This is a genomic window from Acinetobacter sp. ANC 4910 (assembly GCF_004331035.1).
Classification (GTDB): domain Bacteria; phylum Pseudomonadota; class Gammaproteobacteria; order Pseudomonadales; family Moraxellaceae; genus Acinetobacter.
This window is the reverse complement of record NZ_SJNT01000011.1, coordinates 56,427-105,574: the sequence shown is the minus strand read 5'-3', so window position 1 is coordinate 105,574 and position 49,148 is coordinate 56,427. Positions and strand designations below refer to the sequence as shown.

Below are 49,148 nucleotides of genomic sequence, written 5' to 3'. Positions count from 1 at the left end.
AACGAATAGTCATAAACAGTTGTGCTGGCGACAATAGCAAGAGTGAACCACCTGATCCCTTCCCGAACTCAGAAGTGAAACCTCTTAGCGCTGATGGTAGTGTGGGGTTACCCATGTGAGAGTAAGTCATCGCCAGCTCATTATTCAAACACCCCCTAACCAACGTTAGGGGGTGTTTCTTTATTACACATTATAAAATAATGGATGATCAAAGTTTCTTTTAAAATAAATGATATTTTATCGGAGGGGAATAATTAGATTAGAGGGTTTTATCATTATTTTGAAATGACTAAAGATGAGATAACAAAAATTATTACAGAAGATTATTATAAATAACCTTAAAGTTGCTACTTGTAACTGTAAGGCTATTTCTTCGGTGTTTTTCTAAATCAAAGGTTAAAAATCTGAAATACGACTGCTAGCAGTTTTTAAGGCATAAAGGAGTTGTCCTAGTAGTACATCTTTTTCAGCAAGTGTCACAATAATCATTGGATGCTTGTTTGATGTAATAGAGGTGAGAATAGCTTTGCCATTCTCAGCGTCTAAGGTGATGGATTGACAACCTTCCAGATGAATTTCATTCATAAATGCTGCGACCATTGCTAGGATTGAGCTGCTTACGGCTGCAAGCTTTGTACTATTGTAACTGTCTCTTTTATGAACATGAGCCAGTTCAAAACCATCAGTGCTACAAAGCATCACATAATTGACACCGCGGACATTCATGAGCAAGTCGTGAATTTCATCTTTGGCGAATTGAATTAACTCTTTGGGTGCTGTACGGCTTTGCTCTAGAGTAAACATATCAAACCTCTATTCAATTAATTAGCAATATTGGAGTTAATTTCAATCGATGTGATTAACGCCTCTAATAATAAGAGTACATCTTCTTTCTTGCGTGCATCAATAAAATATAACGGTGAAAACAAGTCATTTTGTAATAACCAGTCTTTATAAATCCCTGTAGATTTTGAATTTTCAGAGATGAGATCGGTATGGGTAATGCCGATCGAGATATTGTCGGTAAAGTTTTGGAAAGTTTCTAGGTAGCTTTCGAGTTCCTGAATAGGATTGTCAGAATGATGGTCGATAAGAATCACTGCACCGATTGCGCCTTTGGTAATTGCTGACCAGATAAAGTCAAAACGGCTCTGCCCGGGTGTTCCATAGAGTCCGATAGTGACATTGTCATCTAGGGTGATTTCTCCGTAATCAATGCCAACCGTCGTTTCCATTTTGCTATGGCGTTGAGAATCCGTATTAAAAGCTTCAGTTTGCAATACTGGAATTTCTGATAATGATTTAATGGCTTCAGTTTTACCAGCCCCCATACCTCCAGCAAAAACAATTTTAAACCGTTGTAAAATCATAATATTTTCCTATATGCCCAATTTCTTTCTTAATTTTCCAAAGAAACTTTTAATAAATCCTGAGTCTTCAGTCGTGACAGGGGCTTCTGGTGGATTAAAATGTTTATCCCAAATATTGATTCGGGAAAGATTATTTGCTGCAATATTGGCAGCTATAAATCTTTGAACTGTTTCTAAAGGAATATTTAATTGAGTTGCAATTTTTGAAACTTTCCCTCCTTGAATAAAACAGCTAGAAAGTTGGAATATAACTTTTCGATCTAGGTCTTGAGAGGGTTTTGGCCACATATGAAGCTTAAAATGGCCATCTTCAGGTGCAATTTCTTTTAAAAATAAAGGGGAATCCCAAAAGAATTGCCATAACCAGTCATTTAAAAGATAAGTCTGTTTTCTTGAAACTTTCATAAAACTACTGGTACTGGCAATGTCATAGCCAAAACCAGAATCTGTAAAAGCCTGTTCTCGTTCTGTATTGAGCCAAGCAATATTTTTTTTGACATCGATAATTGCAATTGTGCCTAAAGTATCGAAAAGATGTAGTTTTGAGTTGTGCTCTTTGTCGAGCATCTTACTGAAATATTCGAGTTTATAAGGTGTTTTCTTCGGATTTATTTCAAAGATATGCTCATTTGAGTTTTCTAATGAGGCCTTGAGTAGATGTTGTAGAATCCAGTCAGAAAAATTCTGTGGATTAATGATCGGTAGAGATAATGTATTTTCTTGAATGATATTTTCATTGTTATTATTCTTAGTTATTTTTAACCAAGGAAAATTACGGCTTTGTATTATTTTTTGAATGCCGTCAGTTTCATAAAAATTTTCATGGATGAATAAGCAATCGATACTTGGATCTGCTGCTGTACTCCATTTAATTTTATATTCTTGTGGAATGAGATTACGTAGCTGGGTTTTGAGTTCTTCAGAATGATGAATACTTAAACCAGTTATCGCAATATTAAGATATTGCTCTGTCATACTATCTCTACACATCTAACAAGTTAAAATGTTAATTCCAAAATTCCCCCTTTTTGTAAAATTCAGAAAAGGGGGAGAATGAATTATGAAAAATCTAAACCTTTCTCATAACTTTTAAGTTCATGTCGTGCCATTGCAAGGTTTGCTTTAGAACGTTCTAATACAAGGTATAAAAACAGTTTATCATTACCTTCTAATGGGCGAATTAGATGGTATTGTTTCCCGAGGGTAATCAATATATCTTCAATCGAATCGTTCAAATTCAGTGCATTTGCAACACGACGTTTTGAACGTACAACTTCAGTATTTCCTGCTGCAGCTAATTCAAGATCGATGTCACCACCCCCTTGTGTTGCTAAAGCCAAACCGCTTTCCCCATCAACTAATGCAGCTGCATGGAAACCATCAATTTCTGATAATGCTTCTAATGATACTCTAGCCATATTGATTCTCTTATGTTTTTTTGGATTTTTTGGGTTGATTTAACTTAGTATCAAATCCATTTGATTATATGAATGGCGCTAAAATATTATCAACAGAAATTATTTTGCTCTCTAAAAGCATGTGACAATTTTGGTATATATCCGATTACGGCACTCAACTTAATTGTGACTTGGTTCTCATAATAAAGATGGGAATATGAATAAGCATATAAATTTGCATGTCATATTATGACCATAATACAATTGTAACAATATGTAAATTTTATCGTGAGAGCAAAAGTAAAAAGAAGATTAATTAGATAAACTGATAAATAATTGAGACTAAATTATTATTTTTATATAAAAAAGAGAGTGTAGTCATGATTCAACCACACTCTCTGGTCGTATTTTATGCAAACATCTGAGTTGCTGCTGAATACAGTACCCATAAAACGGCTAAAGCGACAACTGGTTCTAAAATTTTAGCCCAAGTTGGAACCACCGTTTTTTCAACTTCAGTTACTTGCTCATGATGCTCTGCAACATTGTTCTGATGAACCATTTGATTAAACTCCTTCATAGTCTCCTCTAATGATAGCTCTTCTTCAGGCATCGGTTTAGATCCTTTGAGCTCTGTTAGCTCACTTGTTGACCAAACCCAGTCAGCTGCTTGCCCGGACAAATGTTCGACTTGGCCTGTAATCAGTTCACGTAAGCCTTTAATGCCATAATGACCTGTATCATCTAATTGTTTTAATTCAGTTAACTGTAGAGACAAGACTTCTGTAATCGTATGTTCGAATTCATCTTTCTTTAAAGTGGAATGATTCTGGTCTGAAGTGGTAAGGTGGCGAGCAATATCGATAATATAAAGTTGTTCTTGTGACTGAATTTCTTGATAGAGTTTATTTTCATCTGTACGCCATAAGCTAATCAGTTTGGCAAGACTGAGTGTATTGATTTCTGCCAGATGTGCCTTACGCTCACTAAACTGATATTGATTCAGAAGCTCTGGCTTTTGAATGTGAATTTGCTCTGCAAAATATTGTACTAAGTCAAAAGCCATTATAACTTCCTCTTGTTCTAATCTAATAACCTCAAGCTTGGCTTTTTCTTGGGTTGTTCTTGGTTTTGTTTAGGTTCTGATTTTAAATCATCTTGCTGAATTTGAACATTTTCATATTCATTTGGATCAAAAAATAAGCCTTGCCCATTTTCACGTGCATAGATACCTAATACTGCATATAGTGGCACATAAATATCATGAGATACACCACCAAAACGTGCAGAGAACGTAATTGCATCGTTACTCATATGGAGCTGGTGTACCGCATGTGGCACGATGTTGAGGACGATTTGACCGTCTTGAATGAATTGTTCAGGTACCATGGTATTCGGTTGTGTCGCATCGACTAACAAGTATGGTGTGAGATTGTTATCACAAATCCATTCATAAATAGCACGGGCCAAATAGGGACGGGTAGGAGATACGTTGGTTTCCTGTTCAGACATTATGGTTTACTCGGTGGCGAAGATAAAAATTGGCTATAACGATTTTTTTCCTGCAAGGTCAAGGATTTGATAAATGCAGGTCGTTGGAAAATACGTTGACAATATAAAAGGATTGGGCGACATAACTTATGCGGTAATTCTATTCCCATAGAATCTAAGCGTAAGAAAATAGGCGCTAACATACAATCTAAAATTGTAAAGTTATCTGACATGAAATAAGGATAATGTTGAAATAATGGCGTAAGAGAAATCAGTGTGTCTCTTAATCGCTTCTGTGCTTTAGCGCTATCATTTTTATTCAGGCTGTCTGGATGACGAAGCATGATATCGGCTAATTTCAACCAATCTTGTTCAAAACGCCAAATATATTGACGCTGTTCGGCACGTGGTGCTGGTGCATCCGCATACAGTTTATTTTGACGATAGCGATCATCTAAATATTCTGAAATGATATTGGTGTTAAATAATTTAAGATCATTTTCAATCAACATTGGAAGTTGATGATAAGGGTTCAGGCTCGCCAGATCTTCATCGTCGTAATTCAGCAAGATGAGATTAAATTTAATTTGCTTTTCGGCAAGCACATAACGAATCCAATGCGAGCGAAAATCATCAGCGTGACTATAAAGGGTAATTCCCTGAATGGGAGTTGCAGGATTTTCTAAAGACATAAGTCTCAAAAATTTTGATTGATCATATAGAATACTAAAATTAGCGTCGGAAATCACGCCATGCTGAATAATATGCTGCTTATGAACAGATTTATTCTCAAATAAACCCGAAGAGAGAAAAGCAAAAGAAACAAACTCATTTTCCAGTTGGGTTTAAGGGGCGCGTGCTTTGTTATCAGTGTGGATTTGGTGTTGTTTTAGGTAGCTGATGAGATGTTAGCGATGGTGTAGAAGATTGTGGTAACAGAGTTCATTGAGCTGTCAGATGCGTGAGTATGTCAGTGGTGATGCACAGATGTTTTGCTCTAAGCCAGAATAGCTTTGCTTAAGATATAAAAAAACCTCGGAAAATCCGAGGTTTTTTGTCCGATTCGGTAAACGAATTAACGTTTAGAGAATTGAGGACGTTTACGAGCTTTACGTAAACCAAGTTTCTTACGTTCAACTTCACGAGCATCACGAGTAACGAAACCAGCTTGACGAAGAGCAGGTTTTAAAGTTTCGTCAGAAGCGATCAACGCACGAGTAATACCGTGACGGATAGCGCCAGCTTGACCGCCGATACCACCACCAGCAACAGTGATGTAAAGGTCATACTTTTCAGCAACGTCAAGAAGCTCTAAAGGTTGACGAACAACCATACGAGCAGTTTCACGACCGAAGTATTGCTCAAGAGTACGGTTGTTAATTACGAGCTTGCCTGTACCAGCTGACAAGAAAACACGTGCAGTTGCGGTCTTACGGCGACCTGTACCATAATTAGTAGCCATGTGCTGTATCCCTTAGATGTCCAAAACTTGTGGCTGTTGAGCAGCGTGTGGATGCTCTGTACCTGCATACACTTTCATTTTCTTGATCATTGCATAACCAAGAGGACCTTTTGGTAACATACCTTTAACAGCTTTTTCTAAAACTGCTTCAGGTTTGTGAGCGATTAACTTTTCAAAGTTAGTCTCACGGATACCACCAGGGAAGCCAGTGTGGCGATAGTATTTTTTATCAAGTGCTTTTTTACCAGTCACTTGAATTTCTTCAGCATTGATTACAACGATATAATCGCCAGTGTCAACGTGAGGAGTATAAGAAGTCTTGTGCTTACCACGTAGACGACGAGCGATTTCAGTCGCAAGGCGACCTAAAGTTTTGCCAGAAGCATCAACAACGTACCAGTCGTGTTGAACTTCAGCAGGCTTAGCGCTGAGAGTTTTCATTAAACCACTACCTATTATAGTTGGTTTGGACTATGGAATCTGTCCAAACAAAAGGAGACGCGATTCTAAACGAATACGTTAAGAATCACAAATGAAAATATAAAATTTCAAGAGCCGTATTCTAAGGCATTTCCCCGTATAAAGGAAGAGAACAAAGTTTATTCTTTTTAAAAAATATAAATATGGTCATGGCATATATGCCGAGGCTTACGCGCGGATAAGAACAAAAAGAATAAAAGGGTTTTAGCTTTTGAAATACAGGCTGCTGATAGCGTTTGAATACTTTGTGTTTTATACAATATATTGTTTATTCTTTCTTTTTTTGATTTCAAACTTTGCCCTGTGATAAGGTTTTTCAGTCAATTGAAATAAGCGCAGTTAGCATTGAAATAAACAAGTTTTAGATATGCGTTTTGTCATTCATCGATCTGGAAATAGACGTTGTATAATGAGCGACATGCATTTTCTCTGAGTTGCTTATGCTTCCTTTATATGTCACCAGTGGTGAACCTGCTGGAATTGGTCCAGATATTTGTTTGAGTCTTGCAGGACGTATAGATGAGCGTCCTCTTGTGGTCCTTGGAGATCTCAATTTATTGCGTCGGCGTGCAGAATGCTTAGGTATTTCCGTTGAGCTGATTGAGTATTCAGGTCAAGAAAATTCATCGCTTCTCGGTCAACTTTATGTGGAGCATGTTGCTTTAAATCAGACGGTCGTTTTGGGCGAGCTAAATCCTCAAAACTCGGCTTATGTTTTAGAGCAACTTCGTCGCTCGGCGGAATATGCCATGTCGGGGAAAAGTGTCGGTGTGGCGACTGCACCTGTACAAAAGTCCATCATTAATGATGCAGGGATCCACTTTAGTGGACATACCGAGTATTACCAAGAGTTTGCTGGGGTTGATCGTGTCGTAATGATGTTGGCAACCAAAACCTTACGTGTCGCATTGGCGACGACGCACTTGCCGTTAAGAGCTGTACCAGATGCCATTACCCAAGAACGCTTACATCAAGTGATAGATATTTTACTGCATGATTTAAAAACCAAATTTAAAATTTCGAACCCTAAAGTATTGGTTTGTGGATTAAATCCTCATGCTGGTGAAGGTGGTTATTTGGGGATGGAAGAAATTGAAATTATTAATCCCGTGCTGGAAAGCTATCGTGCTCAAGGGATCAATCTGAGTTTAAGTTTACCCGCAGACACCTTGTTTACACCTGAAAATTTGAAAGATGCCGATGCTGTTTTGGCAATGTATCACGATCAAGGCTTACCTGTGCTAAAATCACAGGGTTTTGGTGAAGCCATCAATATTACTTTGGGCTTACCGTTTATTCGTACTTCTGTAGATCATGGCACAGCACTCTCCCTTGCAGGCACAGGACAGGCAAAAAGTTCTAGCTTGAATGTTGCTGTAGACTTGGCTTTAGATTTAGCTCGACACTGATTTATTTAATCAATCTCACGTTGGAAATGTTTTATGTATCAAATTAATGCGCTTAACCCGAAACAAGAAGGGCATCAGGCTCGTAAACGGTTTGGTCAAAACTTTTTGCATGATCAACGTGTCATTGCGAAAATTGTACGTTCAGTGAACCCGCGAACTGGCGATAATATTGTTGAAATTGGCCCAGGTTTAGCGGCATTGACTTCACCCTTAATTGGCGAATGTGATGCATTGACCGTGGTTGAACTAGACCGTGATTTGGCGGCAGGTCTACCGGGCCGTGTACCTCATCCTGAACGTTTAACTATTATTGAAACGGATGCACTGAAATACGATTTCACTAATTTATTTGAAGATGGTCGTCCGCTACGTGTGGTAGGTAACCTACCGTATAACATCTCGACACCACTTTTGTTCCACCTCTTGGAATTTGGTGACAAAGTTAAAGACATGCATTTCATGTTGCAAAAAGAGGTGGTGGACCGTATTACCGCAGAGCCAAATACGAAAGAGTACGGGCGTTTATCTGTGATGATTCAGTATTATTGTAAGCCAACTTTTTTGTTTGAAGTACCACCAGGTTCATTCAACCCACCACCTAAAGTGACATCTGCTGTTTTCCGTTTAGAGCCTTACGCAACCAAACCGATTATTGCCAAAGATGAAAAAGCTTTAGCACGTTTGGTGTCGCATGTCTTTACTCAGCGTCGTAAAACGCTACGCAACAGCTTAAAAGGGATGTTACGTGAAGATGGTTTTGAACAAGCGGGTATTGATCCAATGGCACGTCCTGAAACATTAAGCTTGGCTCAGTTTGTGGCTTTAGCCGATCAAATGGTGTAACCATGGCGCGTTACAATTATGTCATTGGCGATGTGCAAGGCTGCTTCGAAGCCTTAAAAGCATTATTGAAGTCCATTCAGTTTGATCCCGATCAAGATTTTATCTGGTTCGCAGGCGATTTGGTCGCACGTGGTGAAAACTCGATTGGCGTATTACGCTTTATTAAAAAACTGGTAGAGCGCGGTTCTGCTGCGACGGTATTGGGTAATCATGACCTGACACTTTTGGCATGTGCACGCGGCTTGAAACAAGTGAAAGATAAAGACCGTACCCGAGATGTGATTGATGCTATTGATAGTGATGATTTGATTGATTGGTTACGCAAGCAACCGCTTTGCTTGTTTCCGAACGAACAGACTATTTTGACGCATGCGGGTATTCCATGTATTTGGACAGCCGAACAAACGGCTACTTTGGCGAAAGAGGTCGAAGCAGTAATTGGTCATGAAGACTTTGCTGTGATGGATGCCTTCTTAAAAGAAATGTACGGTACGCAACCTGATGTATGGTCAGATGAATTAAATGGAAATGCGCGCTTACGTTGCATTACCAATTATCTCACGCGGATGCGCTTAAGTAATGCTGAAGGGCGTTTGGAGTTTAGCTTTAAAGATGCACTGGATGATCCAATGCCTGAAGGATTCCAGCCGTGGTTTGAATTTGAATCGAAAGCCACTGAAACCCATCAAGTGATTTTTGGTCATTGGGCTGCTTTACAAGGTAGAACGATTAATCCACATATCCAAAATGTAGATGGTGGATGTGTCTGGGGTAATCAATTATTGGCGTATCGTTTGGAAGACCAAGAGCTTTTTGCAGTCGATAATCCTGTGATGAGTTGAAAAAAAGCCACGATTTCGTGGCTTTTTTTGACTTTATTGGATGCTTCCCCAAGTTTGGCTACGTCCCAAAATAGAAGCTCCAATATAGGCGCGCAGGGATAAACGCTTACCAGAAGGGGGGAGTTTCATTTTGGCGTCATAGATTTGACCATTCAGTGGATCAATCACACGACCTTGATTGTAGCTAGACTTTCCCTCAATGTTTTTTAGTCCTTTAATACAGTCATTCCTAAAATCGGTTTATTGGTATACGAAGTAGGGTAATTCACGCAGTTGGGTGGAGGAGAATAGCCAGATCGTTTGATTAAATTAATCATAGTACCAGAATAAGTATTATTCGATTCTTTGCGAATTTCGATGGTGGCTTGGGGATTCCCTGACTTATCGTCAATGTGTTGCCAAACGCCAGTAATACCTTGTGCAAAGATTGAACCTGCACTGAATATTGAACTGAAAATAATGATTGAAGAGACAATTTTTCTCTCTATTAGAAATGCTTTACGTTGTTATATCCTTGTAAAAAAATATGCTATGTAAGTTTCTTTGGTACTTATAGTTTATTGAATTTATTATTGATTTTTAGTAGCTTCGAGGTTTTTTTAACATTATGCTGGATTGAGCTTAAAAATCACCCAATCCATTTTTGAATAAGGGTTTATTCAATTCTTAACCAGGTTTGATTACGTCCTAACGCTGAAACACCTAAATATGCGCGTAAAGATAAACGCTTACCGGTCGCATTGAGTTTCATTTTTGCATCGTAAAATTTACCAGAAAGAGGATCAATCACACGTCCTTTTTCGTAATTGCTCGTGCCTTCTACATATTTTAATCCCTTTAGGATTTCCATACCTAAAATGGGCTGGTTTGTATATGGAGCAGGGCAATTGTTACAACGCTCACGCGGAGTATAGCCTGGTCTAGGGGTAATTTTTGTGATTTTCCCTGTATAGGTATTGTTTGATTCTTTACGAATTTCAATAATTGCCTTTGGTGAGCCGGACTTATCATCAATTTGTTGCCAAGTACCCACAATATCTTGTGCAAATGAGATCGATGTTGCAGAGAAAAGCCCTACCAAAATACCCAAGGAGATGATTTTTTTCATTGATTCCCTATTCGTGTAAAAGTGACGTATTTATATAAATTACGTAGATATATTAAGTAACTTATTGGTTTGTCGCCATAAAACCAACTAAAAACAATAAACTTACTAGTCAATTTGTCATAAAGATACGTTTTGAGCGCATAAAAAAGCCGCCTTTAAGGCGGCTAAATATGCTAGTTTTTTATTCTTGACGAATCCAAGTTTGGCTACGTCCGAGTGCAGAGATTCCAACATATCCACGCAGGGTTAAACGTTTGCCATTGGCACTCATTTTGGCTTTGGTGCTGTAAATTTTGCCAGAAAGTGGATCAATAATTTTACCGCCCGAATAATTTAAACCATCTTCATGCTTTAACCCTTTGAGCACATCCATACCTAAAATAGGCTTATTGGTATAAGGGGCAGGACAATCAATACAAGTGTCTTTCGGTGTATAGCCCGGACGTGGGGTCACTTTCACAACTTTAGCTGTATATGTGCCATTCGATTCCTTACGAATTTCTAAAACGGCTTTAGAAGATCCTGTTTTATCATCAATGTTTTTCCATGTCCCTGAAATATCTTCCGCAAAAGCCATACTACTAAAAGCAGATAAAACAAGTGCGCTGATAAATTTAGCTTTCCCCATCATAAATTCCTTTTTACTGACTTAATCGACTAAACAAAATCTATCTTAGGGATGTTTTCTGTACAAAACAACCTTTGGAATGTTCTGTTGGTCACATATTTTGCAAGTAAAGTATGAAAGTTGGCAGCCAAATTGCGGTAAAAACAGCATTTACTGCCATGCCAAATGCTGCATAGCGACCTGCAACACTGCCTCGTTGCCAAGCCTGAGCTGTTCCAATGGCATGCGCAGCAAGACCTAGCGCCAGTCCAGAGGCACGTTCATCATTAATATGGCGTAAAATCAGTGGAGAAAATGCTGCACCAATAACACCCGATAAAATTACAATCAGGATGACTAACGTGACTGGTGCGTGCAATAAAGTCGCAATATTGATGGCAATTGGTGTGGTTACGGCACGGGTCGCAAAAGCCATAATAGTTGAATCGGTCATATGCAACAGATACGCCAAGCCCATGGGAAGTGCAACGGCACTGATGCTTGCAAAAACCAAGATACTGATAATGGCTTTGGGGGGCAAATCATCATAACGCATGGCAGCTAAAGGAATTGCGAGTGCAACAGTGACATAACCCAGTAAGTGACTAAAGATGGCATTGGTTTGCTGCATATAGGATTCGTAAGGAATACTGAATAAAAACAGCAAACCGATTACAAAAAACATGCCGATGACGATCATGGGAATTTGTGGAATTTTCTTATTAATTGGTTTAGCACATAGATAGGCAATAAGTGTAATGAGAAAACCAGAGAGAATTGAGAACATGTGATTTTCCTATAACCAGTGCTTTGCCATTTTGGCGTAAATCCAGAGTGGAATGAGGGTACTCACCACCAGAACCAGCACAAATAAAGGAATTTCATTGCCCATCTGTACCAACATGAGCAAAGAGCCCGCACTAATCGGTAAAAAGGCAAAAGCACTTTCTTTCATGATTTTATTGTTGGTATCGACCAAACGCGCAGGGACTTTTCGGAACTTGCGCCAGATTAAAAGCAGTATCAGGAGGCTGATGAGTCCAATTAAATTGCCCAATTCTGGATGGTTGAATTGCGTCATGATCCAGACGGAAAATTCACGAAATCCTACAATCAGCGTCAGAGTACCTATCCATGCAGGCCAATCTATTGTTTTTACCCAATCCATGATTTGTCATTACATTTTAAAATTTTACTTATCACGTTTTAACCGATTTAAGATTTGATTTCAAACTCTTCCAACGGACGATTAAAAACCGTAGCGTACTCGCCAAGAATCTCATTCAGTGGTAAATGTGCCTGACGAATCAGTTGTTCCAATTTTGCAGGTGCAATTTTGATGTTCAGATGTAGATTACCTTCATCGTCATAATGTTCGGATTGAATCACATTGAGCGTATAGAGTTGCGTACGGAATTTGCCATAGGCGGGTTTGAGCTTGAGTTCAAAGTTTTGAATTTGTCCCATTAAGCATTCATGCACCGCTTGTTGTAATAACTCAATGCCTTGTCCTGTATGGGCGGAGACATAAACACGTTCAGGACAGTTAGGCTGGCTGTACACAATTTTTGCATCTTCAGCGCTTTGGTCAATTTTGTTGTACACGCGAAGTACAGGTACATCAGCCCCAATTTCTTTGAGGACTTTTTCAACCGCTTCAATTTGTTCCAACATTTCTGGACTACTCGAATCAATCACATGCAGCAACAAGGTGGCTTCTAGTGTTTCCTCTAATGTGGCTTTAAATGATTCGACTAAAGAATGAGAGAGATTTCGTACGAAACCAACGGTATCTGCCAAGACTACGGTGCCAATTCCTTCCCATGAAAGTCGGCGTAAGGTCGGATCTAAGGTCGCAAACAGTTGGTCAGCCGCATAAACATCGCTGTTGGCCAAGACATTAAACAGGGTAGATTTGCCCGCATTGGTATACCCAACCAAGGATACCGTAGGAACAGCGGCTTTTTGACGTGCAACGCGACCTTGTAGACGGGTTTGTCGAACTTTATCGAGTTTGGCTTTGAGTTGCCCCATGCGAATTTTTAATAAGCGACGATCCGTTTCGAGCAGGGTTTCACCAGGACCACGCAAACCGATCCCGCCTTTTTGACTGTCCAGTGTTCCGCGACTGCGAATTAAACGGGAGGATAAGTGCTGTAATTGAGCCAATTCAACTTGAAGCTTACCTTCAAAGGTACGCGCACGCTGAGCGAAAATATCCAGAATTAATTCATTCCGATCAACCACACGGCATTTGAGGATGTATTCGAGATTACGGGCTTGTGCAGGCGTTAGTGCATGATCAAAAATGACTAAATCGGCTTCATATTCTGCAACCAGTTCAGCAATTTCTTCGGCTTTTCCTGAACCAATAAAAAGTTTGGCATCGGGCTTAATACGCTGCGCGTGTATATGTGCCAAGATTTCAGCACCAGCCGATTGAGCCAGCAAATTGAATTCTTCGGCATCAAGATTTTCCAGCATTTGCACAGAAACGCTAACCAGAATAATGCGTTCACCACCTTGATGTCGTTTAAAATTTGCCACTCAGCCATTTCTCCACTTTAAAATTCTATTCTAGTGGAAAAAGGGCTGAGATGCTTGAGATTCGTTGATTTATAACGTGGCAGCGAATAATTTTGCAAACAGAATGATGGCAGCAAAATACAGAATACTAAAGCCGATGACCACTTGTAGTGTATGTAGCCAGTGGTGAGATGACTTGGGCTTTTGAGGTGATGTATGGGTTCTCATCTGTTACACCTATTTATTTTAGTGCTTATAAAACCATCATAATGAAGTTGCCATTCGAATTAAAATTGGATTTTGTAATGTTCACATTCGGTTTTTATAATCAATGCATGTGAAGAATGAACAGTATAGAATGAAGCAAAGTTCATAAAATACTCACAAGGTTTTGCTGGTTAGTCAAAATATATGAAAGAAAATTCAGCTGCTCAAACGTCTTCATTGAATCCAATTTCCAAGCTGTTCTTGTATGGTCGAAAGCTCAGTGCAGGCTTGGGTGTGGTTTCGGAAGGATTTTATCTGGTTGCCCGTCATGGTTTATATAAAGACCCGAACAATGCCAATAATACTCGCTATGTTCAGTATTTTTGCCGTCAATTATGCAAGGTATTCAATCTTGACGTTGAAGTCCACGGTACGATTCCGCGTGAACCTGCCTTGTGGGTAAGTAATCATATTTCTTGGCTGGATATTGCGGTATTAGGCTCAGGTGCACGAGTATTCTTTTTAGCCAAGGCTGAAATTGAAAAATGGCCTGTGTTTGGAAAACTGGCAAAAGCGGGCGGAACTTTGTTTATTAAACGAGGTTCGGGAGACTCAATCAAAATTCGTGAACAGATTACCAACTTTCTTAAACAAGATATTCCTGTGTTGTTTTTTCCAGAAGCTACCACTTCCGATGGTACACGGATTAAAAAAGTACATGGTCGAATTTTGGGGGCAGCGATTGAAGCTCAGCGACCTGTTCAAGTCTGTGTAATTTGTTATGTGAATCAACAGGGTGAGTTAGATATGGTCGCGCCGTTTATTGGCGAAAGCACTTTTGTTGATCATATTAAAAATGTGTTGGAAATGCCGAAAGTGACGGCACATTTGTTGACTTTACCGATGATTGATACCGAAGGGCACACGGTCGAAAGTTTAACCGCAACCGTACAACGTGAAATGAATGTGGGTCTAGTGCAGTTACATCAACGAGTATTACATTCGGTACCAGCAACCTCCAACCGTGCTTTGGTTTAAGCACAGTTGGAAACAAGGGTATTACATAAAGCCTTCTACAGGTAACCAAGAAATAAACTTAACTCCTACTTTGTGCCACCACTTCATTTTAGGTTCTGTCGTGTAAGTTTTGATATTTCCATTGGGGTGGGTCAGTCGCCAATTAATTTTATTATTGGCATCTAAAACCAGTTTATAGGCATATTTGGACAAGTTTTGGTCCATGGTTTCATGTACCGCTTTAGCCAAAGGTGGGCTATTTAAAATTACCCCAATCTCGGTATTGAGATACGCTGAACGTGGATCAAAATTAAAAGAACCAATAAACACTTGGCTTTCATCAATCGCTAACATTTTGGCATGTAAGCTAGAGTGGCTGAGTCCTCTTAAACTAATTTTGGCTTTTTGTGAAAGCTCTTCAGTATTGCGATACCAGTTTTCTTGTTCAGGGGCCGCCAGAAACTCATACATTTGCACGCCATTTGCTAAAAGGTCTTGGCGATATTTCCCATAAAATGCATGGACTAAAGCCACGTCATTGGCAATAAAGGAATTGGTCAACACCCGAACCTGAACCCCTTTTTGTGAGATTTTTTCTAAGACATCGGCACCTTTCTTTTCTGGTACAAAATAAGCAGAAACAATATCTAAACTTGAGGTTGGTGTTTCTAAATACGAAATGAGTTGGTGATTTAAATAATCTTCTGGTGCAGCTTTGTCGCGTGTTTTATTGGGGGAGTCTTTCACGACTTTGGCTTTGACCCAATCAAACTGAATACTATGATCTAACCATTGCTCAAAAGCTTGTGAGCGATTGGCTAAATCGAGGTAATTTTGTACCGTAGTATCGGCATAGTGTTCGGTGACTTGTTGCTTCAAACCTTCATAGCGCAAGGTGTACTTTTGAGGATCAACAATTTGGTCGACAGGATAGGCGTAGGTGTCATTCCAGTATTCATTGAAAGATGAAGCAATTTCGTCCGCAGCCGTACCGACCAACATGACATCGACATCAGAAAATTGATAATGATCACTGACATTATAGTATTGGTTACTCATATTACGTCCGCCAATCAGGGCAATCTGGTTGTCGGCAATAAAGCTTTTATTATGCATGCGTCGATTGACACGTTTTAAATCCAGCAAGATATCCATCGCACGGAAGTTACGGAAACCATAAGGATTGTACAGTTTGACATCGATATTGCGGTGCTGTGCGAGTGCTAAATAAATGCCTTCCATTTTCCCCGCGTTATTGTCATCAATCAGCAGACGAACTTTAACGCCACGATCAGCCGCTTGAATAATCGCATGTAATGCAATTGCGCCAATTTTATCGTTGTCCCAAATATAATATTGTAAATCTAAGGTTTTTTCGGCACGTTCAATAAGGTGAATACGCGCAGCCAAAGCCTCTAGCGGGTCATTCAGGACATGAAAACCAGTTAAATTTGGATTTTGTTCGCGGAGTGGATTAATAATTTGGGCTAATGATGTATGAGAAGTGTCAATATCAAATGAATTGACGACAGGTTGTGGCGTATATTGGGGGAGAGTCGAGCAAGCAGGTAAGCCAAATAATAAACTGCTACAAAGTAAAACTACTGCCTTGGATGAGGTCTTCTTTTTAACGACAGACAACTGACGTTGCACAACGTGATTGCTTGGGTCCATTATACTCATCACACTATAATCGCTAGATTTGGTTTGAGTATAATTGTCAGCTATGAAAAGATAAATAAAAATAGAGAATTAGTAATTGGTATAGTGAGTAATGATATTGACAACAGACTCAATGATTTACATTTTTTATGGAAGTTTCGTGCTGATTGCACTTTGGGCGATTGCACAAGCATGGCATAGCCAGTCGCATACAGAAACGATCCATCCATTTAAAGCTTTTGTGCATTTACTCGCATTTTATTTGTCTTATTTACTCTGGCCTTTGGCAGTCTTTAGCCTTTATGCCGGTTGGAGTGGCTATTACTCATTGCATGAAGCTGGTTTTGTGTTCTTGCTGAGTATCGTTTTACTTTATGCACGTTTTGTAGAGCCACATTGTGTCCAAGTCAAAACCACACGATATCAATTGGATGCAGGAAATCGAATTCAAAAGCCAGTGAAAATAGCCTTGGTGGCTGATTTACATATCGGCTTGTTTTCTGGACATGAGCGACAACTAAAAATAATCGTGGAGAAAATCAATCAGCAGCAGCCCGATTTGGTGGTGGTGGCAGGGGACTGGACATATGAACCAGAAGATACTTTGGCAGATGAGTTGGCACCCTTAAAAAAAATTCAAGCCCCTGTGTATTCGGTTTATGGGAATCATGATGAGCAATATCCTGGTCCACCGATACAGGCTTTGTTGAGCCATGCGCTGAGTGTGAATGATGTGATTGATATTGAAGGGCAGATTGTTGAATTTGAAGAGTTTCGCTTAATTGGAGTGGGAGATTTATGGGCTGGCAAGGCAGACATGCGTTATCTGCCAGATTTACCTCAAGACAAGCCTTGGGTAATTCTCTCTCACAACCCAGATACAGTGGATATGGTTCCAAAACTGCCGAATCGACCCTTGATGTTGTCGGGACATACCCATGGTGGACAAGTAGAGTTGCCGTGGTTAACGGATTATGTGATGAAAAAAGTCTCTATTCTGGGACATAAGCGAGGACTGTATAACCATGAACATGCAGATGTGTTTGTGACAGTCGGCACTGGAATGGTCGGCGTTCCATTTCGATTTCGCGTTCCACCCACCATTGATATTATTGAATTGGTTTAATTCAAGGCTTTCGATGTCATTTCGGTATCCGCATAAAAAAGCCCTCAAACTTTGTAAGGTTTGAGGGCTTTTCATCGTTTTAAGATTTTATCGGGTGTAATTATGATTAAACTTGATTATTTACATCATCATTTTTAGTTTCACGAATGGCAAGGAATGCCAGCAATGAAAGAATGGAAGCCGCCGTGAGATAATAACCCACAGCATATAATCCGTAAGTTGTTGCGAGTTTAGTGGCAATCAGTGGCGCAAATGAAGCCCCGAAAATGCCCGCTAAGTTAAAGGTCAAGGCAGAGCCCGTATAGCGAACTGAAGTTGGAAAAATCTCAGACAAGACCGTACCAATTGGGCCATAAGTTAAGCCCATAATGGCTAAACCTGTACACAAGAATAAGAACACCACAAAGGTGTTGCCAGATTCGAGCATGCTCGAGAAAACCAAACCAAATAATGCTGACAGTACACAGACTGCAATCGAGGTGGTTTTACGCCCAAATTTTTCTGCCAATACCGCAGAAAGTGGAATAAAAGCAGCAAAACAAAGTGTTGCGCCCAATTGTAATTCTAAGAATTCAGCGCGTGAATAGCCAAGTTTTGTGGTTCCCCAGTTCAAAGCAAATACTGTCGTCAGGTAGAACACCACAAAAGTACAGATTGAAGCAATTGTACCCAATATTAGCATTGGCAAATGTTTGGTTATGACCTCTTTGAAAGGCACATTCACTTCTTTTTGCTTGTCGAGGACCTTTTGGAATGCAGGTGTTTCATGGAGCTGGAGACGAATCCATAAACCCACAATGACCAAAATTGCACTAGAAATAAATGGAATGCGCCATCCCCATTGCATAAAGTCTTGTTCAGACATTAATGCACCCAAGGTTAGGAATGAGCCCGTTGCCAAAATAAAACCAATTGGTGCACCCAACTGCGGAAACATGCCATACCAAGCGCGTTTGCCTTCTGGCGCATTTTCGGTTGCCAATAACACGGCACCCGACCATTCACCGCCTAAACCAAGCCCTTGACCTAAACGGCAAAGTGCAAGCAGTAAAGGGGCGACAATACCAATTTGAGCATAAGTGGGTAATAAGCCAATACACACTGTGGAAATACCCATGGTAAGTAGGGCTGCGACCAAGGTGGCTTTCCGTCCAATACGGTCACCTAAATGACCAAACAGGGCTGCACCAATTGGACGTGCAATAAAGGCAATGGCAAAGGTCGCCAGTGACTGAATAGTGGCGGTCATCGGATCTGTACTTGCAGGGAAGAACAGATGTGGAAAAATAATGACCGCAGCAGTCGCGTAAATATAAAAATCGAAGAACTCGATAGTGGTACCGACCAGACTAGCGGTAAGTACACGAAATTTTGAATTAGTTGCTACTTCTACTGTAGCTGTAGTTGATGACGCCATGGATAACCTTACACTTACTAAAATTAAAAGAACTTAGTTTTAAAAGCGTAATCTTTTTAAAAAAGGCGTAATTTCTTAAAAAAACAACGGGAAATCGAACTCACATCTACTCTTTTAGGGTCACTAAAACGCGAGAGAAGCCGATTAAATCACGTACAGATAGATCGCGAGGAAGTGTGATCCAGCGCCTATCAGTACAAATACATGCCAGATCGCATGGGTATATCTTACCCGTTTTAAGGCATAAAACAATGCTCCGACTGTATAAGCCAGCCCCCCAAAAACCAGCCAAAAGAGCGCATCTGAAGATAAATAACGTTGCATATCATTGACTAATAACACCGCAAGCCAGCCCATAACCAAGTAGGCAATCAGGGAAACTTTCTGAAAACGATGAATGAAAATTAATTTGAATAGTGTTCCAAGTAGGGCAATCACCCAAAGCGCAATCAGTAAGTTGTGGGCTTTTTCGGTTGGGATGGCAATGGACAGAAATGGGGTATAAGTCCCTGCAATCAAATAATAAATAGCGGTGTGATCGAGTTTTTTTAGCCAAAAGCGTTTTTCGTAGGTCTGCGCCATGTGATACAGCGTGGAACCCGTAAACAGCAGAATCATGCTAAAACCGTATACCCAAAGTCCAATCCACTGCCCTGTAGTGAGGTAAGATCCTTTCATAATGAGCAGAAGTGTAGCGATGCAAGCAAGCACTGCCCCAAGCGCATGGCTCCAGACATTAAATTGCTCTTCGGTATGATGGTAATCTTGCACAATAGGGGCGGTCATACGGGCTGCTTCTTATTAAAAGTACAACTGTATAGTAATTCAATTTTGCTTTTCGTGTAAGACGCTTTAAAATTTAGTCGCAAATTTGATTAGGTTTATTGTATGTCTGACTCGACTTCTCCTTCAGCTCAGGAACAACAGTTTCTCGATGCTGTGCAGCAAGCACTTGAAACACAAAGTTTTGAGCGTTTAATCCTGAGCCAATACAAGGGGGAAATGCAACAGTTAGAAAAAATGACTTTCCGCCTGATTGAGCTACAACAGCAACCTGTCTTGAATGTTTTATATCGACATAAAACCCAAGATGTCACCAAAAACTACCCAATCTCAGATGCCATGCAAATCATTGCGGAGCATTTGGCCTGTTGTAAGCAAGGCAATTTGTTTGCATCGACTCAAGATGTACAACTCAAGCGTAACAAGAAAAAAGATTTACTGACCATTACTCAGAAAACAGCGGTGGCAAAAAATGAAGCTCGTGCAGCCCAAGCGCATGATCGGAGCAAACATCGTTTTGTAGAGCAAGAAAGTGTGTTTTTGCAGCATTTAAGTATTACCGATGCTCAAGGCCAGATTATTCCCAGCATGGCGCGTAAATGGAAACAGATTAATAAATTCGTAGAAATTTTTTCAGGGGCTTTGACGCAACTTCCAAATCAAGATCAGGCGTTGCATGTGGTTGATTTTGGTTCGGGTAAAGGCTATTTGACCTTTGCTTTATATGATTATTTGGCGAAGCAGCAGCAAGTGCCCTTTGTGACGGGCGTGGAATTGAATGAAAAGATGGTAGAGTTTTGCCAACACGTGGCAGAGGCTTCTGGTTTTAAGCAACTGGATTTTTTCCAAGGCGATGTCCGAACCTATCAGCCTGAGCGTTTAGATGTGATGATTGCGCTGCATGCTTGTGATGTGGCAACCGATTTTGCTATTCATACGGGGATTCGCTTAAATGCACAGATGATTATGTGTGCGCCGTGCTGTCATAAAGAATTGCGCCCACAACTGAAAAGCCCAGAAGTATTGAAGCCGATGTTGCACTTTGGTATTCACGCGGGGCAACAGGCAGAAATGCTGACGGATACCATTCGCGCATTACTGTTAAAAGCCTATGGTTATGAAACCAAGGTCTTTGAATTTGTTGCTTTAGAACATACCAGCAAAAATAAGATGATTTTAGCCACTAAACGTGCCGATTTTGTTGCACCTGACGCTACGGTATTGGCACAAATTGAGGCTTTAAAAAATATGTATGGCATTCAAAAACATTCCTTGGAATTGCTGTTAAATAATCAATGGGATCAACGTGATATTGGTGCTAAGTGCTAACAACAAGATTCAAAAGGAATTCGACATGACACTACAGATTCACACAGGAACTTGGGCTGAATTGCAATCAGATGCAAAGCCAATTCGTGAGCAAGTGTTTATTCAGGAACAGCAGATTACTGCGGCAGATGAGTGGGATGCACAGGATCAGGTTTCACAGCATTTTGTGGTATTTGATGGGGAACATGCCATTGCGACAGCACGCTTATTGCCAAATCACAGTATTGGTCGTGTTGCCGTATTGGCATCGTACCGTGGACAAGGGATTGGTAAGCTTTTGATGTTGCAAATTATTCAGCAAGCACAACAGCAGCAACGTCCTTTACTGCAACTTTCTTCGCAAGTCCATGCGATGTCTTTTTACCAAAATTTAGGCTTTCACGTGCATGGAGACGTGTATATGGATTGTGGCATTCCACATATTGATATGCAGATGTCCTTGCTTGCACCGAGCTAAACGTCCTAAATTTCAGACATAAAAAAGCCATCTTCTGAGAGATGGCTTTTTGTTGTTTAATGACCGTTGTGTGCTGTAGATGCTGAGGAGTCAGTCATGGCAGCATGTTCTTCAGCTGTCATATTATGTTCTTCGGCACTCATGTCCATCTGGTGTTCCACTGGTGCACTGCTGGCTTGGGCAGCACGAGCTTCGCGTTGTTTACCTGGCATATAGTCAGGTTCGTTCTGCATCGCTAAATAAAAAACAACCAGAAAAATAATACTTAGAATTGTGGCAATAATCAGGGCCTTCCAACCCCATGGGGATTTTTCAGGAGAAGTATTGTCTGACATAACAAATAACCCAATGGATAAAAAGAAACTTTTAAAATTATGTAACTTTATAACATAAAATGGGGTGGATACAGACCAAATTTTATAAAAAGCTTAATTGTTCTTATTTTAGCTTATGAGATACAGCTGATTTGGAAGAGCGCTCCCCCCAAACCAGCATTTATCGATAGAGAAATTATTGAATAAGTTCGTTGCGTTGAGCTTTTTCTTTTAACAATTGTGGCGGATTAAAGCGCTCACCGTATTTAGCTGCCAGTTGTTCTGCACGTTGTAGCGATTTTTTAATGCCATTTTGATTCAGGAATTGAATTGCACCACCTGTCCAAGGTGCAAAACCGATTCCAAAAATCGAACCGACATTGGCATCAATCACGGATTCTAAAACACCTTCTTCATAGCAGCGTAAGGTATCGAGTGCTTGCACAAACAAGAAGCGATCAATCATGTCCTGTTCAGAAATGTCATTGGTTTTCACCCAACGACTGAGTCCATCCCACAAATGTTTTTTGCCATTTTCAGGATAGTCGTAGAAACCTGCACCTGCCGCTTTACCTTTACGATTCAGCTCGTGAATCATGGTATGCACCACGTCATCAACCGAAGTTTTCGGTAAGTCTTTCCCTTCAGCTTGCAGTGCTTTGCGCGTTTCGCTTGCAACATGCTCAGTCAGAGTCAATGATACTTCATCCTGAATAGCAAGAGGGCCAACGGGCATACCTGCTTTGAGTGCTGCCATTTCAATTTTCGCTGGATGCACGCCTTCGGCAAGTAAGCGCATACCTTCTTGAATAAATGTACCAAACACCCGACTGGTAAAGAAACCACGGCTGTCATTCACGATAATTGGAATCTTGGCAATTTGCTGAACAAAGTCATAGGCTTTAGCTAATGTTTCAGCTGAAGTTTCTTTGCCTTTAATAATTTCTACCAATTGCATTTTGTCTACAGGGCTAAAGAAATGTAAACCAATAAAGTTTTTGGCATCTTTACTTGCTGTAGCTAAACCTGTGATTGGTAGGGTAGAAGTATTCGATGCAAAAATGCCACCGTCCGCTAAATATTGTTCAGCTTCTTGAGTCACCTTGGCTTTGAGCTCTTGATTCTCAAATACCGCTTCAATAATTAAGTCACAGCCTTGCAAATCTCCTGCATCGGCGGTTGCGGTAATCAGGGCTAAGACTTGATCACGTTTTTCTGCTGTCATCCGACCTTGTGAAACACGTTTATCCAAAATTTTTTGTGAATAGGCTTTACCTTTTTCTGCATGTTCAACAGACACATCTTTCAGAACGACAGGAATGCCTTTGATTGCGGTTGAGTAGGCAATGCCTGCACCCATCATACCTGCACCTAACACACCGACTTTCTTCGCTTGCCATTTAGCAATATCCGCAGGGCGGCTTGCACCTGACTTGATGGCATTTAGCTCATGCCAGAATGTGCCGATCATGTTTTTTGACACTTGACCGACAGTCAGTTGGGTGAAATAGCGAGACTCAATACGAAGTGCCGTATCGACATCCACTTGTGCACCTTCAACCGCTGCCGCCATAATCGCTTCAGGTGCAGGGTAACAGCCTTTAGTTTTGTCTCGTAACATTGCAGGAGCAATCGCAAGCATTTGAGCAACCGAAGGGGTTTTAGGATCTCCTCCCGGAATTTTGTAACCTTTCACATCAAAAGGTTGTTGTGCTGCTTTTGTAGAAGGCGGATTGGCTTTAACCCAAGCAATCGCTTTATCTAACAGCTCTTGTTCATTTTCAGCGATGTCATGTACCAAACCGAGTGATTTTGCTTGATCCACCCCAAATTGCTTACCTTCCATGAGGAACGGGAATGCATTTTGTAAGCCAAGCAGACGCACCATACGGACGATACCACCGCCACCAGGAAGTAGACCTAAAGTCACTTCAGGTAAACCAAATTTAGTTTTTGGATCATTGATGGCAATGCGATAATGACAACCTAAAGCGATTTCCCAGCCACCGCCAAGAGCAGTACCGTTTAAAGCTGCAACCACAGGCACGCCTAAGGTTTCAATGCTACGTAGATTGCCTTTGAGCTTTTCCACCATCTTAAAAAAATCGGTGGCGTGTTCAGGTTGTACTTGAATCAGCTCATCTAAGTCGCCACCAGCAAAGAAGGTTTTCTTAGCTGAACGGAAAATAATACCTTTCAGATCAGGTTCGGTTTTGAGCTTTTGACTGACTTCATCTAAAGCATCACGGAACTCTGCATTCATGGTATTTGCAGATTGACCAGATGAATCAAGGGTAAGAATTACAATATTGTCAGCGTTTTTTTCGTATTTAATCGCGCTCATACATCATCGTCCAATATTTTATGGGCTTAATCGTAAGCAATCTGCGGAAGTAAAGATAAGCACCGCAGAGTCTTGTTAAGCTCTCATCTAGTTTCAGGATAAACCTTCGGTTCGACCTACCTTACGAAACGTTGTTTCTCATTCGGCAAAAGTAGCCAAAACCATTGTCATTCGCAAAACCTGTTCAATTCTTTCATTTATACAATTTATCGCAGAAACAATAAATTGTAGATGCTCTACAGGTTGCGAATGCCGTTTCCGAGTCTCATATTTCAGGGGGGGGTGAGTGCTTTACACCAACTCGATAATGGTAGCGATGCCCATACCACCGCCCACACACAAGGTTGCTAGACCACGTTTCTTGCCTTGACGTTCTAATTCATCCAATAACGTGCCTAAAATCATGGCACCTGTTGCACCCAATGGATGTCCCATCGCAATTGCACCGCCATTGACATTGACTTTCTCGGCAGGAACTTTAAGTTCAGTAATAAAACGCATGACCACTGCCGCAAAGGCTTCATTGACTTCAAATAGGTCAATATCATCAATGGTTAAGCCTGCTTTGGCTAAAGCTTTGCGCGCAGCAGGAGCAGGACCAGTCAACATAATGGTTGGGTCTGTACCGACCAATGCGGTTGCAAGTACCTTGGCACGTGGTTTCAAACCTTGTTCTTTTACCGCTTTTTCAGAAGCAAGCAATACCACCGCAGCACCATCAACGATACCTGATGAGTTACCTGCATGATGCACATGGTTAATTTTTTGAGCTTCTGGATATTTTTGTAAGGCAACCGCATCGAAGCCCATTTGTCCCATCATTTCAAAGCTGGCATTCAGTTTTGCCAAGCCTTCAACGGTGGTATTGGCTTTAATAAATTCATCTTTTTCTAAAATCATCACCCCTGAATGATCTTTTACTGGTACGACTGAGTGATTGAAATAACCATTTGATTGAGCCGCTGCCGCTTTTTGTTGTGAACCGACTGCAAAGGCGTCTACATCTGCACGGCTATAGCCATCTAGAGTTGCAATTAAATCTGCACCTATACCTTGTGGAACAAAAGAAGATTTTAAGTTTGTTTCAGGATCCAGTGCCCAAGGTCCACCATCAGAACCCATTGGAACGCGTGACATGGATTCCACACCACCTGCAACCACCACATCTTCCCAACCTGAACGGACTTTTTGTGCGGCTAAATTCACTGCTTCTAGACCTGAAGCACAAAAACGATTGATTTGAACCCCGGCAACATCATCATTCCAACCAGCCGCTATCGCAGCAGTTTTGGCAATATCGCCACCTTGATCACCAATCGGTGTAACACAGCCTAAGACGATATCATCGACTTTTTCGGTGTCGAGTTGATGGCGTTGTTGTAATTCATTCAATAATGTTGTGAGTAAAGTAATTGGTTTTACTTCATGTAATGAGCCATCTTCTTTCCCTTTTCCGCGTGGCGTGCGTATTGCATCAATAATGTAAGCCTCGCTCATCTCGTTATTCCTTGTATTTTGTTCATGACTTTTGCTTTCGAGTGTAATGCTTAATTGCAGAAGCGCAATGACAAGAGTGACATAGGCAGCATGATAGTTTTGGTCAGTTGGTGGGGGATAGTGGTTTGAAAATAGGCGAGGATATTCTTGTGATGACGCTTTTTAAGCCATAAAAAACCCAGACTGTAGAATCTGGGTATCAACTGAAAATCAGTGAGTTGGTTATAAATAACCGTGTAGTTGACGGTATAACCCTGGGGTTACGCCCGTCCATTTCTTAAATGCACGGTGGAAAGTACTGGTTTCACTGAAACCGACTTGCTGTGCGACATCTTCCAAAGTTAAATTTGGATTGAGTAATAAGTGAATCGCGGCATCACGACGTAAAGCATCTTTCACGCCTTGGTAGCTTTTACCTTCCGCAGCCAAACGACGACGTAAAGTTTGTGGCGAAAGATATAACATTGATGCTACATCATTCAGTGTTGGCATTTCTTCACCAATTTGGCTCTTCAACACTTCACGAATACGAGAGGTGAGAGAATTGGTGTTTTTGAATTTAACCAATAGCTGTGCAGGCGCTGCTTTTAAGAATTCTTCTAAGGTTTCTTCATTTTGACGAATTGGTAAATCTAAATAATCCGCCGCAAAGGTGATTTCGGTACGTGGCATGTCAAACTGCATCACGGGAGCGAAAAACAGGGCATCATATTCATCTGCATGGGCAGGGCGCGGGTAGCCAAAATGTACGCGCTCTAAAGGGAGGCGACGTTCAATCAGCCAAGAGGCTAAACCATGCCAAATCATCAACATACTTTCGGTAATGAAATGATTTGGGTCCATTCCAATTGGAATGAGTGGGACTAAGCGGGCTTCATGCTTATCACGCTCTAAAGAAACACACCATTCATCGCCGAACAATTTATAAAATTGCGTCGATAATTCAAGTGCATCACCTAAGGTTTTTGCATGGATGATCAGTTGGCACATAATGGCAAAGGTGCCCAAACGACGAGGTTGGGTATCGAAACCAATATGCTCATCCTGAGTCACCATCCATAACATTTTCACAAAACGTGTGTATTGTTCTGGAGAAATTCGAGCTTTAGGCTGACGTAACAGTTCGGCTTCTATTCCGACGTGCGAAAGTAATGTTTCGACATCCATGCCGAGGCGTTTTACGCCAGTCAAAGCCGCATTGACAAAATGGATACTGATTGTATCGCGGCTCATGTTAAATCCTTCAGTCTCTTTTGTATTCACTTGCGTATGACCTAAATGACGCTAAAAAAGTTTTTATAGGCAATTTACAATAGGTAAATTTGCCTTTCTACATGGTAAATTGCCGAAATGATCAAGGTAAATGGCTGAACATGACATTGTTTTGTTGATTTTATCTTTCTAAGATACATGAAAATACAAGAGTTCAAGAGTAAAAATAACATGCAACATGCTTTACAGGGATTGAAAGTACTGGATTTTTCAACATTGTTACCCGGTCCATTTGCCACTTTATATTTAGCGGATATGGGCGCGGAAGTGACTCATGTGGAATCTCCAACGCGACCAGACTTGATTCGTCTTTTTCCACCTTATGCACATGGGCAAGCGACCGCACATCTTTATTTGAATCGAAATAAACAATCTGTGGCTCTGGATTTAAAAGATCCGCAGAACCTTGCAGCGATTAAGGAAAAGATTAGCCAATACGATATTGTCGTAGAGCAATTTCGCCCGGGTGTCATGCAACGACTGGGATTGGACTATGCCACTTTAGCAGAAATTAATCCGCGACTGATTTATTGTTCCATTACTGGCTATGGTCAAACAGGAAGTTATAAAGATAAGGCAGGGCATGACATTAACTATTTAGCCTTATCGGGTATTGCGGGGCATAGTGGTCGTACTCAGAGTGGACCACCGCCGTTAGGTATTCAAGTTGCAGATATTGCAGGGGGTTCGTTACATGCCGTGATTGGCATTTTAACGGCTGTGATTGAGCGTCATCAGAGTGGAAAAGGGCAGTATATTGATATTTCCATGACCGATTGTGTAGTGGCGTTAAACAGTATGGCCGCCGCTGCCGCATTGGCAGGAAATATCACACAACAGCCAGAATCAGGCATTTTAAATGGTGCTAGCTTCTATGATTACTATGAAACTCAAGATGGGCGTTATCTTTCAATTGGCAGTTTAGAGCCACAATTTATGTCGGGTTTGGCTCGGTTGTTAGAATTGCCAGTTTTATTAGAGAAAGGGGCTTCGCTCCTTGCGGAAGATTGTCTTGAGGTCAAACACGCTTTACAGGAAAAAATTAAAACCCGCTCCTTGTTGGAGTGGCAGCAGTTATTTTCGGTTCAAGATGTCTGTGTAGAACCTGTTTTACAGTTAGATGAAGCTTTGCATTCAGATTTGGCGCAACAACGGCATTGGGTGGTCCATGTTCCATTGCATGAACATTCCACAGAGACCCAAGCGCAGTTGGCATGTCCAATCAAATTTTCGCGTTCAGCAATGCGCTATGACTTTATGGGGCAAGCATTAGGTACAGGCACGTGGTAGCCTGTATTTTTATAAAGTTTTATTCTATATCAATAGCTTAACAAAAAACGACAAAAAGATAATATTTGAACATTAAAAAACAGGCGTAACCTGATAGAAATAAAAAAATTATAAAAGGTTGCAGGTATGCAAAAGCTCCGAATCTCAAGGGGATTGTTCACGCTGTGTTTAATAGGTTTGAGTGTAAATTCATGGACGAATGCCCAGTCGGCTTTTGCTGTCGACAGTCCTTGGATGTTTGGGGATTGGAATGGCACCCGAACTGAATTACAAACTCAAGGATATAGTTTTAACTTGGGTTATACAGGAGAAATGGCCACTTTACTGGATGCAAAAAAGCATTCGAGTCATGGTACTGAATATGCCGATCAGTTTGTGTTAGGCAGTCATTTTGATTTAGATAAAATACTGGGTTGGCAAGACACCGAAGCGCAAATCATTATTACTGAACGGAACGGGCATTCGCTGTCACAAACATCGGATGCTTTGAATGGGCATTTAAGTTCAACCCAAGAAGTTTGGGGGCGTGGGCAAACGTGGCGGTTGACCAATTTTTGGATTAAGAAACAATTTTTCAATCAACAGATGGATCTTAAAGTCGGGCGCTTTGGCGAAGGGGAAGATTTTAATAGTTTTGATTGTGACTTTCAGAATTTAGCTCTATGTGGTTCTCAAGTTGGTAATTGGGTGGGGGATCAATGGTTTAATTGGCCCGTGAGTCAATGGGCAGCCAGACTGAAATATCAAGTTTCCCCTGAAGTCTTTAGCCAAATTGGGGTATATGAATATAACCCTGAGAATTTAAAGCGTAGTCAAGGTTTTAATTTAAGCACTTCGGGTTCCGATGGTGTCATTGTACCTATAGAGGTAGTCTGGCAACCCAAAATTGGTACGCAAAGTAAAACAGGAGAATATCGACTGGGTTATTACTACAGCAGTGCCGATGCAGTTGAAATTCAAAATCCGAATGAAACATCGCATAAGCAAGGCATGTGGATTGTGGCAAAACAACAATTGCTACAACACGCTCAAGATCCGCATCGCGGACTTACAGGGTTTGTAAACCTCACTGTACATGATGATAAAACCAACAATGTCGACAATATGCAAAACATTGGTTTGATCTATACAGGTGTGTTAGATATGCGTCCGCAAGATGAAATTGCCTTGGGATTTGCTCGAATCCATCTAAATGATGACTTAAATACGGGGCAAGATGAAGAATACAATACCGAACTGTATTACGGGTTACATGCAAGCAATTGGTTAATGGTTCGCCCAAACCTTCAATACATTCGACATGTGGGTGCCGACAAAAATGGAGAAAATGTTTGGGTTGGCGGGATTAAGTTTCAAACCGCATTTTAACGGTGTCAGAGAAACCCTCTTTCCTAGATCAATGCTTTAAATGCGAATAAGAATAGCGAAACAAACGACAAAATAATCTAGCTGTTTTTACGGGGCTAGCGATAAATAATAAAGTGAATGAGGTGAATGGAATGAGTAACCCATCAAATGCGATGCGAACCTTTACCGTTATTGTGATGCTTGTGATTGCTGCCTATCTATTAATTGGTGGTCTATGGCTCATTCTGCTTGGTGGTTCAATCTATTATGTGATTGCAGGTCTGCTAATTTTGGCATCAGCCTTCTTACTTAAAAAGAGTCAAGTTTCCTCCTTATGGCTATACAGTTTTTTGATGTTGGCAACCATATTATGGAGTGTATGGGAGGTTGGAACTGATTTTTGGGCACTTGCACCTCGGTTGGATATTTTAGGGGTATTGGGTTTATGGTTGCTCATCCCTGCGGTGACTCGCAATATGAGTCAAGTCCAAGGCAGTAAAATCGCCCTCTCAGGCACGTTGTTGATCGCTATTGCAGTTATGGTCTATGCCATTTTTAATGATCCCCAAGAAATTAATGGCGTCATTCAACAACCGCAACCTGCATCTGCTCAAACCATAGAAGGTGTTGCAAAACAAGATTGGCCCGCTTATGGGCGTACTCAGGGTGGGGTACGTTATTCACCTTTGACGCAGATTAATGATCAAAATGTAAAAAATCTGAAAGTGGCTTGGACGTTCCGCACAGGTGATGTCAAAACAGATAAAGATTCAGGGGAAACCACCAATCAGGTGACACCGATTAAGGTCGGGAATAACTTATATATGTGTACCACCCACCAATGGTTAATTGCCTTAGACCCAGCAACGGGCAAGGAAAAATGGCGTTTTGATCCAAAATTGAAAGCCGACCATACCTTTCAACATCTCACCTGTCGTGGGGTAATGTATTACGATGCCAATAATACAGCCGAGTTTGCGACCAGCTTGCAAAATCGAAAATCGGTTTCTGCTGAGTGCCCACGTAAGGTAATTGTTCCTGTGAATGATGGGCGTTTGGTGGCTGTGAATGCCGATACAGGCAAAGTGTGTTCTGATTTTGGCGAGCAAGGCGAAGTGAATTTACAAAAATTTATGCCTTATGCCTATCCAGGGGGCTATAACCCGACATCACCTGGGATTATTTCGGGTACAACAGTGGTTATTGCGGGTTCAGTCACGGATAACTACTCTTCCAAAGAACCTTCTGGCGTCATTCGTGGCTATGATGTGAATACAGGTGAATTGCTTTGGGTCTTTGATACAGGGGCACAAAATCCTAATGCCATGCCGAATGAAAGTACCACTTTCGTGCATAACTCGCCAAATGCATGGGCGCCTTTGGCGTATGACTCCAAATTGGATATCGTATATGTACCAACAGGGGTGGGAACCCCCGATATTTGGGGTGGAGATCGTACTGAGCTAAAAGAGCGTTATGCCAATTCGATGTTGGCAATCAATGCCAGTACTGGCAAGTTGGTTTGGCATTTTCAAACCACGCATCATGATTTGTGGGATATGGACGTGCCAGCGCAACCTTCTTTGGCAGATATTCAAGATACCACTGGAAAAACTGTTCCAGCGATTTATGTGTTAACCAAAACAGGGAATGTCTTTGTACTAGACCGTCGTACAGGTAAAGCGATCGTGCCTATAAACGAGCGTGCAGTTCCTCAAACAGTGAAACGCGGGCCACAAACCCAAGGCGAACATTATTCGGCAACCCAACCCTTTTCTGATTTAAATCTGGCACCTCAAGACAAGTTAAAAGATAAAGACATGTGGGGTGCGACCATGTTTGATCAGTTAGTTTGTCGGGTCTATTTCCACCGTTTGAATTATGACGGTATTTATACTCCACCTTCAGAAAATGGTACTTTGGTCTTTCCTGGGAATTTAGGCGTATTTGAATGGGGGGGCATGTCGGTGAATGCAGATCGTCAAGTTGCTGTCATGAATCCAATCGGATTGCCTTTTGTCAGCCGTTTAATTCCCGCAGATCCGAATCGTAAAGAAACTGCCAAAGGTGCAGGGACTGAACAAGGGGTACAGCCAATGTATGGTGTGCCTTATGGTGTGGAAATCAGTGCGTTCCTATCTCCACTAGGTTTGCCGTGTAAGCAACCAGCTTGGGGCTATGTGGCGGGTGTAGATTTAAAAACCCATCAAGTGGTTTGGAAAAAGCGGATTGGGACTATCCGTGACAGTTTACCGAAATTGTTCCAACTGCCACCTTTAAAAATTGGAGTACCGGGTTTGGGTGGACCAATTTCAACCGCAGGTAATGTGATGTTTGTCGCTGGCACGCAGGATAATTATCTTCGTGCATTTAATGTCACCAATGGCGAGCAGTTGTGGGAAGGGCGCTTACCCGCAGGTGGTCAGGCAACACCAATGACCTATGAAAGCAATGGTAAGCAATATGTGGTGATCATGGCTGGTGGGCATGGTTCCTTTGGCACCAAGATGGGGGATTATTTGGTGGCCTATGCTTTGCAATAATTGACTATAACTTTTATAAAAAAAGCCTGATTCGTCAGGCTTTTTGCTGACTGAATTGCAACATGGCGGTTCTATTTTTAGCGTTAGCAATAAATAAGATATAGATAGAAGAACAAAGTCCAAAACAGCTAAAAAAGTGCTTAAGCCTTATAGATTCGATCTTTTAGAAAAACAAAAAAGGCTTATCAATAAAACCGCTATTAAATATGTAAAAAACGCGTTTTGTTGATACTTTAAATATCGTTATGCTGTGAGCCGTTATAATGAAACTACTAGCTGTACGCCATGTATTTATATACTGATTTTGATCAGCAACTGATCAATGAACGTGTTGCACAGTTCCGTGACCAAACGGAACGTTATTTAGCGGGTAAACTCACTGAAGATGAATACCGTCCGCTACGTCTCCAAAATGGTTTATACGTACAACGCTATGCGCCGATGTTACGTATTGCTGTTCCTTATGGTTTGATGAGCTCTACGCAGTTACGCAAGGTTGCGGAATTGGCGAAAGAATATGACCGTGGTTATGCACACGTGTCAACACGTCAAAACATTCAGTTTAACTGGCCTGCACTTGAAAATGTGCCTGACATGCTTGCCGAATTGGCAACCGTGCAGATGCATGCAATTCAAACTTCAGGTAACTGTATTCGTAACACCACAACTGACCAATATGCGGGTGTAGTTGCGGGTGAGGTTGCTGACCCACGTCCAACGTGTGAATTGATTCGTCAATGGTCAACCTTCCACCCAGAATTTGCATTCTTACCGCGTAAGTTCAAAATTGCGGTGTCTGCTTTAGAAGAAGTGGATCGTGCTGCAACTTCATTCCACGATATCGGTGTGTATATCGTGAAAAATGAGGCAGGCGAGATCGGTTATAAAATCAAAGTGGGTGGCGGTCTAGGTCGTACACCAATCATTGGTTCAATCATCAAAGAATGGTTGCCACGTGAAGATTTGATTGCTTATCTTGAAGCGGTACTTCGTGTGTATAACTTACACGGTCGCCGTGACAACAAATATAAAGCCCGTATCAAAATTTTAGTCAAAGCATTAACGCCTCAAGTGTTTGCAGAAAAAGTGGAAGCAGAATTTGCACACACTGTGCAAACATTAAAAGTAGATGCTGAAACTTTAGCGAAACTTGATGAAGAGTTTACTCCATTTGCTTATCAGCAATGGGCAGATGAAGACTTCACAGCATTATTTGCTGAACATCCTAAGTTTAAACAATGGTTCAACATTAATACCAATGCACATAAAGTGACAGGTTACCGTGTAGTGACCATTTCGCTGAAACGTGCAGGTATTGCACCGGGTGACGTGACCACTGAAGAGATGAATTTGATTGCAGACCTTGCAGACAAATATACCTTTGGTGAATTACGTACTACACATGAACAAAACATTTCGTTGGTCGATGTACCTCAGAAAGACTTGTTTGAGTTGTGGAAAACCCTTGAACAACAAGACTTGGCGCGCGCGCATATCGGCTTTATTACCGATATTATTTGCTGCCCAGGCGGTGACTTCTGTTCATTGGCAAATGCGAAATCGATTCCAATTTCTGAAGCGATTTCACGTCGTTTTGATGATTTAGATACGGTTTACAATTTAGGTCATATCGACTTGAACATTTCAGGCTGTATGAATGCTTGTGGTCATCACCACGTAGGTAATATTGGTATTTTAGGTGTCGATAAAAAAGGCGCTGAATTTTATCAAATTACCTTGGGTGGTAATGCAGATCATGATGCTTCAATTGGTGACATCTTAGGGCCATCATTTGCAGCAGAAGTTGTACCTGACATTATTGAAGAAATTTTGAATACTTATCTTGATTTACGTCAAGAAGGTGAAGAGTTTATTGAAACTTATCGCCGTGTTGGCATTCAACCATTTAAGGAGCGTGCTTATGCTTAATACCGCACTAAAAGTGCTCTCTAAAGATGGCACAGTTGCAGATAATAGTTACCAATTTATTGGTGAAGATGCTGTATTACCGCAAGGTGATGTGGTATTGACTGTTGATCAGTTGGATCAACTTGCCAATATTACAGGTAAAAAAGCTTTATTCATTACAGTGGATGCTTCTCCTGAAGTGAATGAATTTCCTTTAAATCAATTAGATGCAATCTTTATTGATTTTGCAGGCTTCAATGATGGTCGTGGTTATTCATTTGCTGCATTGTTGCGTCGTCAAGGTTTCCAAGGCGAATTACGCGCAACAGGTGATGTGTTTAAGGATGTCTTAAACTATATGAAGCGTTCTGGTTTCGATACTTTTGTGATTAAAGAAGGTAAAGATATTCAGGAAGCTGCTGCAGGTTTAGCTGACTTCACCCATCCATACCAAGCTTCTACAGCAGTTGCTCAGGCAAGTTATCAAACTGGGGCTTAAGCCGTAAAGTGAAATTCTTAAAAAAGCCTCCTCAAATGGGGGCTTTTTACTGTATGAAAATAAAAATATGTTATTAGTGTTAAAAAATCAGAGCTGATAAAGATCAATGATGTGGAAATTTTTAGTAAAGCTGCTGTCCTCCAAAAAAGTTGAACCTATCAAACTAGAAAATAATGCAGAAGTGGCTGTTTTGGATTCAGATCATTTAAAGAATAGTAGTCATTATCAACATTATTATGTTGAGTCAAACCTATCTGAATTTGAAAAGTCATTATTGCGATTAAGGAGTTACGATGGTTATATTCGCCAAGAAGTATTGCAAGATCTAAAAGATTGTTTCGAATCAGAATTATTTCCCCATTTGCTATGGCGTTTAAATGACTATGTTGAAATTAACCAGAAATTAGCTATTGAACATGTAAAACGTTGGTCAATACGCCCAGAGTATCCAGGGTTATGTGTACAATATTTTCTTGAAATTACAGCATTGCAAAAACGGTTGCGGGTTAATCCAGAAATTTTTCATTTGCTGTTAGAGGGTATTCGGCAAAATAAGCCTTATCTGACGGAAAATTTAACGCAAACGCAAGGTCGTCTTCCTCGAGCTATTTTAGCATTTACCGTGGAATACCAATGGTTAGATGAGGAGGAATTGATACAGCTGTGCAGGCAGTCCAATGATCAGTTGGTTCGAAAACATTGGTTAGATTATATATTGCGGACAGGTACGGAACAGCAGTTGGTATCTATATTAAAAAATAGCCAGCAAAAAGATGTGCAGTACACACTGTTTAATGCTTTATGGCACAAAAATGTTTTATCAGTAAATGATTTAATTGAGGTTTGGCATAGTCCTTATTTGGCTGTGATGGACTTTGCTGATTTTGCATTACGGCAAATGCATTTTAATTTTGATCAGTATTTTCAACAACATCCGTTTGAGTTTTTATCTCAAAAGTCTTTACGCTTAAGAGCTTATCAATGGGTGATTCGACAAGGCTCACTGGCTGAATTTATTAAGATGATTCATGCTTTGGATAATCAAGTCATATCACAGGCAATTATGAAATTTGCATTGAAAAGAAAATACATTAATTTTGAGCAATTTCTTAATTATTATCAAAACATTCAGCAAAAGTTGACATTACATAGTTTTTTGAAGGCTAAAAGACTTTTAGATCAGAAATTAAGTTTAACTGAGCTTGAAAATGTAGTTGCTTTATTCGACGAATCTATCCCGTTATTGCTGCATTTAGAATTAGCAGATGGTTATAATCGATGGGAGCAACTTTATTGGTATGCTTTACAGTGGAATTCCATTCGGGAGTTAAAAGAACAGAATATTTATGATACACATGTGCAACGTCAGCTTTGGCGTATAGATGATGAGGTATATCCGCCGCATTGGTCACTACGGCAAAAGCAGTATTTGGAACAGGTCTTACCCAACATGATTCTCAGTTATCCTAAAATATTCGAAGGGCAGAATGTTCGAAAGATATTAGAACAGACGCTAAACATTAAAAATGATTGAAAAACCTCATGATATTGATTCATAAGGTTTTCCTTAAGATTCATCTATTGTTATTCAATTTGGCAATTCACCATCCATTTCACGCCAAACTGATCGGTAAATGCCGCATAGAGTGCACCCCAAAAGGTCTTTTCCAAGGGCATTTCAATTTGCCCATTTTGTGAGAGCGCTTCATACAGACGTTGTGCTTCAGCTTGTTCGTGCTTCTCTAAATTAATGGAAATGTAGTGATTGGTGCCTTTGATAAAAGGGCTATTCGCTGCACAAAATTGTTCCGTGGTGTCGGAGGCCATCAAGATTGTAAATTCATTAATCGGTAAGGAAACATGCAGAAGATAATTTTTTTCGGCATCGCTGAGTTGGGATTTTCCATCAGAGGGCATTTCACCATAACGTTTTAGCATGGCAAATTCACCACCAAACACAGACTTATAAAAATTAAAAGCAGCTTCGGCTTCACCTTGGAAATTCAGATAATGGTTGAGTTGCATTGTTATATGTTCCATTTTTATTTTGAGTGCTTTAATTTAACAGTCTATATAAAAAAGAATAATGAAAAAATGTAAGCATAAAAAATCCCCCATAATGGAGGATTTTTTATTTCACAATGAGTGATGGTAAAATATATAAATTTAGAGAAGCTCAATCGCAACAGCCGTTGCTTCACCACCACCAATACATAAAGCTGCAATCCCTTTTTTACCGCCTGTACGCTTTAATGCGTGAATGAGGGTCAAGATAATACGTGAACCTGTTGAACCGACTGGGTGACCTAGTGCACAAGCACCACCATTAATGTTCACTTTTTCCGCATCAAGTTTGAAGTCATCCATTGGGCACATGGTCACCATTGCAAAAGCTTCATTGATTTCCCAAAGGTCAACGTCTTGAGCATCCCAACCCGTTTTCTTTAACACTTTCTCAATTGCACCAACAGGAGCAATCGTAAACTCAGAAGGGTGTTGAGAGTTCGATGCATAAGCCACGATTTTAGCCAATGGCTGTAAACCTTTTGCAGATGCATTGTCCGCTGAAGTTAAAACTAAAGCAGAGGCACCATCAGAAATTGAGCTGGCATTTGCAGCAGTAATGGTACCGTCTTTGGCAAATGCTGGACGTAATGTAGGAATTTTTTCAAGGTTGGCGTTGAAAGGCTGTTCATCTTTATCGATCACAACATCACCTTTACGTGTTGAAACAGTCACAGGGACAATTTCATCAGCAAAGTAGCCTTCGTTGACCGCCGTTTGTGCACGTTGTAATGAACGAATTGCAAATGCGTCCATTTGCTCACGGGTATAGCCACGAGTATTGGCCATATCTTGTGCAAATGAGCCCATTAAACGACCAGTTTCAGCATCTTCTAAACCATCAAGGAACATGTGATCTTTAACTTCACCATGACCCATACGATAACCTGCACGTGCTTTGGTCAATACATACGGTGCATTGGTCATAGACTCCATACCACCTGCAACCACGATTTCAGCAGAGCCCGCTTTAATCATATCGGCAGCTTGCATGACAGCTTTCATGCCAGAACCACATAATTTATTGATTGTAACGGCACCTGTTGAATCTGGTAAACCCGCTTGACGCATAGCTTGGCGTGCAGGTCCTTGTTTCAGACCAGCAGGTAAAACACAGCCCATAATGACTTCTTCTACATCGGTCGGTTGTAGGCCAGCACGAGCAATCGCTTCTTTGATGGTTGTTGCACCAAGTTCTGGTGCAGTTAGACCAGATAAACTTCCTTGAAAACCGCCCATTGCAGTACGTGCGCCATTTACAATCACGATATCAGTCATTGATATATCTCCGAACGAGTATAATTGGTTATTGTTCAATCTCATGCAGTATATTGAAAACTGTAAATTAGATGTTGCTTTTGCTGTTGACTCATTGGTTTTCAACAATTGCTGAGGTCAATGCTACGTGAATGACCCATTTTATTCAGGATAATCTTCATATGTTTTACAGTTGATGAGCAGTAATAGAAACTGCCGTTTGAGCCTATGGGCAGACCGTGTTCAGCCATAAAATTAAGGCTAGGGAAGTGTAAGGTGCCACGCCAGTTTAATGTGCCGTAGGACAAGTCCGTACGTTCTTGGGTAATTACGGTTTCATTCAAATCTAGCTGTCTATTTTGATTGGAATCGAGAAATAAAATAAAGCCCTGTTCCCACATCGCTTCTTTACAGTTTTGCATGTCTTGTGAAGAGCACATTACAACATTGGTATGATGTATCGCAGCACGCTGTTTTGCGAGTTGTATACTACCTACAACTTGTCTAAAAATTATTCTACGTTCTTGATTTGCTTTCATTTCGTGGTAATAAGGTAAAGCGAGCGTAACAAGTATTGACAAAACTAATATTGTAATGGCAAGTTCTACTAATGTATAAGCCATATATTTATTGAGGTGCATATAAAATAACCTAAGTACCTGTATTTTTTAAGTTAATAATGAATATTAATGTCTTGTTTTTTATTCATTTTATAATGAAAAATGTGTTTCTCAGCGAATAAGAAAATGCTATAGTGAAGCGCAAGTGAGAATAAGCTATTCTTAAAAAGCAAGAGATTATAAATTTACTGAACTACAACTGAAATTGTAAGTAATTTTGTCAATAATTTACTTGATTAAAATTATCAAACACTTGGACAAACGAATTAAGTGTTTGTATTATTCAAGGTGAGTAGCTTAAAAATAAAACTGGGGTATTTAAAAAAGCCTATCTCAGGATAGCTAAAATTTTAGGCTTAGCTTGAACAACAATTGTTTATCTCTGGAGGATAAATCCATGAAAATGAGTCGTATTGCTTTAGCGATGCTCGTTGCTGCACCTTTAGCTGCTGCTAATGCTGGTGTAACCATTACTCCTTTAATGCTCGGTTATACTTGGCAGGATTCTGAGCATAATAATGACAAACTAACTAGCCATGCAGAATTACAAGACGATATGTTCGTTGGTGCTGCATTAGGTGTTGAGTTAACTCCATGGTTAGGCTTTGAAGCTGAATATAACCAAGTTAAGGGTGATCTTGACGGTACTGGCGTACAGGGTGCTGAATACAAACAACGCACTGTAGCTGGTAACTTCTATGCTACTTCTGATTTGTTCACTAAAAACTATGACAGCAAAATCAAGCCATACGTACTTTTAGGTGCTGGTCAGACTAAAACTGACTTTGATGGCATTTACGAAGACAAAGAAGATACAATTGGTAATGCTGGTCTAGGTGCTTTCTGGCGCTTAAACGATGCATTGTCTCTTCGTACTGAAGCTCGTGGTACTTATGACTTTGATGAAAAGTTCTGGAACTACACAGCTTTAGCTGGTCTTAACGTTGTTCTTGGTGGTCACTTGAAACCTGCTGCACCAGTAGTAGAAGTTGAACCAGTTACTCCAGTTGAGCCAGTTCCTGAGCAATTGACTGAAGACCTTAACATGGAACTTCGTGTGTTCTTTGATACGAATAAATCAAACATCAAAGATCAATACAAGCCAGAAATTGCTAAAGTTGCTGAGAAGTTAGTTGAATATCCAAACGCTACTGCTCGCATCGAAGGTCACACAGATAACACTGGTCCACGTGCATTGAACGAACGTTTATCTTTAGCTCGTGCTAACTCTGTTAAATCTGCTCTTGTAAATGAATACAATGTAGATGCATCTCGTTTGTCTACTCAAGGCTTTGCTTGGGATCAACCGATTGCTGACAACAAAACTAAAGAAGGTCGTGCTATGAACCGTCGTGTATTCGCGACAATCACTGGTAGCCGTACTGTTACAGTACAACCTGGTCAAGCTCAATAATTAATTATTGATTTTGATATGAGAAAGCAGCCTTAAGGCTGCTTTTTCTTTGCCATTAAAAAATAAAGCATTTATTTTGCATTAAAAAACGAGCCTATTGGCTCGTTTTTCTTCAATCTTCAATCTTCAATCTTGAATCTGTATTTATTTACTGACCATCAAAGGTAATATGTGAGCTTGCATTCATTAAGCGATCAGCACCTTCTTCAGAGAGTTTGATTTGTAAGCGTAAATCATTTGGTGAATCGGCGTGTTTCAATGCATCTTTATAGGTGATTTGCTTGGCTTTATACAAATCATAAAGTGCTTGGTCAAAGGTTTGCATACCGAGTTCACGTGAGCGCTTCATTAGATCTTTAATTTCATGAATATCACCTTTTCGAATTAAATCAGAAATTAAAGGTGAGTTAATTAAAATCTCAATTGCCGCACGGCGTGAATTACCATCAATGGTTGGAATGAGTTGTTGCGCTACCATGGCTTTTAGGTTTAAGGATAAGTCCATAAACAATTGACCATGACGGTCTGCTTCGAAGAAGTGGATAATACGGTCAATGGCTTGGTTGGCATTGTTGGCATGTAGTGTGGCAAAGACTAAATGCCCTGTTTCAGCAAAGGCAATCGCATAGTCCATGGTCTCACGTGAACGAATCTCACCAATCAGAATCACATCGGGTGCTTGACGCAAAGTATTCTTCAATGCAATTTCAAAGGAATCCGTATCGATCCCCACTTCACGTTGAGTGATAATACACCCCGCATGTTCGTGAATAAATTCGATCGGGTCTTCAATGGTAATGATATGACCTTTCGAATTGTGATTACGAAAGCCAATAATTGAAGCCAACGATGTTGATTTACCAGTACCTGTTGCACCAACAAAGATAATGATGCCACGTTTGGTCATGGCTAAATCTTTGAGTACTGGAGGAAGCTTGAGTTCATCCATTGTTGGAATTTGAGTTTCAATACGACGTAACACCATGCCAGGTTGGTCACGTTGTTGAAAGGCACTGACACGGAAACGTGCTGTTTTATCACGATTCATAATCGCAAAGTTGCATTCGCGTGTTTCGGCGAATTCTTTGCGTTGCTTATCACTCATAATTGAATTTAAGAGTTGACCAACAATTTCACCTGTTAATTTGGTTTTCGCAACAGGAATAATTTGACCGTTAATTTTCATAGATGGTTCAACGTCAGCGGTGACGAAAAGGTCAGATGCTTTTTGTTGAATCATGAGATTGAGTAAGTCGTTAAAGTCCATAGCCTTATCCTAATTCCGTTTTGATATTCTTATAAGAATGATTCTGGTTGTTTGGCAACAGTACGTGCTGTTTGTGGACTAATGATACCTTTAGATACCAGGGTTTTAAGGCTTTGGTCTAAGGTAGACATACCATAGTTAGCACCTGTTTGGATCGCAGAGTACATTTGTGCAACTTTATTCTCACGAATTAGGTTACGAATAGCAGGGATACCAATCATGATTTCATGTGCGGCGACACGGCCACCGCCATTTTTCTTTAAGAGTGTTTGTGAGATAACCGCTTGTAATGATTCAGACAGCATGGCACGAACCATATCTTTTTCTTCAGCGGGGAATACATCAATCACACGGTCAATGGTTTTGGCCGCAGAAGTGGTATGCAGTGTACCGAAAACCAAGTGACCTGTTTCTGCCGCAGTTAGGGCCAGGCGAATGGTTTCAAGGTCACGCATCTCACCAACCAAAATAATGTCTGGATCTTCACGGAGTGCAGAACGTAATGCTTCGTTAAAGCCATGCGTATCACGATGCACTTCACGTTGGTTAATCAGGCATTTTTTTGATTGGTGTACAAATTCGATTGGATCTTCAACGGTTAAAATATGGTCATAACGCTGGTCGTTAATATAGTCAATCATTGCTGCTAACGTGGTCGATTTACCTGAACCTGTTGGGCCTGTGACTAAAACTAAACCACGTGGTAATTCACAAAGCTCTTTAAATGTTTGTCCTAATCCTAAGTCATCCATGGTGAGAACTTTTGAAGGAATGGTACGGAATACTGCGCCAGCGCCGCGGTTTTGGTTAAATGCGTTCACACGGAAACGTGCGATGCTTGGAACTTCGAAGGAAAAGTCAGTTTCCAATTGTTCTTCAAAGTCACGACGTTGTTTGTCATTCATAATGTCGTACACTAGTTTGTGTACTTCTTTATGTTCTAAAGCTGGTAAGTTAATGCGACGTACTTCACCATCTACGCGAATCATTGGTGGCATACCCGCAGATAAGTGTAAGTCAGAAGCCCCGTTTTTTGCAGAAAAAGCCAATAATTCTGTAATGTCCATGAATTCCCCGAGATCATATAAATCTTAATTATTTTGATAGAATAATAAGGCTTTCCTGCCGCTTAACCAACAGTTAGAGTCGCTTGAACGTAAAAAAAGATGAATGAAATGAGAATATCGTCAATGAATAGTTTGAAAGAATCGCGAAATCAAGTTTTAGGACAAATTGAGGCTGCGTGTCAACAGGCAGGACGTCAGGCAGAAACTGTGCAATTGCTTGCGGTATCGAAAACTCATCCAAGCGAGGCATTGCGTGAGATGTATGCAACAGGACAGCGCAAGTTTGGTGAAAATTACTTGCAAGAAGCTCTTGAAAAAATTGAGACTTTGGCTGATCTAGAGATTGAGTGGCATTTTATTGGGCATGTGCAGCGTAACAAGACCAAACATTTGGCGGAAAAATTTGCTTGGGTACATGGGGTTGATCGTTTAATTATTGCTGAGCGTTTATCGAGTCAACGTTTAGCAACTCAGCCACCTTTGAATATTTGCTTGCAAGTCAATATTGATGGGCAAGACAGTAAAGATGGCTGTCAGCCAGAAGAAGTTGCTGAACTGGTACAAAAGCTGAGCCAACTTCCGCATTTAAGACTTCGTGGCATTATGGTCATTCCTGCACCACATAATACAGCCGCATTATGGGATGCCAATACGCTGTTTAATCAGGTGAAAACACTCCATGCACATCCTGAAGATTGGGATACATTAAGTATGGGCATGTCAGCAGATTTGGATGCTGCGATTGCGGCAGGATCAACCATGGTACGGATTGGCACAGCATTATTTGGTGCGCGAGATTATTCGAAATAGACGTAGGTGGTTTTTTTGTAGGTTTTGGCTGACAGCATTTGATCCTTATAGCGTCTCGTAATCCTAATGATTTATTTATATGATGGATTCATCAGGAACAGGACGTTTCTTTACAATAACAATAATAGTGTAGAACGGATGCAAAACGGTACGACAGGAGTTATACCGCAGCAAGAATCTAATAAAGCCCCGACAGGAAGTCGGGGCTTTTTAGTTTGAAATATGCGGTTTTATATTTTGATTATCTGATTGGAAAACTCTAGAATTCATCTGCTTCGACTGCGATTATGTAAGCTTGAGTTTGTATGCAATTGAAGCTGATTTTGTGCAGGAAATTGAAGAAATAAAAAACAGCCCGAAGGCTGTTTTTTAAAGAGAAAATTATTCTCGCTCTACATTCATGGGGCTAACATCCATTTCTTGATAAGAAATCAACTTGGTTTTGTATTTCCATTTATAGCCGAGCCAAATCACCAGGAATAAGAAAATCCCAATATAGGTGGATAAAACCGATAGCCATTCACCATGGAGTACGGCTTGGTAGTTCTGACCAAGGACCACAATTGAACAGAGAATAAATGCAAACCACGGTGCAAAGGGGAAGAATTTTGCACGATAGGCGAGGTCTTGGATTTTATGTCCTTGAGCAATATAGCCTTTACGGAAGCGATAGTGCGAAACTGCAATGCCTAACCAAACAATAAAACCGCACATGCCTGACATATTCAGTAGCCAGTTAAATACTTGCTCTTCACCAATAAAGGTGGTTAAGAAGCAGAGTGCAGCAATTGCTGTGGTTGCAAACAGTGCATTCATTGGCACGCCACGTGGGTCGAGTTTGCCAAAGACTTTAGGCGCACTGCCATTCTGTGCCATGTTAAACAGCATACGGGTTGAGGTATACATGCCCGAGTTACCTGCTGAAAGAATCGCAGTTAAAATCACGGCATTCATTGCACTCGCAGCAAAGGCAAAACCTGCTTTTTCATAGAGTAAGGTAAAAGGAGAAAGCGCAATATTTTCAGATGAAGCAGCTTGTAGAAGCAATGGATCATCATAGGAAATGAGTGTACCGATAATAAAAATACACACCACGTAAAATAACAAGATACGCCAAAAGATTTGCTTGATCGCAATTGGAATGGTTTTTTGCGGGTCTTTAGATTCACCTGCTGCAACCCCAACCATTTCTGTACCTTGGAACGAGAATCCTGCAATCATGGCTACACCAATCAGTGCAGATAGCCCCCCAACAAAGGGTGCTTCGCCTTTGGACCAGTTTGCGAATGTTGCGACACCAGGCGTCATCATGATTTTAGCAATCATGAAGATACCAATGATGATAAACACAATAATGGCAAAGACTTTAACCAATGAGAAGAAGAACTCGCTTTCACCAAAGCCTTTCACTGTGAGGGCATTGATCCCGAAAACAACAGCTAAGAACAGGGCACTCCAGTAAAAACCGGGTATATCTGGGAACCAGAATTTCATAATAAATTGGACAGCAACCAATTCAAATGCAACCGTAATGGCCCAGTTGTACCAATAGTTCCAGCCAAGTGCAAAACCAAAACCGCCTTCAACATACTTGGTGCCGTAAGTGAAAAAGGCACCTGATGTTGGGTTGTGGGTCGCAAGTTCACCTAGACTGGTCATGAGAAAGTAAATCATCACACCAATTAAGCAGTAGGCTAACAATGCACCGCCTGGGCCAGCATTTGCAATGGTTGCACCTGAGGCAAGGAATAAACCTGTACCAATAGAACCACCAATGGCGATCATATTCAGATGACGAGCTCCAAGCTTACGCTTGAGTTGAGCTGGTTGAGTCGTTTCGCTCATCGTTGTTCCTTAAGATTTCTTTTGTGCGCTAGCAAACAGCACTTTAAAGCCTTGTTGATCGGCTTTGGTTGTACATTGACCAAAACTTTGCTCAATAAGTAATGGGTAATTCAAAAAGCGATTGGCAACAATCCACAATTCGCCATCTGATTTCAGATGACGGCGGGAAGTTTTGCATAAATTTTCGCTGGCATTGTAATCTGTATGAATGCCTTGATGGAATGGGGGATTACTGACGATTGCGTGCAAAAAGAGAGGTGCATCCTCAATTCCACGGACTGCTTTAATCTCAAGTTGTTCTGGTAAAAGATTATTTCTTTCAAAGGTCATTTTGGTAGAGGCGAGTGCAAAGGCATCGACATCTAAAGAAAAAATACGGTTTTTCGGATTCAATTTGGCTAAATAGGCGCTGATCACACCGGCACCACAGCCAAAGTCTGCAATTTTGCCAGAGGTGACTTGTGAAAGGTGAGGTAATAACACGGCGGTACCCACGTCTAGGCGGTTTTGGCTAAACACACCGGGTAATGCACAAATCTGTAATTCACCTTTAGGAGTTGGCACCGTGTAATGTTGTGCCCAATCGGCCAAAGGTTTTGCAGTTACGGTCTTTTCGGTGACCAATTGCCACATTTGACAATGTCGAGCACTGTCTAATTTGAGGCTTTTGCCAAAAGGTTGTAGTTGCTTTGCTGCACGTTCCACTCCACCTTTTTTTTCACCAACTAAAAAGATGGAAGAACCTACGGCCATACGACCGACCAGTTGGTATAGGACGTAGTTGAGTAGTTCTTTTGATTTTGGCACAAAGACGATAGCTTGTTCAAAACCTGCTTCTGGCAAATCGGTGCCAAAATGTACAGGGCTTTGTTGGGCTTCAAAATATTGTAATTCGTTAAAATTCCAAGTCCAAAAATGGGTTTCGACTGTCCCTGCGAGTTCTGAACTCAATTCATCACACGGTGCATTGACCAACAGAACTGAACCAGAAAGAAACGTTTGCTGGCGAAGAATAACTTCACTTCGTGGATCCATCTTATTTACTCCATAGTAAAAACGATGCCCAGACAATGCTGGGCAAGGTGCATACAGAAATGAAAACTTATTTCTTCGTTTCAGGAAGCACAATATTTAAAACCAGTGCGGCAATGCCACCTGTTGCAACACCTGAACTAAAAATGTTACGGAACAATTCAGGCAGGTGCTCTAAAATTTGTGGTACTTGAGCAACGCCCAGACCTAATGCGAGTGAAATCGCAATAATGAGCAGGGCGCGACGGTCTAGATGTACCCCTGCAAGAATATTAATGCCTGATGCTGCTACAGCACCAAACATGACCATGACAGCACCGCCTAACACGGCTTGAGGAACGGCTTGAATCACGCCTGCAACCGCAGGGAGTAAACCTAAAATGACCAACAGCGCTGCAATCCAGATACCGACGTAGCGGCTCGCAACACCTGTCAACTGAATAACCCCGTTATTTTGGGCAAACACCGAGCTTGGGAACGTATTGAAAATACCTGCAAGGAAAGAGTTTGCGCCATTGACCAATACGCCGCCTTTAATGCGTTCCATCCATGTTGCACCATCGACTGGTTGGTTGGAAAGCTTAGAGGTTGCAGTAATATCCCCAATCGCTTCTAAAGATGTGACCAGATAAATAAAGGCCATAGGAATAAACAAGCTCCAAGAGAAGTCAATTCCAAAGTGCATTGGTGTTGGTATTTGTATCAAAGGAGCATCTTTTAGACCTGAAAAATCGAGATGTCCCATAAAGGCTGCAAGCACATAGCCGACAATCAGTGCGATTAAAATGGCTGAACTTTTGACCCAAGTAATACGAATACGGTTCAATAAGATAATTAAACTCAGTACCGTACACGACATAATGAGGTTGTCGGTATTGGCAAAAGTGTTGTTTGACATGGCTTGATAACCACCGCCCATGCTGATTAAGCCTTCCTTAATTAAAGTCAGACCAATCAATAACACCACAATGCCTGTGACCAATGGGGTAATGAGCATTTTGACCCAAGGCAAAATACGCGAAACGCCCATCTCAATGAATGAACCGGCAATTACCACGCCAAAAATTGCCGCCATCACCGATTCTACAGGTGTACCCGCAGCAACCATGGCAGACCCAATTCCAATAATTGGACCAATAAAGTTAAAACTTGTGCCTTGAACAATCAGTAAACCTGCGCCAAAAGGACCCACTTTTTTACATTGTAAGAAAGTTGCTATGCCAGAAATGACCAAAGACATAGATAAAATCATGTTGGTATCTTTTTGGGATACGCCTAAAGCTAAGCAGATGAGTAAGCCCGGCGTAACAATCGGAACAATAATGGCAAGTAAGTGCTGAAAGGCAGCGAGGAACGCAATGAGAGGTTTAGGGCGGTCATTTAAACCATAGACCAAGTCAAGTTGGTCTTGCGAAGGGGGAGATTGATTCTGATAAGCCATAAGTCAAAGGCAGTGGGCAAGATGGCGCTATTCTAATCGAGTTACACGGCTTTACAAAACAAAATGCCGACCACTTGTGAAAAAAAATGAGCTTGTCAATAAACTGTCACTACTAAAATCTATTATTTTTCTGTATAATTTGCCCTCAAGTTTTAGACTTATCGAATTCTATGTCAGATATCAAAAATCTCCGCAATATTGCAATTATTGCCCACGTCGACCACGGTAAAACCACACTTGTCGATAAATTACTTCAACAATCAGGTGCTCTCGGTGATCGCGCAGGTGAGATTGAGCGTGTCATGGATTCGGGCGCTATCGAAAGTGAACGTGGTATTACCATTCTTGCAAAGAACACTGCAATTAAATGGACTGATGCTCGTACGAATACTGAGTATCGTATTAACATCGTCGACACCCCGGGACACGCAGACTTCGGTGGTGAAGTTGAACGTGTAATGTCGATGGTTGACTGTGTATTGTTATTGGTTGACTCTCAAGAAGGTCCAATGCCACAAACTCGCTTTGTAACGCAAAAAGCGTTCGCGCGTGGTTTGAAACCAATCGTAATTATCAACAAAGTTGACAAACCAAGCGCACGTTGTGACTGGGTAATCGACCAAGTGTTTGATTTGTTTGATAACTTGGGTGCGACTGACGAACAGCTCGACTTCCCAGTTGTTTATGCATCTGGCTTACGTGGTGTAGCGGGTCCTTCTCCAGAAGAATTAGCTGACGACATGACCCCGTTATTCCAAACAATCGTTGACATTGTTGAACCACCAGCAGTTGATGCAGATGGTCCATTCCAAATGCAGATCTCTTCACTTGACTATAACAGCTTCGTAGGTGTTATCGGTGTTGGTCGTATTCAACGTGGTTCAATTGGTTTAAATACACCTGTAACTGTAATTGATAAAGACGGTAAGACACGTAACGGCCGTATCTTAAAAATTATGGGTTACCATGGTCTAGAGCGTGTTGATGTTGACTCTGCTCAAGCAGGCGATATCGTATGTATCACAGGTATTGATGAACTTCATATTTCTGACACCATTTGTGATCCGAAAAATGTTGAAGCTTTACCACCATTGTCTGTAGATGAACCTACAGTGACCATGACTTTCCAAGTAAACAACTCACCGTTTGCAGGTAAAGAAGGTAAATTCGTTACTTCACGTAACATCCGTGAACGTTTAGACCGCGAATTAATTCACAACGTAGCATTACGTGTAGAAGATACTGACAGTCCAGACCGTTTCAAAGTATCTGGCCGTGGTGAACTTCACCTTTCAGTTTTAATTGAAAACATGCGTCGCGAAGGTTTCGAAATGGGCGTATCTCGCCCACAAGTAATCATCAAAGAAATTGACGGTGAAAAACAAGAACCATACGAAAACGTTACATTTGACGTTGAAGAACAGCACCAAGGTTCTGTAATGGAACAAATGGGTAGCCGTAAAGGTGAAATGACCAATATGGAAGTTGACGGTAAAGGCCGTATCCGTATTGAAGCAACTGTACCTTCACGTGGCTTAATTGGTTTCCGTTCAGAATTCTTGACTATGACTTCTGGTACAGGAATCATGACTTCAAGCTTCTCTCACTACGGTCCGATGAAACAAGGTACTGTTGCGAAGCGTCAAAACGGTGTGTTGATTTCTATGGTTCAAGGTACTTGCCTTGGCTATGCACTGTTCAGCTTACAAGACCGTGGTCGTCTATTCGCTAAGCCACAGTTAGAAGTTTATGAAGGTATGATCGTAGGTATTAACTCACGTTCA

46 protein-coding genes, 1 rRNA gene and 1 pseudogene (1 of these 48 only partly in view) are annotated in these 49,148 nt (G+C 40.9%); 17 read left to right on the top strand and 31 right to left on the bottom strand.

Annotation, left to right across the window (positions count from 1 at the left end; all coding sequences use genetic code 11):
* The first annotated feature begins 23 nt into the window (after positions 1-23).
* Positions 24-138: ribosomal RNA gene (gene rrf, locus E0H82_RS12775) — 5S ribosomal RNA — on the top strand.
* A 258-nt stretch (positions 139-396) separates the two neighbouring features.
* On the opposite strand, the gene E0H82_RS12770 is transcribed toward rrf, so the two are convergent.
* From E0H82_RS12770 to rplM, 9 genes are all read right to left on the bottom strand, one after another.
* Positions 397-804 carry a roadblock/LC7 domain-containing protein gene (locus E0H82_RS12770; RefSeq protein WP_131265139.1) on the bottom strand — a complete coding sequence of 136 codons (408 nt, stop codon included), beginning with the start codon at positions 802-804 and terminating at the stop codon, positions 397-399.
* Positions 805-821: 17 nt separating this feature from the next.
* Positions 822-1,370, bottom strand: a complete 549-nt coding sequence (locus tag E0H82_RS12765) for a GTP-binding protein (RefSeq protein ID WP_131265138.1) — start codon at positions 1,368-1,370, stop codon at positions 822-824.
* A 9-nt stretch (positions 1,371-1,379) separates the two neighbouring features.
* Complete coding sequence (locus E0H82_RS12760) at positions 1,380-2,345, bottom strand: hypothetical protein (protein ID WP_131265137.1); 966 nt, start codon at positions 2,343-2,345, stop codon at positions 1,380-1,382.
* An 83-nt stretch (positions 2,346-2,428) separates the two neighbouring features.
* Positions 2,429-2,788, bottom strand: coding sequence for a roadblock/LC7 domain-containing protein (locus E0H82_RS12755; protein WP_131265136.1), 360 nt, complete (start codon positions 2,786-2,788; stop codon positions 2,429-2,431).
* A 388-nt stretch (positions 2,789-3,176) separates the two neighbouring features.
* Positions 3,177-3,833 carry a hypothetical protein gene (locus tag E0H82_RS12750; protein WP_131265135.1) on the bottom strand — a complete coding sequence of 219 codons (657 nt, stop codon included), beginning with the start codon at positions 3,831-3,833 and terminating at the stop codon, positions 3,177-3,179.
* A gap of 17 nt (positions 3,834-3,850) precedes the next feature.
* Complete coding sequence (locus E0H82_RS12745; RefSeq protein ID WP_131265134.1) at positions 3,851-4,279, bottom strand: ClpXP protease specificity-enhancing factor; 429 nt, start codon at positions 4,277-4,279, stop codon at positions 3,851-3,853.
* Positions 4,279-4,950, bottom strand: a complete 672-nt coding sequence (locus E0H82_RS12740) for a glutathione S-transferase N-terminal domain-containing protein (RefSeq protein ID WP_131265133.1) — start codon at positions 4,948-4,950, stop codon at positions 4,279-4,281. The genes E0H82_RS12745 and E0H82_RS12740 overlap by 1 nt, the downstream gene beginning before the upstream one ends.
* A 383-nt stretch (positions 4,951-5,333) precedes the next feature.
* The gene (gene rpsI / locus E0H82_RS12735; RefSeq protein ID WP_131265132.1) at positions 5,334-5,720 is read right to left on the bottom strand and encodes a 30S ribosomal protein S9; all 387 of its coding nucleotides are present in this window, start codon (positions 5,718-5,720) and stop codon (positions 5,334-5,336) included.
* 12 nt (positions 5,721-5,732) lie between these two features.
* Complete coding sequence (gene rplM, locus E0H82_RS12730; RefSeq protein ID WP_004695096.1) at positions 5,733-6,161, bottom strand: 50S ribosomal protein L13; 429 nt, start codon at positions 6,159-6,161, stop codon at positions 5,733-5,735.
* Between the two features lie 479 nt (positions 6,162-6,640).
* Here rplM and pdxA point away from each other — a divergent pair, with 479 nt between their 5' ends.
* The 3 genes from pdxA to E0H82_RS12715 are packed head-to-tail and all read left to right on the top strand — an operon-like array spanning position 6,641 to position 9,294.
* A complete protein-coding gene (gene pdxA / locus E0H82_RS12725) occupies positions 6,641-7,609 on the top strand; it encodes a 4-hydroxythreonine-4-phosphate dehydrogenase PdxA (RefSeq protein WP_131265131.1) in 969 nt (322 codons plus the stop codon).
* Positions 7,610-7,642: 33 nt separating this feature from the next.
* Positions 7,643-8,452 carry a 16S rRNA (adenine(1518)-N(6)/adenine(1519)-N(6))-dimethyltransferase RsmA gene (rsmA, locus tag E0H82_RS12720; RefSeq protein ID WP_131265130.1) on the top strand — a complete coding sequence of 270 codons (810 nt, stop codon included), beginning with the start codon at positions 7,643-7,645 and terminating at the stop codon, positions 8,450-8,452.
* Positions 8,453-8,454: 2 nt separating this feature from the next.
* Positions 8,455-9,294 (top strand): symmetrical bis(5'-nucleosyl)-tetraphosphatase, encoded by an 840-nt coding sequence (locus E0H82_RS12715; protein WP_131265129.1) that lies wholly within the window; start codon positions 8,455-8,457, stop codon positions 9,292-9,294.
* 33 nt (positions 9,295-9,327) lie between these two features.
* Here E0H82_RS12715 and E0H82_RS12710 read toward each other — a convergent pair.
* From E0H82_RS12710 to E0H82_RS16565, 7 genes and pseudogenes are all read right to left on the bottom strand, one after another.
* Positions 9,328-9,770: pseudogene (locus tag E0H82_RS12710) on the bottom strand (DUF2147 domain-containing protein).
* 179 nt (positions 9,771-9,949) lie between these two features.
* Positions 9,950-10,402 (bottom strand): DUF2147 domain-containing protein, encoded by a 453-nt coding sequence (locus E0H82_RS12705; protein WP_131265128.1) that lies wholly within the window; start codon positions 10,400-10,402, stop codon positions 9,950-9,952.
* A 181-nt stretch (positions 10,403-10,583) separates the two neighbouring features.
* Positions 10,584-11,030, bottom strand: a complete 447-nt coding sequence (locus tag E0H82_RS12700) for a DUF2147 domain-containing protein (RefSeq protein WP_131265127.1) — start codon at positions 11,028-11,030, stop codon at positions 10,584-10,586.
* Between the two features lie 91 nt (positions 11,031-11,121).
* Positions 11,122-11,796, bottom strand: a complete 675-nt coding sequence (locus E0H82_RS12695) for an LrgB family protein (RefSeq protein ID WP_131265126.1) — start codon at positions 11,794-11,796, stop codon at positions 11,122-11,124.
* A 9-nt stretch (positions 11,797-11,805) separates the two neighbouring features.
* Positions 11,806-12,177 (bottom strand): hypothetical protein, encoded by a 372-nt coding sequence (locus E0H82_RS12690; RefSeq protein WP_131265125.1) that lies wholly within the window; start codon positions 12,175-12,177, stop codon positions 11,806-11,808.
* A gap of 47 nt (positions 12,178-12,224) precedes the next feature.
* The gene (hflX, locus tag E0H82_RS12685; RefSeq protein WP_131265124.1) at positions 12,225-13,556 is read right to left on the bottom strand and encodes a ribosome rescue GTPase HflX; all 1,332 of its coding nucleotides are present in this window, start codon (positions 13,554-13,556) and stop codon (positions 12,225-12,227) included.
* A gap of 69 nt (positions 13,557-13,625) precedes the next feature.
* Entirely contained in the window at positions 13,626-13,763 is a 138-nt protein-coding gene (locus E0H82_RS16565) for a hypothetical protein (protein ID WP_165492953.1), read from the bottom strand.
* Positions 13,764-13,946: 183 nt separating this feature from the next.
* Here E0H82_RS16565 and E0H82_RS12680 point away from each other — a divergent pair, with 183 nt between their 5' ends.
* On the top strand, positions 13,947-14,780 hold the full coding sequence (locus tag E0H82_RS12680) for a lysophospholipid acyltransferase family protein (protein WP_131265123.1): 834 nt from the start codon (positions 13,947-13,949) through the stop codon (positions 14,778-14,780).
* Between the two features lie 21 nt (positions 14,781-14,801).
* Here E0H82_RS12680 and E0H82_RS12675 read toward each other — a convergent pair whose 3' ends face one another.
* Positions 14,802-16,433 (bottom strand): phospholipase D family protein, encoded by a 1,632-nt coding sequence (locus tag E0H82_RS12675; protein ID WP_131265145.1) that lies wholly within the window; start codon positions 16,431-16,433, stop codon positions 14,802-14,804.
* Positions 16,434-16,533: 100 nt separating this feature from the next.
* Between E0H82_RS12675 and E0H82_RS12670 the strand changes: the two genes are divergently transcribed.
* Complete coding sequence (locus tag E0H82_RS12670; RefSeq protein WP_416224501.1) at positions 16,534-17,547, top strand: metallophosphoesterase; 1,014 nt, start codon at positions 16,534-16,536, stop codon at positions 17,545-17,547.
* A 106-nt stretch (positions 17,548-17,653) separates the two neighbouring features.
* On the opposite strand, the gene E0H82_RS12665 is transcribed toward E0H82_RS12670, so the two are convergent.
* Positions 17,654-18,964: an MFS transporter gene (locus tag E0H82_RS12665; RefSeq protein ID WP_131265122.1), complete on the bottom strand. Its 1,311-nt coding sequence runs from the start codon at positions 18,962-18,964 to the stop codon at positions 17,654-17,656.
* Between the two features lie 144 nt (positions 18,965-19,108).
* Positions 19,109-19,750, bottom strand: a complete 642-nt coding sequence (gene trhA / locus E0H82_RS12660) for a PAQR family membrane homeostasis protein TrhA (protein ID WP_131265121.1) — start codon at positions 19,748-19,750, stop codon at positions 19,109-19,111.
* 102 nt (positions 19,751-19,852) lie between these two features.
* Here trhA and E0H82_RS12655 point away from each other — a divergent pair, with 102 nt between their 5' ends.
* Together E0H82_RS12655 and E0H82_RS12650 are read left to right on the top strand one after the other, a co-directional pair.
* Positions 19,853-21,076, top strand: coding sequence for a class I SAM-dependent methyltransferase (locus E0H82_RS12655; RefSeq protein WP_116759970.1), 1,224 nt, complete (start codon positions 19,853-19,855; stop codon positions 21,074-21,076).
* A gap of 25 nt (positions 21,077-21,101) precedes the next feature.
* Positions 21,102-21,533 carry a GNAT family N-acetyltransferase gene (locus E0H82_RS12650; RefSeq protein WP_131265120.1) on the top strand — a complete coding sequence of 144 codons (432 nt, stop codon included), beginning with the start codon at positions 21,102-21,104 and terminating at the stop codon, positions 21,531-21,533.
* 56 nt (positions 21,534-21,589) lie between these two features.
* On the opposite strand, the gene E0H82_RS12645 is transcribed toward E0H82_RS12650, so the two are convergent.
* The 4 genes from E0H82_RS12645 to E0H82_RS12630 form a co-directional block, all read right to left on the bottom strand.
* Positions 21,590-21,868 (bottom strand): hypothetical protein, encoded by a 279-nt coding sequence (locus E0H82_RS12645; RefSeq protein WP_131265119.1) that lies wholly within the window; start codon positions 21,866-21,868, stop codon positions 21,590-21,592.
* Between the two features lie 175 nt (positions 21,869-22,043).
* Positions 22,044-24,191: a 3-hydroxyacyl-CoA dehydrogenase NAD-binding domain-containing protein gene (locus E0H82_RS12640; RefSeq protein WP_131265118.1), complete on the bottom strand. Its 2,148-nt coding sequence runs from the start codon at positions 24,189-24,191 to the stop codon at positions 22,044-22,046.
* Positions 24,192-24,482: 291 nt separating this feature from the next.
* Positions 24,483-25,688, bottom strand: a complete 1,206-nt coding sequence (locus E0H82_RS12635) for an acetyl-CoA C-acetyltransferase (RefSeq protein ID WP_131265117.1) — start codon at positions 25,686-25,688, stop codon at positions 24,483-24,485.
* 222 nt (positions 25,689-25,910) lie between these two features.
* Complete coding sequence (locus E0H82_RS12630; protein WP_116759984.1) at positions 25,911-26,921, bottom strand: AraC family transcriptional regulator; 1,011 nt, start codon at positions 26,919-26,921, stop codon at positions 25,911-25,913.
* 210 nt (positions 26,922-27,131) lie between these two features.
* On the opposite strand from E0H82_RS12630, the gene E0H82_RS12625 reads away from it, so the two are divergent.
* The 6 genes from E0H82_RS12625 (at position 27,132) to E0H82_RS12600 (ending at position 36,081) form a co-directional block, all read left to right on the top strand.
* Positions 27,132-28,250: a CaiB/BaiF CoA transferase family protein gene (locus tag E0H82_RS12625; RefSeq protein ID WP_131265116.1), complete on the top strand. Its 1,119-nt coding sequence runs from the start codon at positions 27,132-27,134 to the stop codon at positions 28,248-28,250.
* 126 nt (positions 28,251-28,376) lie between these two features.
* Complete coding sequence (locus E0H82_RS12620; protein WP_131265115.1) at positions 28,377-29,618, top strand: carbohydrate porin; 1,242 nt, start codon at positions 28,377-28,379, stop codon at positions 29,616-29,618.
* Positions 29,619-29,749: 131 nt separating this feature from the next.
* Entirely contained in the window at positions 29,750-32,140 is a 2,391-nt protein-coding gene (locus E0H82_RS12615) for a glucose/quinate/shikimate family membrane-bound PQQ-dependent dehydrogenase (protein WP_131265114.1), read from the top strand.
* A 285-nt stretch (positions 32,141-32,425) separates the two neighbouring features.
* A complete protein-coding gene (locus tag E0H82_RS12610; RefSeq protein ID WP_131265113.1) occupies positions 32,426-34,069 on the top strand; it encodes a nitrite/sulfite reductase in 1,644 nt (547 codons plus the stop codon).
* The gene (locus tag E0H82_RS12605) at positions 34,062-34,547 is read left to right on the top strand and encodes a DUF934 domain-containing protein (protein WP_131265112.1); all 486 of its coding nucleotides are present in this window, start codon (positions 34,062-34,064) and stop codon (positions 34,545-34,547) included. Before E0H82_RS12610 ends, E0H82_RS12605 begins: the two co-directional genes overlap by 8 nt.
* A gap of 109 nt (positions 34,548-34,656) precedes the next feature.
* Entirely contained in the window at positions 34,657-36,081 is a 1,425-nt protein-coding gene (locus E0H82_RS12600) for a hypothetical protein (protein ID WP_131265111.1), read from the top strand.
* Between the two features lie 50 nt (positions 36,082-36,131).
* On the opposite strand, the gene E0H82_RS12595 is transcribed toward E0H82_RS12600, so the two are convergent.
* The 3 genes from E0H82_RS12595 to E0H82_RS12585 form a co-directional block, all read right to left on the bottom strand.
* On the bottom strand, positions 36,132-36,572 hold the full coding sequence (locus E0H82_RS12595; RefSeq protein ID WP_131265110.1) for a VOC family protein: 441 nt from the start codon (positions 36,570-36,572) through the stop codon (positions 36,132-36,134).
* 141 nt (positions 36,573-36,713) lie between these two features.
* Positions 36,714-37,889, bottom strand: coding sequence for a thiolase family protein (locus E0H82_RS12590; protein ID WP_131265109.1), 1,176 nt, complete (start codon positions 37,887-37,889; stop codon positions 36,714-36,716).
* 101 nt (positions 37,890-37,990) lie between these two features.
* A complete protein-coding gene (locus tag E0H82_RS12585; protein ID WP_131265108.1) occupies positions 37,991-38,509 on the bottom strand; it encodes a GspH/FimT family pseudopilin in 519 nt (172 codons plus the stop codon).
* A 376-nt stretch (positions 38,510-38,885) separates the two neighbouring features.
* On the opposite strand from E0H82_RS12585, the gene omp38 reads away from it, so the two are divergent.
* On the top strand, positions 38,886-39,902 hold the full coding sequence (gene omp38, locus E0H82_RS12580) for an outer membrane protein Omp38 (RefSeq protein WP_016165376.1): 1,017 nt from the start codon (positions 38,886-38,888) through the stop codon (positions 39,900-39,902).
* A 148-nt stretch (positions 39,903-40,050) separates the two neighbouring features.
* On the opposite strand, the gene E0H82_RS12575 is transcribed toward omp38, so the two are convergent.
* Together E0H82_RS12575 and E0H82_RS12570 are read right to left on the bottom strand one after the other, a co-directional pair.
* A complete protein-coding gene (locus E0H82_RS12575; protein WP_131265107.1) occupies positions 40,051-41,169 on the bottom strand; it encodes a PilT/PilU family type 4a pilus ATPase in 1,119 nt (372 codons plus the stop codon).
* A 29-nt stretch (positions 41,170-41,198) separates the two neighbouring features.
* Complete coding sequence (locus E0H82_RS12570; RefSeq protein ID WP_131265106.1) at positions 41,199-42,236, bottom strand: type IV pilus twitching motility protein PilT; 1,038 nt, start codon at positions 42,234-42,236, stop codon at positions 41,199-41,201.
* Positions 42,237-42,359: 123 nt separating this feature from the next.
* Between E0H82_RS12570 and E0H82_RS12565 the strand changes: the two genes are divergently transcribed.
* Positions 42,360-43,046, top strand: coding sequence for a YggS family pyridoxal phosphate-dependent enzyme (locus tag E0H82_RS12565; RefSeq protein WP_131265105.1), 687 nt, complete (start codon positions 42,360-42,362; stop codon positions 43,044-43,046).
* Positions 43,047-43,427: 381 nt separating this feature from the next.
* On the opposite strand, the gene E0H82_RS12560 is transcribed toward E0H82_RS12565, so the two are convergent.
* From E0H82_RS12560 to E0H82_RS12550, 3 genes are all read right to left on the bottom strand, one after another.
* Positions 43,428-44,891 carry an amino acid permease gene (locus E0H82_RS12560; protein ID WP_131265104.1) on the bottom strand — a complete coding sequence of 488 codons (1,464 nt, stop codon included), beginning with the start codon at positions 44,889-44,891 and terminating at the stop codon, positions 43,428-43,430.
* A 9-nt stretch (positions 44,892-44,900) separates the two neighbouring features.
* Positions 44,901-45,926 (bottom strand): class I SAM-dependent methyltransferase, encoded by a 1,026-nt coding sequence (locus tag E0H82_RS12555; RefSeq protein ID WP_131265103.1) that lies wholly within the window; start codon positions 45,924-45,926, stop codon positions 44,901-44,903.
* 67 nt (positions 45,927-45,993) lie between these two features.
* Positions 45,994-47,364, bottom strand: a complete 1,371-nt coding sequence (locus tag E0H82_RS12550) for a uracil-xanthine permease family protein (protein WP_131265102.1) — start codon at positions 47,362-47,364, stop codon at positions 45,994-45,996.
* Between the two features lie 170 nt (positions 47,365-47,534).
* Here E0H82_RS12550 and typA point away from each other — a divergent pair, with 170 nt between their 5' ends.
* Positions 47,535-49,148 carry the 5' portion of a translational GTPase TypA gene (gene typA / locus E0H82_RS12545; protein WP_116760016.1) on the top strand. It continues 216 nt past the right edge of the window, so 1,614 of the gene's 1,830 nt are visible here — the first part of the coding sequence; it begins with the start codon at positions 47,535-47,537; its stop codon lies beyond the right edge, outside the window.

Coding starts and splice junctions, on each gene's coding strand:
- E0H82_RS12590 (WP_131265109.1), bottom strand. CDS start 37,889: ATGACTGATATCGTGATTGTAAATGGCGCACGTACTGCAATGGGCGGT.
- rpsI (WP_131265132.1), bottom strand. CDS start 5,720: ATGGCTACTAATTATGGTACAGGTCGCCGTAAGACCGCAACTGCACGT.
- E0H82_RS12575 (WP_131265107.1), bottom strand. CDS start 41,169: ATGGACTTTAACGACTTACTCAATCTCATGATTCAACAAAAAGCATCT.
- E0H82_RS12605 (WP_131265112.1), top strand. CDS start 34,062: ATGCTTAATACCGCACTAAAAGTGCTCTCTAAAGATGGCACAGTTGCA.
- E0H82_RS12705 (WP_131265128.1), bottom strand. CDS start 10,402: ATGAAAAAAATCATCTCCTTGGGTATTTTGGTAGGGCTTTTCTCTGCA.
- E0H82_RS12640 (WP_131265118.1), bottom strand. CDS start 24,191: ATGAGCGCGATTAAATACGAAAAAAACGCTGACAATATTGTAATTCTT.
- E0H82_RS12700 (WP_131265127.1), bottom strand. CDS start 11,030: ATGGGGAAAGCTAAATTTATCAGCGCACTTGTTTTATCTGCTTTTAGT.
- E0H82_RS12555 (WP_131265103.1), bottom strand. CDS start 45,926: ATGGATCCACGAAGTGAAGTTATTCTTCGCCAGCAAACGTTTCTTTCT.
- E0H82_RS12750 (WP_131265135.1), bottom strand. CDS start 3,833: ATGGCTTTTGACTTAGTACAATATTTTGCAGAGCAAATTCACATTCAA.
- E0H82_RS12695 (WP_131265126.1), bottom strand. CDS start 11,796: ATGTTCTCAATTCTCTCTGGTTTTCTCATTACACTTATTGCCTATCTA.
- E0H82_RS12755 (WP_131265136.1), bottom strand. CDS start 2,788: ATGGCTAGAGTATCATTAGAAGCATTATCAGAAATTGATGGTTTCCAT.
- rplM (WP_004695096.1), bottom strand. CDS start 6,161: ATGAAAACTCTCAGCGCTAAGCCTGCTGAAGTTCAACACGACTGGTAC.
- E0H82_RS12635 (WP_131265117.1), bottom strand. CDS start 25,688: ATGAGCGAGGCTTACATTATTGATGCAATACGCACGCCACGCGGAAAA.
- E0H82_RS12770 (WP_131265139.1), bottom strand. CDS start 804: ATGTTTACTCTAGAGCAAAGCCGTACAGCACCCAAAGAGTTAATTCAA.
- E0H82_RS12615 (WP_131265114.1), top strand. CDS start 29,750: ATGAGTAACCCATCAAATGCGATGCGAACCTTTACCGTTATTGTGATG.
- E0H82_RS12570 (WP_131265106.1), bottom strand. CDS start 42,236: ATGGACATTACAGAATTATTGGCTTTTTCTGCAAAAAACGGGGCTTCT.
- E0H82_RS12670 (WP_416224501.1), top strand. CDS start 16,534: ATGATATTGACAACAGACTCAATGATTTACATTTTTTATGGAAGTTTC.
- rsmA (WP_131265130.1), top strand. CDS start 7,643: ATGTATCAAATTAATGCGCTTAACCCGAAACAAGAAGGGCATCAGGCT.
- trhA (WP_131265121.1), bottom strand. CDS start 19,750: ATGACCGCCCCTATTGTGCAAGATTACCATCATACCGAAGAGCAATTT.
- E0H82_RS12745 (WP_131265134.1), bottom strand. CDS start 4,279: ATGTCTGAACAGGAAACCAACGTATCTCCTACCCGTCCCTATTTGGCC.
- E0H82_RS12610 (WP_131265113.1), top strand. CDS start 32,426: ATGTATTTATATACTGATTTTGATCAGCAACTGATCAATGAACGTGTT.
- E0H82_RS12600 (WP_131265111.1), top strand. CDS start 34,657: ATGTGGAAATTTTTAGTAAAGCTGCTGTCCTCCAAAAAAGTTGAACCT.
- E0H82_RS12565 (WP_131265105.1), top strand. CDS start 42,360: ATGAATAGTTTGAAAGAATCGCGAAATCAAGTTTTAGGACAAATTGAG.
- E0H82_RS12620 (WP_131265115.1), top strand. CDS start 28,377: ATGCAAAAGCTCCGAATCTCAAGGGGATTGTTCACGCTGTGTTTAATA.
- E0H82_RS12595 (WP_131265110.1), bottom strand. CDS start 36,572: ATGCAACTCAACCATTATCTGAATTTCCAAGGTGAAGCCGAAGCTGCT.
- E0H82_RS12675 (WP_131265145.1), bottom strand. CDS start 16,433: ATGGACCCAAGCAATCACGTTGTGCAACGTCAGTTGTCTGTCGTTAAA.
- pdxA (WP_131265131.1), top strand. CDS start 6,641: ATGCTTCCTTTATATGTCACCAGTGGTGAACCTGCTGGAATTGGTCCA.
- E0H82_RS12715 (WP_131265129.1), top strand. CDS start 8,455: ATGGCGCGTTACAATTATGTCATTGGCGATGTGCAAGGCTGCTTCGAA.
- E0H82_RS12550 (WP_131265102.1), bottom strand. CDS start 47,364: ATGGCTTATCAGAATCAATCTCCCCCTTCGCAAGACCAACTTGACTTG.
- E0H82_RS12650 (WP_131265120.1), top strand. CDS start 21,102: ATGACACTACAGATTCACACAGGAACTTGGGCTGAATTGCAATCAGAT.
- E0H82_RS12740 (WP_131265133.1), bottom strand. CDS start 4,950: ATGTCTTTAGAAAATCCTGCAACTCCCATTCAGGGAATTACCCTTTAT.
- E0H82_RS12665 (WP_131265122.1), bottom strand. CDS start 18,964: ATGGCGTCATCAACTACAGCTACAGTAGAAGTAGCAACTAATTCAAAA.
- E0H82_RS12760 (WP_131265137.1), bottom strand. CDS start 2,345: ATGACAGAGCAATATCTTAATATTGCGATAACTGGTTTAAGTATTCAT.
- E0H82_RS12680 (WP_131265123.1), top strand. CDS start 13,947: ATGAAAGAAAATTCAGCTGCTCAAACGTCTTCATTGAATCCAATTTCC.
- E0H82_RS12630 (WP_116759984.1), bottom strand. CDS start 26,921: ATGAGCCGCGATACAATCAGTATCCATTTTGTCAATGCGGCTTTGACT.
- E0H82_RS12625 (WP_131265116.1), top strand. CDS start 27,132: ATGCAACATGCTTTACAGGGATTGAAAGTACTGGATTTTTCAACATTG.
- E0H82_RS12690 (WP_131265125.1), bottom strand. CDS start 12,177: ATGGATTGGGTAAAAACAATAGATTGGCCTGCATGGATAGGTACTCTG.
- E0H82_RS12585 (WP_131265108.1), bottom strand. CDS start 38,509: ATGCACCTCAATAAATATATGGCTTATACATTAGTAGAACTTGCCATT.
- E0H82_RS12645 (WP_131265119.1), bottom strand. CDS start 21,868: ATGTCAGACAATACTTCTCCTGAAAAATCCCCATGGGGTTGGAAGGCC.
- E0H82_RS16565 (WP_165492953.1), bottom strand. CDS start 13,763: ATGAGAACCCATACATCACCTCAAAAGCCCAAGTCATCTCACCACTGG.
- omp38 (WP_016165376.1), top strand. CDS start 38,886: ATGAAAATGAGTCGTATTGCTTTAGCGATGCTCGTTGCTGCACCTTTA.
- E0H82_RS12655 (WP_116759970.1), top strand. CDS start 19,853: ATGTCTGACTCGACTTCTCCTTCAGCTCAGGAACAACAGTTTCTCGAT.
- E0H82_RS12765 (WP_131265138.1), bottom strand. CDS start 1,370: ATGATTTTACAACGGTTTAAAATTGTTTTTGCTGGAGGTATGGGGGCT.
- E0H82_RS12560 (WP_131265104.1), bottom strand. CDS start 44,891: ATGAGCGAAACGACTCAACCAGCTCAACTCAAGCGTAAGCTTGGAGCT.